This window comes from Litoribaculum gwangyangense (genome assembly GCF_039543505.1).
In the GTDB taxonomy this organism is placed as follows: domain Bacteria; phylum Bacteroidota; class Bacteroidia; order Flavobacteriales; family Flavobacteriaceae; genus Litoribaculum; species Litoribaculum gwangyangense.
In genome coordinates this window covers 1-41431 of the sequence record NZ_BAABJW010000018.1, presented here as the reverse complement: position 1 = coordinate 41431, position 41431 = coordinate 1, and the positions used below count along the sequence as shown (strand labels likewise).

Genomic DNA, 41431 nt, shown 5'->3' with positions numbered 1-41431 from the left:
GTGGCAATACCGTGCACGAACGTTTGCCCATTGATGGTCATTGTGCCGTTGTTCAAGTTGGTGTTCTTTTTGGTGGTTCCCCAGCCTTGTAAGGCAGAGACCCAATTCAAATCACTGAGATTGGTTTCGGAGGGCGCGTCGCAAGGGCCTGTTGTTGGCTCTTTATCCGTAGTTATAAGCAGAGTATTGCTCATAGCACTTTCTAAACCATTAGCATCGACTGCGGTGACCGTAAAACTATAATCAGTCGAAGCACTTAGGCCCGTAACCTGATGGCTTAAAACATTGCCCAGGGTGAATTCTAAGCCACTGTCTTTATAGATATTGTAATTGGTAATGGGCGCACTACTTGTTGTGGCCGTCCAAGATAAATCAACCGTGGTATTCGTTATGGCCGTACTTGTTAAAGTTGGCTTTCTTGGTGGTTGTATGTCTGAGCAAAATGTTAAAACGGCACCAGCCCAATCGGCATGATCAAACGAATTGGAACCCATAGAATGCACGACGAGTCTTAACTGCGTCATACCGTTTATTTGCACCTCAACAAGTTTTGCATCATCGGCAGCGGTTAGGGTTTCACTTCGAAATAAAGAATTTTCATCACCAAATATTTCAAACTGTACGCTGGCAGAAGAGGTTGTGGCAACGTTATCATCCACTCCAATATACGATTTGAAAGTTTGGTAATCACCAGTGGTTAGGTTATAAATAATTTCAGATTGAGCATGGGTGCCAATACCATGGGTAAAGGTTTGTCCATTGATAGTTAAAGTATTACCATTTAGGTTGGTATTTTTTCGGATGCTACCCCAGCCCTGAACGGCAGAGACCCAATTCAAATCACTGAGATTGGTTTCATCAAGAATCTCACAAAGGATATCATCAGTTGTAACTGTAATGGTATTGCTTAAAGCACTTTCTATACCATTGGTATCAATGGCTGTTACGGAAAAGGTATAACTAGTTGAAGCCAATAGCCCAGTAACCTGAAAATTTAAGATATCGCCCAAAGTAGTTTCCAAGACACCATTTTTGTAAATATTATAATTGGTAATGGATGAACTACTTGTTGCGGCCGTCCAAGTTAAGTCAACTGTCGTCTCAGTTTGAGCTGTGCTCGTTAATATAGGTTCTGTAATAGGTGCTGGGAGTAATGTAGGTTTCCATTGTTGGTTTTCCGTAGTATCTTTGGTCCAGCTTATAACTGGTTCGTTTTCCGCTAAACTATTTCCATTCACACTAAGTTCTAAACCATTATACACATTAATTATCCGATAATAGGTACCATCTAATGCGTAAAAATACCATAATTGATGTTGTTTGCCAGTCCAGGGTTCTTGAATAATTTGTACGCCACGGTCTGTTCTCAAATCTCTCAATGATAAGACCATATTGGAATGTTTCGCTTTTAGTCTATAGGTCTTATTGCCGATCTCTTCAACCAGCCAATTGGAGTGATTTTCTTGATCTGAGACAATTTGCACCACATTGGCACCCTCTGTATTGGAACCGTTTGCAACGGATAAAAATTGGTCACTATGTTTGGCTTGAAAAGTATACCAACCTTCGGTTATTGATTCTGGGCCATTTTGATCAAGACCATCAATCCATCCAATGAGTGCATTGATGTAATCTTCATCTACCAAATTTCGTCCAATAGGAGGCATTTTATCATTGGAGGTACTGTTATCTCTCATGTATAACATAGAGTTGGCATGGTCTTGCGGTTTTACTATTTTATAACCCGGTAGAGACGCATGACTCACTACATCCGTATCAATCAAACCCTGGTCATATAGTGCAGTTAAAGCACGACCATCAAAAGCACCCTCAACACCGTTTGGCCTATGACAGTAAGCGCAGTTGGAATCTAAAAAGGATCGGACTTTCATTTCGCTACTGGCTAGTTCAGAAAGGATGTTGGCTGAAGCAGGCAAGTCTTGTGTCGACCCAATATCTTGAGTAAACATATTTAAATGATTCCAAGTTTCCAACTGATTGCTCTGAATACCCGTGGAAGGATAGGTGAAATTTTTATTAAGTTGCCTTGTTTTTAAACCAAGAGAATAGCCAGCCACACTGGTATGGCATTGCATACACTGTGAACGGGTTGGAAAATCCCATGTTTGATTGATAATGCTTCCATCACGTTTTTTAACGATATAATTTTGGGAAACTTGTTCATCAATACCTATTAAAAAAGCGTCGGTTTGTGCCTCATTCCATTTGTAAGTGAGCCCATAAGCTTGATTATCTTCAGTAAAAACTAAGAAACGTGTTTCTAATTTGGTGATTTTTGAGGGGTCGTTTTCATCGGTTGGTAATTCAAAATGTTTGATGGTAACGGTACCAGGAGGAAACGACCAGTTTTCTTCACTTTCGAAGGTAATTTGTTCTGAAGCGGTATTATGGGTTCCGTCATTCGGTAAAGCAATCCATCGTTTCTTTTTAGCACCATCAGACCACAATGGGGAATTCACATCATACGGGATAATGCCATCCACTGGTGTTAAAGATTGTAAATCGGAAAATACATTCAAATCCGACAATTTTTGAGGGGGGTCGGGTATGCCGCCTGTACTTACTATTTTGCGGATAACACCACCGTCTTGAGCGGTTCCAAACAAGTCTAATATATAAATATTTCCACTGGAATCAACTGAAAATGATGAGATGCCATCCTTAGTACCCACCCCGCTAATAGGCACTCTGAATAAAAAATTGACATCGCCTGTGTTGTCTCCTGTTTTGGTCAAAGTCCAAACATCTTGGGTTTCATGGTCGCCAAAAAAGTATTTGCCATATAACCCTGGAAATTTGGAGCCACGATATACAAAACCTCCAATAACGGATCGTCCTATGGTGCGACCATAAGCATGAATAGGGGGTTTATCAGTACCAATAATAGGGTCTGGTTTTTGTTTAGGTCCTGCTTGATCCCCTTCTCTGTAAGGCCATTGCAAATTATCACCTTTTTTAACTAAAGTGATTTCTTCCTTTGCACCTTGTCCGATATCACCAAGCCAAATATCTCCTGTTGGGGGGTCAATGGTCATTCTGTGTGGACTACGGGTTCCAATGGCAAAAAATTCTTCTAAAACACTGCCGTTAGGGTCTAGCCATGGGTTATCATTAGGAATATAATAACCCTGGGTAAACGATTGTGGCCAGCCAATAGGTGGGGTCCCTGAATTTAAGGGTTGTTTTCTAATGGGATGGCTGATGTTACCACCTCTTTGGTTCACATCAATTCTTAAAACACCAGCAAATAGCAAGCTATTGATTTGTTGAGTCACATTAAAAGAATCATTTGCAGCACCTTCATCCCCAATGGATAAATATAAAAAGCCATCTTCAGGTCCAAAAAACATACCACCGCCATTGTGCCAGTCATGTTTATCAAAAATATTGATCAACACTTCCTCACTAGAGGGATTTATGGCATTGGCTCCGAGTGGAAGGTTAAATCTGGACAGCCGCATATAACCGTTTACAGCCGAAGTGGTTTGGTCAGTTCCTTGCACGGGTGTATAGCGATAAAACACATAGAGATATTCAGAATTGGGTGAACCGGGAACCCCATATTCTGGATGTAAAACAGCACTAAGCATCCCACCATCTTGAAAACTTACTACATTTTCCGATAAATCCAAAAGGAGTTGTTTGGAAGTTGTATTGGGATTGTTTGAGAATTTCCAGATATGGCCCTGTAAACCCACGACCAAAAACTCATTATTGGGTAATTCAACCATATCCACCGGATCAATGAAGGTTAAATTAGGAAACGCGTTTTCAACAGTATAACTCAATGCAGTACTGGAAATGCCGGTTGGCGTCAAACTAGGAAAAGCCCCGTTAAGATAAGCACCCATAGGTTTGGCGGTTAAAAGACCGGGACCATAGTTGATGCTTTTGTAGGAGAAAATAAATAGCGTTGCTAAAGTTAAACTTACTAATACTATGATTTTAGGGTATTTTTTTTTCATGGCAAGCTCATATAATATATGCAAAAATAACTATTAAAGCGCTAAAGGCTAAATAAATACCTTTGAATAGCTTCTATATTCGATGAGTAACATAATTTTAACTTTTTATAAATTTCGAATTTCAAAATTCTTTTTTAAGGGAGATATATGGTCTGTTTTTGTCGATTAAATACATTTTAAAAAACTATGATTTCAAGAATTTAAATGAATGTAATCTATTCTTATTGTGCATTTTGAATGATAATGGGTTTGATGTTATATTGTCTAATAAAACTAACCAAAATGTTTCAACTGTAATTAAAGTTGCATATTTGTCTGGGTTTTGATAGCCTTATTTCTTAAGAAAGACAAACAACTCACAATAAAAATCAATTGAAAGGGCTTGGATTTTAAAAGTGGATGATTACTTGTAGATCAACATGGTCATTTTCCAGAATCGTATAATACTGAATTTATTTCATTACCAAATTTTTGCTTTGGATTGGCAAAATACATAAAGCAAAGCATAAATATAAAATAAAGGATTGAAAAGGTAGCGTAAGTTAAGACGCCACCAATGGAAGGCGCTATGGGAAAAACTAAAAGTGATGTATTCAACATAATTTGAAGTAACCAAACAAGGAGTCCACTTTTGGTATGAGCATAAATGATGGTGCACATGCCAGCTGCTGCCATCATATTAATCATTAAAGGCCATAGGGGGAGGTCTGGAATAACACCCACGTTGAATTCAACGAGAGGCAACCACCAAAGCCCCCAAACGATTCCTACAACCTGACTGGCATATATGGGATTCATTATTTGGCATAACTTACGCACGGCATAGCTAATCCAAACGACTTCTCCCACAAATGCCCATAAAATTAAATTAAACATGAATCTAGCATCCACTAAATAGGAAATATTGATGCTAAACAAGGAAACATAGTCCATCTCATAAAAATATCCTTTTAATAAAAGAGTTAAGCAGGCAATTGTTATAGCAAAGGTTAATACTAGAAAAAACCATTTCAGAGGAACTTTCCATTTTTTCATAGGTGTAAACAAGTCCTTCAAGCCTTCTTTACCGCGGGTAAACCATATCATGCCCATTAAAAGGAATAAAAGAATAAAAAAACGGCCATGCATATAAAGGCGACCAGGAATCACATCTATAGATATACCATAAATAAAAATCCCATTCATGATTGGAGCGAGTATTAGGAATATCCATATTTCGTATTTTTTTAGAAACTCTTTCATTATTAATATTGTTCTTAGTTTTAATTAATATACCAGTTATACACTTTTTTAATACCTGTTTCCAAGTCTATTTGGTGTTTCCAGCCCAGAGCATGAAGTTTTGAGGGGTCTGTTAGCTTTTTCATGGTACCATCGGGTTTGGAGGTATTGAAATAAAGAGTGCCTTGAAAACCGATGATGTTTTTAATGAGGTTTGCCAAATCTTTTATGCTAATATCTATTCCAGTTCCGATGTTGATATGGGTGTTTCGTATTTCTTTGGTATGGGTGATACAATCTTTAAAGTTACGCTGTTCCATTAAAAACACACAGGCATCAGCCATATCCTCGCTCCACAAAAATTCGCGCATGGGTTTCCCACTTCCCCAAACTTCTAATTGTATGGTATCATCCGTTTTTTTGATACCATATTTTTCCAAGATGGCGATGATGGATGCGTCTGAAGAATCGCCGGTAATTCCCTCTATGGGCATCGTGTTTAAATCTTTCTTAATGCTATCCCAATCTTTGTTATACAAGGCTTTACCCAAGTGTATTTTTCTTATTAAAGCAGGAAGCACATGGGATTTTTCCAAATCAAAATTATCATGGGGGCCATATAAATTGGTGGGCATCACCGATATAAAATTGGTGCCATACTGCAAATTATAGCTTTCACACATTTTAATACCTGCTATTTTGGCTATGGCGTAGGGCTCATTGGTGTATTCTAAAACATCGGTGAGCAAATAATTCTCTTTCATAGGTTGCGGGCAATTTTTCGGATAAATACAGGTACTCCCTAAAAACAACATTTTTTTTACGCCGTGCAGGTAGCTTTGATGGATGACATTATTCTGAATACAAAGATTTTCGTAAATAAAGTCGGCTCTATAGGTGTTATTGGCTACAATACCACCAACTTTGGCCGCTGCTAAAAACACATATTCTGGTTTTTCTTGTGAAAAAAAGGTAGCAACGGCTTGACTGTCAGTAAGATCTAATTGTTTATGAGTTTTGGTAATGAAATTTTCATACCCCTTGGCCTTTAAATTTTTTAAAATGGCACTGCCCACTAAGCCTCTATGGCCTGCTATATAGATTTTTGAATTTTTTTCCATTAGAATTTTGCCAAATTAGCACATTGTTTTAGTTAAAGTAGTTTTTAGGGATTTACTCTGCCTGAGTTAAGATATCGTGGCCACCTTTTAATAAATCCACATCTTTTTTAACCAATTTAACATCCGATGCCATCATGTCTTTTACCAAGTCTTCCAGATTATATTCTGGCACCCATCCCAGCTTTTCTTTGGCTTTAGTGGGGTCGCCTATTAATAAATCCACCTCGGTTGGACGGAAATACGCTGGGTCTATGGATAATACTTCTTTGCCAATTTCCAATTGGAAATCTTCATGATTGCAAGCTGTAACATAAGCTTTTTCATCGACGCCAACACCCTTGAATTCGAGTTCAATACCCACTTCTTTAAATGCCATACGCACAAAATCGCGTACAGTTGTAGTGACTCCAGTGGCTATGACCCAATCTTCAGCTTTATCTGCTTGTAAAATCATCCACATCATTCTTACATAATCTTTGGCATGGCCCCAATCGCGTTGGGCCTCTAAGTTGCCTAGGTATATTTTTTCTTGTAATCCTAAGGCTATTTTAGCAACCGCCCTGGTGATTTTTCGGGTTACAAACGTTTCACCTCTTCTGGGCGATTCATGATTGAATAAAATACCATTACAGGCAAACATATCATAGGCTTCGCGGTAGTTTTTAGTAATCCAAAAACCATATATTTTGGCAACCCCATAAGGCGAACGCGGGTAAAAGGGCGAGTTCTCGTCATAAAAACCTTTGGCGTTTTTGTTTTCGGGTAAACCACCGTATAACTCGGATGTGGACGCTTGGTAAATTCTGGTTTTCTTTTCCAGACCTAAAATCCGTATGGCTTCCAGAAGCCTTAAGGTTCCTAAGCCATCTACATTTCCAACATATTCGGGCGTATCAAACGACACTTTAACATGCGACATGGCACCTAGATTGTAAATTTCATCGGGTTGGCACTCTTGGATGATACGTGTTAAATTTAACGAATCCGTTAAATCGCCATAATGTAATTTCAACCTTTGGTTCGGATCGTGGGGGTCCTGATATAAATGATCGATTCTATCGGTATTAAAAAGAGAGGATCTTCTTTTTACACCATGCACCATGTATCCTTTCTCTAATAATAATTCGGCTAAATAAGAGCCATCTTGACCTGTAATTCCTGTGATTAATGCTACTTTCATTTACAATGAATATGTGAAATTGTTATGTTAATGGATGGTCATCAACCTATTTGAATATATGTTTTATCAAGGGTTGATGGCCAAAACTTGGTTAAAAATAAGTGAATAAATTAGTTTACAAAAGCCAACTACGGTAAAGTTTAAAAAAATTAGTTAATGTGCATTTATCGTTGGTTTTTTAAACAATGTTGTAATAATTTTAAAAATTTTTACAGATGAGTTAGTGTATCTTAAACTTTTTTCTTTTGAATGGTTTCGTATTTCATCCCTTTTTTTGGCATTAAAGTTTATAATTCTATAGTTAAAGAGTTTTAAATCGAAAAATTTATAAAACTCAACGAAAGCGTTATGTTTTAGGTCATCAGTTTTGAACAAAGCATTATATTTATCCCTTAATTTATAATATTTATGTTATTCAATTTCATTGATTTTACGACATTCTTGACAGTTGCTTTTTATTGGCAGGTCAGTTAGCTATCGAAAATGAATTTTAATTGGCACGCTGTTTTTAAATGAACTCTAAAGTAGTTATAAACTGTTACCAATGATTAATCACATTCAATAAGACTTAAATAGATAATGACTACATCCGAAAATAACAAACGCATTGCCAAAAACACAGCCCTTTTGTATGTGCGTATGTTGTTTACCATGGGCGTTGGCTTTTACACCTCCAGGATCATATTGGATGCCTTGGGTTTTGTAGATTATGGCATATACAATGTGGTAGGCGGTATCGTATCGACGCTTTCCGTCCTAAATGGCTCTATGGCTGGCGCCACCCAGCGCTGGATTACTATCGCACTAGGAAAAGAAAACCTTGAGTATTTAAAAAAGGTCTTTACCATTGGGGTAACGGCACAGGTAATTATAGGGATACTTGTGCTCATCATTATAGAAACGCTTGGTTTGTGGTACCTGTATCATTATGCGGTGATTCCAGAAGACCGCATGATTGCCAGTTTTTGGGTCTTTCAAATCTCTGTATTTACTATGCTATTGAGTATTTTAAATGTGCCTTTTATGGGGGCTATTATGGCCCATGAGAAAATGGGTGCTTTTGCTGTGTTTTCGATTGTGGATGTGGTGATGAAACTGGTGATATGTTATGCAGTTTATATTACTACTACCGATAAATTAATTTTATATGCCTTGTTGTTAATGCTTACCTATTTAATTAATTTCTTTATTCAGCAAATTTATTGTTACAAAAAGTTTGAAGAAGCGCGTTTTAAAATGGGTTGGGATAAGGATATCTTAAAACAAATGTGGTCTTTGGCCTTCTGGTCGATGTCTGGTAACATAGCCTACATAGGATACACGCAAGGGATTACTTTATTGATTAACTTGTTTTTTGGTCCGGCGATGAATGCTGCGGCCTCCATTGCAAGTCAAGCGGGTAACATCATCAATCAGTTTAGTAGTAATTTTCAAACAGCCATGAATCCACAAATCACAAAAAATTATGCTAAAAGCCAATTTAAAGATATGCATGATTTAGTATTTCGGTCGGCAAAATTCTCGTATTTTTTAATGTTGATTTTTGTGGTGCCCCTATTTTTTGAGGCGAATCTATTGTTGAGCCTATGGTTAAAAGAGGTGCCAGAGCATTCAGTATATTTCATGCGTTTGGGCTTATTTATTTCCATGTTCATGGCCGTTCGAAACCCGCTTATTGTTTCGGCACAAGCCCATGGGGATTTAAAAAAATATCAATTTGTAGTCATTCCCATCCTACTTTTGGTGACTCCGGTTAGTTATGTCATTCTAAAATTGGATGGTATCCCCGAAACAACCTCCTATGTGATGTTGGTGATTATTATCATAGCGGTATTTGCAAGTGCCTATATGTTGCGGAATATGGTACATCTTGATTTTATGGATTTTGTAAAACGCGTCATGTTGAAGATATTCTTGGTTACCATAGCTGCCTTTTTATTACCAGCTATGGTCTATGTGTTAATGGATGAGGGGTTTTTACGCTTTTTGATTTTGGGCTCTGTTGCTTTCCTTTCTTGCACTATAAGCATTTTTAGAATCGGATTAACCTCTTCAGAACGTATTTTTGTAGTTAATATGTTAAAATCTAAACTTCCTTTTTTTAAAAAATAATAAAATGATTAAAAATTTCGCCTTTTGCCTTAATGATAAATATGTTGACTTTTGTTATGTCACGATGTTTTCAATTATTAATAACAAAAACCCAAACGATAAGCTCACTTTTCATTTGTTAACAGATTATTTCAGTACACAAGATGAAGAAAAATTTAAAAGTCTTGTTGAAAAATCAAACGACGAGGTTAAAATTCATAAAATTGATAAAAAAAGATTTGATGGGTTTAATATGAATTTTTCCGTTTATGTGTGGTTCAGAATTTTGATTCCTGAAGTTGTTGATAAAAGTGTTTCTAGAGTATTATATCTTGATTGTGATATTGTAGTTAATTCTGATCTAGATTATTTATTTAATCTAGATTTTACCAATAAAGCTATAGCCGCTGTTATTGATAGAGAATCCTTTAATAGTTTTACATTTGAGCGTTTAAAGTACGCTCCAGATAAGAAGTATATTTGTGCGGGTACTTTATTGATAAATGTTGATTATTGGCGAGAGAATAAAATAACGGAAAAGCTATATAATTATGGAAAAAAATATCCTGTTGAAAGTATTTTTGCTGAACAGGACGCGATTAATTATATCTGTCAAGATTCTAAGATTATGTTACCATTAAGATTTGGTGTTATTAACAATTTCTTCTCGGCATCTCATAGATACGACAGATATCAAGTGAAGGAGTCCATGGATAATCCGGAAATAGTCCATTATGCTGGAAATTCTCCTTGGAAATATCCTTCGAATCATCATTTTCATAAAAAACTATGGTGGGGTTATTTTAAAAGGGCGAATCTTGGTCCAAACAATATCAAGTACAATTACATAAAATCAATGTTGGTTTATTACCTTAAAATAATAAAATTTAATATGACTAATTTTAAATCTTATCCATACCCTAAACCTAGAACAATTTCTAAAAGGGAAGTATTAGCAAATTTAAAATAAGAAAACATGAATTTAAAAAGGCTCTTAATTAACTTTATTTATGAAAAAAAACTCATCTTTCTTCTAACGGGATCCAAAGTAACCATTGAAAAAGGAGGGGTTTTTAAGTTAGGTAAAAATGTCAAAATATATAAGAGTACCATATATGTAAAAAAGGGAGATAGTCTCATTATTGGAGATTATTCAACCCTATCTCGTGTTTCCTTAAGTATGATTCTTGGAGGAAAAAGTGAGATTTATATTGGAAAGAATTGTTCTATTGAAGAATTTGATATGAGTGTAACCAAAGGCTATATTCATATTGATGATAACAACATACTTTCAAAAGGAGGTAAATTAGAGAGACCTCATTTTGAGGTTGAAGGTGGATTAAAAATAGGCAGTTTTAACTCATTACGGTGTTGTGCCTGGATTCGTTTTAATGGACAGGTAGAAATTGGCTCTCGTAATGCCATTAACGAAGGTACCGAAATACGATGTGATGAACATATTATTATTGGTGATTATAACCAAATATCCTACGATTGCGTATTTTGGGATACTAATACGCATGTTATATATAAAGCTGAAAAACGAAGAGAAATAACCGATAGTCAATATCCTGAATTTGGTATGGAATTTGAAAAACCAAAAACAACACCTATAGCTATTGGTAGTGATTGTTGGATAGGAAAAGGCGTATCGGTTTTAAAAGGAACTAACCTAGCAGATAAATGTATTGTTGGTTATGGTACCTTGTTAAGCAATATAAAGGTTTCCGAAAATAAGACCATTTTCAACCAACCCCATTTAAAAATTATCGATAACCAATTATAAACAAACCATGCGTGTTCAATGGGTCACATATTTAGAAAAAATTGCCTTTCCGGTAATTCATGCGGCGGCTCATGATAATTTAAAAAAAACCATGCCCGTTTATAAAAATAGGAGTGCATTTCAATATTTGGAAGCTGTTGGTCGTTTGGTATGTGGGATAGCCCCTTGGTTGAATCTGCCAAACGGCCCTTCAAAAGAAGGTAATCTCCGTTCAAACTACAGTCAACTTACAGTTAAAGCCATTGGAAATCTTGTAAACCCAAAATCAAAGGATTATGTTGATTTTGGTACCGGCGCACAAGCCTTAGTAGATGCGGCATATTTATCACAAGGGTTATTAAGAGCCCCTAACTTATGGCGTGCCTTAGGAAATGAAATACAAAAAAAACTATTATTTGAAATAAAAAAGACCCGTAAGTTTCAACCTCCAAAAAACAATTGGTTACTCTTTGCTTCGATGATTGAAGCATTTTTATTGACCTATGATAATAATTGTAATAAAAAAAGGCTCCATTATGGTGTCAAAAAATTTGTCAACTCCTATTATATTGGCGATGGACTTTACGGCGACGGTGCGCATTTCAGCATGGATCATTACAATAGCTTTGTGATCCACCCGATGCTTATGGATGTTTTAGAAGTGATGAAAATCCATGGATTGAAGAATTTCAATCAACATTTAACTAAACAATTACCTAGGTATCAACGTTATATTGAAATTCAAGAGCGTATGATATCACCAGAAGGGGCTTATCCGCTTTTTGGAAGAACTTTAATTTGTAGGTTTGGAGCCTTTCACGCCTTATCCCAAGCAGCACTTATGGGGTTTCTTCCAAAACATATAACCCCATCTCAAGTAAGATGTTCTTTGAATGCGGTTTTAAAACGGCAGATGGAAACGCCTGATAATTTTGATGCCCAAGGGTTTTTAACAGTTGGTTTTAATGGCAAGCAAGAAAAAATGGCTGAGCAGTATGTGTCTTCAGGAAGCGCTTATCATTGTGCAACCCTTTTTCTTCCCTTAGGATTGGATAGCCAACACCCCTTTTGGACGGAAAAAGATGCTGCGTGGACTTCATTGAAAGCATTCGATGGTCATGAGTTTGAACCAGATAAATCATATTATGAAACCCATATTACAAAAGACTTTTTTATGTCCATACTTTATAAATTTCAATCGGGGTGGAGGAAAATTAAAAATTTATTTAAAGGGCAATAAACCTAAGGGTTTCCTTATCTAGATACCTTTTTTGCCCTCGCAAAAATAGCTTAAGTTTCATATTAAAGTTTTATTTAAAACCGAATAAAATCAAGAATATATTTGGGGATTACATAGCTTTTTTGATTTAAATTACATTCTTAATAATTCTATTAAATCTGAAAGCTCATTTGATAAACTAATTACCGAAAATGAAGTTGCTAAAGAAGGAGTTTCTTCATAGGCTAGTGCCCCAATATAGTGATCTGTAATTTCAAAACCATGGATGTTCCAGTTTTTATTCCGTGCCATATCGGAGGTATTTAGATGATGCAAACCATCTAAGCTAGGGATTTTTAAAAAATCATCATCAATCCCTTTGCCAAGTGCTTTTACAAAGGCCTCTTTTCGAGTCCATAAACTATAAAAAGACTGTCTTTTGTCTTGAGAATTTTTTATAAATGAAATTTCTATATCACTAAAAATGTCTTGAAGTAAAGGTGTGAAGTTAAAATTCTTATTAATGTATTCAATATCAATTCCAATGGGACGATTAGCTATCGCAATAAACGCATAATTCTCTGAATGGGAAATGTTAAAAAATGTGGAAGGGTGCGATGATAAATGGGGTTTTTTATTGGCCTGATAGTCTATTTCAATGTCTTGTATATCCAATCGAGTATGTTTGGATAATAGATATTTAAGTATACTTCTACAAATTATAAACCTATTTTTATCTGTCTCATGATAATATCTATTAACCCTAGTAATTTCTTCAAAATTCAACAAAGAAATTAACGCATCAACAATGTCGAAATAATCAGGTAAATAAATTTGGTAGATAAAAATATCTGAATGATTCAAATTCAAATCATTGTAGATACTATTTGGTTTTAATTCTCCATAAGAACTACAATTTATTTTATGATTTAGTAACATTAGTTCTATTATTTAAAATATCTTGAAGAGTCCTTGCCAAAAATTTATCATTCGGTGGTGCTAAAATATCTAAATGATTACCAGAGATATCATGAATGGTAATACCTTTGGTAGCTGCTTTTTGCCATCCCAAATAAATGGGGTCTAATCTATCAAATGAATTTTCATCTTTAGATCGAAATAAATCAACACTAAAGTCTTGTGGCTTTAGGTGATAACGATCGGCAATTTTATTCACCATATTATTTGCCATAGTAAATTCCGCTAAAGCTAAAATTTCTTGCTTCGTCATGGACTTTTGGTAACCAAAATACTTTTTTAATAGATATACTTTTTTATTTTTGATATGAGCTTTAAAACTGGACCAACTTGATAGCATGTCTTTTAAAATATTTAACCTTCTTTTTGCTAGATCAGATGATTTTGCTATTATTTTCTGTTCATACGTCTTAAAGTAATATGAAGAATCGGCATAAGAGTCTAATAATCCTGTAAAAATCACCTTTTTCTCCTGTTCTTTTAATTGACGCGTCATTTCAAAGACAACAACTCCACCGAAAGAAAAACCTGCTAGGGCGTAAGGGCCTTGTGGATTAATTTTTATAATAGCCTCAATGTAATGGGCTGCCATGTCTTCAATCGATTCATACCATGTATCATAACTTTTTGCAGTACCTTGCAGACCATAAACAGGTTGATCTTCATCAAAATGTTTACTTAAATCGATAAAATTTAAAACATTAAGACCTGCTCCATGAACTATGAAAAGAGGTGTTTTTCCACCGTTTGGTTTTATGGGTACTAAACAATCTAAATCTATTTCTTTATCTGTTTCTAAAAGTTCAGCAAATTTCTCAACAGTGGGGTATTGAAATAAGGACGATAAAGGGATTTTTTTGCCAGTAAGTTTTTCGGTATCCAATATTATTTTTACTGCTTTGATGGAATGTCCTCCTATTTCAAAAAAATTGCTAAAAACATCAATATTTTCAAGATTTAAGTTTTCTTTCCAGATACTGGCTACTAATTTTTCGTTTTCAGTTCTAGGGCTAGTATATACTTTTTTACTATTTGAATCGGATCTATATTTTAGTAGCGCTTTTCTATCTATTTTGCCATTTTCAGTAGTAGGTATTTTGTCAACTACTTGAAAAATATTAGGAACCATAAAGGATGGCAATTGAGATGTCAATTCTTGTCGACATAATTTGACAGGGTTAATTTCTGGGTTTAATTCAATATCAATTTGAATAAAAGCTATTAGAATGTCGTTTTCAGCCAAAACTACTGCCAATTTAACACCTTCTATAGCCATTAAAACATGTTCAATTTCTTCTAACTCGATGCGATACCCTCTAACTTTCACTTGCCTATCTCTTCGGCCTAGGCATTGTATTTGACCACTAGGAAGAAGCTTACCTAAGTCTCCAGAAAGGTACATTTTACTCTCGGTTTCATTCTCAAAAGGATTGGTAATAAACCGTTCTTTATTAAGTTCAGGACGATTGAGATATCCTTGGGATACACCATCTCCAGCTATGGCAATTTCCCCAATTATACCAGGTTTTACCAGATTTCCTTTAGGGTTTAATAAATAAATTTGAGTATTGGCAATGGGTTTTCCTATGGTTATGGGATTATCGGTTTTTGAAATTTGAGTGAGGATACAACAAACAGTGGTTTCAGTAGGGCCATATATATTCCATACCTCACTGCATCTTGCTAATAATTCTTGCGCTAAAGATAAAGGCACAGGTTCGCCACCAATTAATACTTTTAATTTTAGACTTGTATTCCATCCAGTATCAATTAGGATTTGCCAAATACTTGGAGTTCCCCACATCATGGTAACTCCATCTGTTTCAATTTTTTTTAATAAAAGCTTTCCATTTCTTCTGGTGTCTTCATCAACGAGCACGACGCTAGCACCAAAAATTAATGGAAGATAGATTTCCATAACCATAGCATCAAATGAGATGGTTGTCACTGAGAAAATTTTATCTTTTGCACTTATTCCAGGTTCTTTGGCCATTGAAAAAATAAGATTAATGACGTTACAATGAGCCACTTGAACACCTTTTGGCTTTCCAGTAGATCCTGAAGTGTAAATAATATAGGCAGGAGATTCAGTAGTAACTTTTAAATTTAAAGGGTTTTTAGGAAAATTAACAATTTCATTTAAAATAGTTGTAATTGGAAGCGAAATTACATTTTTGGGAAGATTGGTTTTTGAGCTTTCTCCTATATAAAAGCTAGCATTTGAATCTTTAATCATCAAATTCAATCTGGCATCTGGATAGTTTACATCTATAGGAACATATGAAGCACCACACTGTAGGATAGCGAAAAGTGAGGCGATTAATTCTGGCGATCGACCCAAAGAAATAGCAACTACTTGTCTAGGCTTTAAACCCTTATAGGACAGATAGTGTGCTATTTGATTGATTTTTTGTCCTAATTCCCAGTAACTAATTTTTCTATCATAGTATTCTAGTGCTATGGCATCGGGGTATTTTTCTACTCTGTCTGCAAAAAGTTCATGTAAAGTACTTTTTGGATAGCTACTTATTGTGTTATTTAGTTCTTTGTAATGGCTAGTAAAATCTTGAAATACAATTTGACCTATATTTTTTGAAGAATCTTTGGTGATTTTCTCTATTATTTCTTCAAATGATTTCATCATTTTTTCAATAGTATCGGTTTTGAAGAGCTTTGCATTGAATGCCCATTCAAAACTTAAATTTTCTTGGGTTCCTGTTGCGTTTAGAAAAATCTCAAAAATCTCGTATTTACGTGGATTACTAATTAATTTATAGTTTAAATCATGGAAAGAAACACCATCAGTTAGTCCTAAATCAACATTAAAAGCGACTGGTATTAATGGTATTTTGGAAGGGTCTCTGGGTATTGAAAGCATTTTAAGTAAATGACCAAAACTCAACTGTTGATGGTCATAAGCGTCGAATAAATCAGAATTCCGCTGTTTTAAATAGTCATTAAAGCTTTGGGTACTATCAATTTTAGATCTCAATGGTAAGAAACTTACACAATGGCCAACTAGATGTGTCTTTCCAGTTACTGATTGACCAGCAGTAGGTAATCCAACAACGATATCTTCTTGTCCTGTTAACCTGAGTAATAGCAAGTCAAATACAGCTAATAAGGTGGTTACCAAACTACAATTAGCATCTCTTCCTGTTTTTTTGAGACTATTCAGTAAATCCTTATTTAAAATGAAATCTAAACGCTTGCTATCGTAATTTCGTAATAGGGGACGATCATAATCTGTAGGTAAAATTAATTCTGGAACGGATTCTTTATATTGATTAAGCCAGTATGTCTCTATTTCTTTATATGATTCACTTTCAATAAGTTCCAGCTGTTCATCAGCATAGGTGCTAAATTTTTCAGGTGAAGATATTTCGATTGCTTTATTTTGAACATAGGCTGAATATAGAATACCTAATTCCTGTAGCATAATACCTATAGACCAGCCATCACAAATAATATGGTGTGCCATCAAAACCAATTGAGATTCAGAATCTGATATTTTTATTAAACCACAGTTAATTAAAGGGCCTTTACTCAAGTCAAAAATATGTTCCGCTTGTTTGTCTAAATAATTAGCGATAGCCTTTTCTTTATTTTCATAGGATAAATCTGTAATATCTTCGAGCCAAAAAGGAATTTCAAGGTTTTTAAAGATGGTCATATAATACCCGTCGGTGCTAAAAACACACCTTAATGATTCATGTCTTTTTATTAAGTCATGAAATGCTGCTTCCATTGACTTTAAATTTAATTTTCCCTTCAATCTTAAGGATACAGATTCGTTGTAGGCTCTATTTGCATTATCACCTCCAAGTTTGCAAGCAGTCCATATTTCCTCTTGAGCCTGGGTAGTGTGAATTACACGCTCAATCTCTGGTCCAGCAAATGGATTATATATATTTTTATTTTCTAGAGTACTGGTTTGGCTCATGCTTTAGTTACTTTCGTTTTATGCATATTATAAAAAGTTCTAAGAATTTAATTAATAAATATGCTGTGTCGGATTTCAAATCTATTTTAATTTTTGCTAAAATATTATAATTTTATTTTAACAAATCCACTTTCGTCGCCCGTATGAGGTACAAACCAAGCGGGGTTTCCTTCCTCGTCAATACCTAAACGTGCATTGGGCACTGGTGGTTTATTTAAATCCGATGATTTTTTTTTGAAACTCTTTTCGTCAGAGGTTGTTGCATCTTCTGAGAGGAAAAAACCACCCAAAGTCATTTCGTCAAGGCTTTCCTTGATAGCTAAAACAATTTTATCTATATCAGCTTTTGTATAGGCCATTGTCAAAAAGCATGGGAAACCATCCCAAATATGGATGCCTTTTTCTCTTAAAAGAACAAATAAAAGTTCTGAGTATAGAATATCTTCAGTGAATTTGAGTCGCCACAATGAGCCAAATGAATTAATGATAATTGGTAATTTTCTTTTATTAAATTCTATGTTCAATTCATTTACTAACTCTTGGGTCATTTCAGACACATTTTCTTGAAGCTCAGGGCCTTTTTCTTTCATAAATATTAAAGAAGCTTTTGCGGTAGCTAGCACGAGTGGATGTCGAACAAAGGTGCCAGCAAAATAAGTAACTCCAACTTCAGGGTAAGACGTGTCGTTATATTGCCAAAAACCGCCATCTAGAGCATCTAAATATTTCTTTTTGCCTAAAATAGCACCTATAGATAGACCACCTCCTATTACTTTACCATAAGTTGCAATGTCTGCTTGAATACCAAACATAGTTTGGACTCCCCCAGGGTGCATTCTAAAACCCGTAATAACTTCATCAAAAATTAAGGCGGTTTCCGATTTTGAGGTAATTTCTCTAAGTTCGTTTAAAAATTCAATAGGTTGAAATTCTGGTCTTCTACTTTGTACAGGTTCAACAAGTACAGCAGCCAATTCATTTGCTCTTTCACGAATAATATTTAAACTTTCTTCGGTTCCATAATCAAGTACAAGCATATTTTTTACAGCTTCTGACATGATTCCTGCTGCGGCAGGGAAAGTCATCATTTTTTTCGATCCTCTTACCAAACCTTCGTCATTAATACCATGGTAGGATCCTGTAAATGCTACAATCAACGAGCGTCCGGTTACCGTTCTGGCAATACGCATGGCTCCAAGAACGGCCTCTGAGCCTGTATTACAGAGTGCAGCTCTATCATGTCCTGTAAATTCGCAAAGTAAATCGCAAACCTCACCTGCTAATGGATGTTGCGGACCAACCTCAAAGCCACTTTCTATTTGCATATGTAAAGCTTCCTTTATGAATTCAGGTTGATGCCCAAAAAAACAGGATCCAAATCCATTGAGGGCATCTATGTATTCATTTCCATCGAGATCCCAAAGTCTATTTCCTGATGATTTTTTTATTACTAAGGGATAAACAAGGTCTTTAGTAAGAGGTTTGAAACCAGAAACCACTCTAGGATCAGCCATTTTAGCACGGTGCTTTTGTGCATAACTTTTACTGGCAGCAGTTTTTTTATTGTAGCGTTTAGTAAGTTGTTTTAAAAATTTTAATTGCTTAGCATTTAAATCTACAACTTGTTTCTCAATTTTGGGAGAGGCACCAAAGGGTTTTTTATGTTCTTGTTTTTCTTCCTCAGATAGAACATCGATTTCAGGTTGTTTAGTAACAGAAACTGGTTTTATATTTACCATATCTGTAACGCTGGTGTTAAGGTTTGCTATGTTAGTGTTTGACGTAATACTCTTGCCCTGCATGAGTTCTACTTGTTTACCAAGTAATTGTAACTGTTGAGCTATTAAACTAAGTGCTGTTTGGTTTTGCGAGTTATTCAGGGGGGCAGAATTTTGCTTTATTGCCAAAGGTGAAACGGATCCATTTTGATGTGGATTTAGTACTGGTGTTTCTGCTACTGTTGCCGCAAACATATCTTCAGGCATATTCTTGTCCAGATAATTTGCCAAAAGTTCTGGAGAGCTAAACTCCTCATTAAGTTGCCTAAAGGTAATAGGGATTTTAAATTCTTTTTTACAAGTAATAGCAATCTGTGTGAGTACTAATGAATCTAATCCAAGTTCTAAAAAACTATAATTAGCCTCAGATGCTTCAACTTCAATTCCGGATGAATTTGAAATGAGTTCAGAAATTTTCTTTAATATGAAAGGTTTTCTCATTGCTTTAGTTTTGTTAATATTACTGATTTCGGGCAGTTCTTCTAGAGGTGTTAAAGTTTGTAAAGATGATAATATTTCATTTTTGTTAATATTGTTTTCAACAGGTTCTACCCAACACACTTTTCTGTCAAAGGCATATGAAGGAAGTTTTAATTTTTTTCTAGACTCGCCTAAATAATATGCGTACCAGTTGGGCTCCATGCCGTTTAGCCAAAGTTGACCCAAAGCTTCAAGCAATGCAGGATAAGCATCTTCGTCTGGTTTGGGTATAGGTAAACTTGTAATAACGCTCATTTTTTTGGCAGCGCCTTTTTGGCTGGCTAGTGTGCTTAGCGCTTTCCCGGGACCAACTTCTAATAAAATACCTTCTTCTAATTTTAAAATGGTATCTATTGCAGCTGAAAATTCTACGGTTGCTCTTAAATGATTGGTCCAATAATCTGCATCCATGGCTTCGGCATCTGTAAGCCAAGTACCTGTGACAGTTGAAATTATAGGAGTTTTAGGAGCGTTTAAGGTCGTTTTTTCAACCTCTTGCTTGAAGGTTTCCAAAATGGGATTCATCATGGTTGAATGAAATGCATGACTTGTAGCTAATAATCTATGAGGTATTTCTTTATTTTGTTGTTTGATGCTTTTTACAAAATCTTCAATCTTGGCATCTGGACCTGAGACCACGCACAAGCTATCCGAATTTACAGCCGCTATACAAAGATTACTTGGTAGGATCTCTTTTAAGGTATCTTCGGATAACCTTATTGAAAGCATACTACCTTGGGGTAATTCGCTAACCATTTTTCCTCGTTTGGCAATTAAAAGGAGCGCATCTTCTAAATTAAAAATACCAGCTAAATGTGCTCCTACAAACTCTCCAATACTATGCCCGCAGAAAGCAGTAGGATAGATGCCCCAACTCATCCACAGTTTTGCCAATGCATATTCTGTAACAAATAAAGCGGGTTGAGTATAACGTGTATCTTTTAATTTGAGTTCAGCTTCTACTGAATCTATTTCGGGAAAAATAATGTCTTTTATATCAAGGTTTAATTGGGTTTTTAAAATGTTATTACAGTTATCAAAAGCTTCTTTAAAAACCATCTCATGATCATAAAGTGCGCGTCCCATGTGCAAAAATTGTGCACCTTGCCCAGGGAATAAGAAAATAACCTCGTTGGGTATGGCATTTAAAATTTTTGTATTGGCTTTTTTAGTGCTTTCTGATAGTAAAATATCGGATGCCTCAAAGGTGTTTTTAGCTATTATAAATTTACGATGATTAAAACTGTCTCTGGTTGTTTTTAAAGAGAACGCTACATTGGCTAATTCAACAGAGCTGTTTTCTATTAAATAATTCCCCATTTTTTTTTCATAAGTATCTAAACTATGTCCAGTCTTGGCAGACCAAGTTAAAATTTGTAAGGGACGTTTTGTTTCTGAAAATTCAGGTAGCTCCATGGGATATTCTTCAAGAATTACATGGGCATTAGTGCCCCCAACGCCAAAAGAACTTACACCGGCGAGCCTAGTTCCTTTATTAATATTCCAATCTCGTAATTTTGTATTTACGTAGAAAGGGCTATTTTCAAAATCGATAGCAGGATTGGGCTTTTCGAAACCTATTGATGCTGGAATTTGTTTATGTTGCATGGCTAGTATTGTTTTAATTAAGCCAGCAACACCTGCAGCAGCCGTAAGGTGTCCCATATTACTTTTTATGGATCCTATGCCACAATAGTTTTTTGTTTTTTGTGCTCCAAAAGCTGTATTGAGGCCTTCTACTTCAATTGGATCGCCTAGGGGTGTGGCAGTTCCATGGGCTTCTACATAACTAATTTCAGATGGGGATACTTGGGCATCAAGAAGTGCTTTTGAAATAGCATCAGCTTGACCTTCAACACTTGGTGCGGTAAAACTGCCTTTGCCACCGCCATCATTGTTTAGACCAACACCTTTTATGATGCCATAAATAAAATCGCCATCTTTTTTGGCAGCTTCTAGGCTTTTGAGCAAGATAACTCCTGCACCATCACTAAACACGGTGCCCTTTCCTTCGGCATCAAAAGACCGGCAATGTCCATCAGAACTTAGCATAGAGCCCTCTTGATAAAGATGCCCACTGTTAATAGGTGAGGTAACGCTTGAGCCTCCTGCTAGAGCAACATCACACTGACCATTTCTTATCGCTTCAACCGCTTCGGCGATGGCAACGAGTGAGGTAGAGCAGGCAGAATGTATGCTTACAGCAGGGCCTTTAAGATTTAAATGATAGGCAGTTCTAGATGCTATATAGTCCTTTTCATTAACAGTGTCTACTATTAAGTTTCCAATAAGATTTATAAGTTCTTTGTTTGGTAATACATTGTTTTTATAATAAGTATTGGTTCCAGTACCGGCATAAACTCCCACACTGCCGTTGTAGTGTTTAGGTAAATATCCTGTCTGTTCTAATACTTCCCAAGCTATCTCTAAAAATAATCGTTGTTGCGGGTCCATGGCCTCAGCCAATTTTGGGTTGATACCAAAAAATTGAGCATCAAATTCTTTAGCTGATGGCACAACACCTCTTGCTTTTACATAAAGCGGATCGTTTATAAGGGATTCAGGAATGCTTGGGTCTAACTCTTCTATTTTAAAAAATGAAGTGGATTCTTTTCCATTGCTTAATATATCCCACAATTCATCTATTGTTGATGCGCCAGGAAATCTTAAAGACATACCAATAATGGCAACATCTTTAGAGGACTTTTGTGATTTGGATATGTGCCGATAAGAAGTTTCTTTAGTTGTTTTCTGATCCTCTATATACTTGGATATAAGGGCGACTGTTGGAAATTGGTAAATTTTTGTAACAGGTAATTTTATGTCTAAACTTTTTCTCATCGAAGTAGCTACTTTCTGCGTTAGGAGTGAAGTGCCTCCCATTTCAAAAAAGTTATCGTCAATACCCACTGCTGGTATTTGTAAATGTTCACGCCATATTTTTTCAATATTTTTTTCTACCTGTGTTCTAGGTTTTCTGTAAATAGGTGCGGAGTCGGGTCTTATATATTCGGGTTTAGGCAAACTATTTAAGTCAATTTTACCATTAGTTGTTATATGAAATTCATCCACCCACATAAAGACGGATGGGATGAGATAATCAGGCAAAATTTCTTCAAGTTGCTTTCTTATAATTTTAGAATCTTTAGTTCCAATGGATTGGATATATGAGACCAATTTTGGTTCAGTTCCAAAGTGATTACTGGCTATTACTACAGTTTTTTTAATACCAGGTAATTTACCAATAACGGATTCTATTTCTCCTAATTCTATTCTATGACCTCTTATTTTAACCTGGTTGTCTATGCGTCCAAGACACTGTACTTGACCGTTAGGTAAAATTTTACCTAAATCACCAGAAAAGTACATTTTTTTTCCTTTTACAGGATTAATAAAATCTTCTTGAAAACGTTCTTGATTAAGTTCTGGGCGATTTAAATACCCTAGTGAAACACCGTCTCCACCAATTACAATTTCTCCTATTTCACCTATTGCTACTGGGTTTTTATTTTTATCCAATAGATATGCGGTAGTATTTGCGATTGGTTTTCCTATAACAATTGGATTGTCATCTTTTGTAATTCTGGTTAAAAAAGCACAAACAGTTGTTTCAGTTGGTCCATAAATATTCCAAACTTCATTACATCTCTCAATTAATTCTAAGGCTAATGGTCTAGGCACTTGTTCGCCACCAATCAGGGCTTTTATTTTTAAAGGTTTTTTCCAACCAGAATCTAAAAGAATTCGCCATATACTCGGTGTCCCCCAAATAAGGGTGATGTTGTTTTTACGTGCTTTTTTTAATAAAACTTCTCCATCTAATCTCATTTCTTCATCTACTAGAACAACACACGCACCCATTAGTAATGGCAGAAATAATTCCATAACCATGGCATCAAATGAAATGGTGGTTATGGCAAAAATTTTATCATTAGCATTTATTCCAGGTTCTTGGGCCATTGAATAAATAAGATTAATCGTATTTTGGTGAGATACTTGAACCCCTTTAGGTTTACCTGTTGAACCTGAAGTATAGATGATATAGGCTCCTGCTTCTGAGGATATTTTTAAATCCAGTGATTTCGAATCGTATTTTTTGGATTGAGTTAAAATATTTTCAATAAAAATATTTTTAGTTTTTTCAGTAAGAATTCCTCTTGATTTATTACTTATTAAAAAATTAGAATTGGAATCTTCTATGATTAGTTCCAATCTCTTAATAGGATAACTAGAATCAATTGGCAGATATATTGCACCACATTGTAAAACGGCAAATATAGAAATAATTAACTCTGGTTTTCTGTCTAAAGAAATAGCAACAATTTGTCCAGGACGCACTCCTAAATCCCAAAGGTAATTTGCAGCTTGGTTTATTCTTGAATTTAATTCACCATAACTAATTTTTTCATCTTCATGTTCAAGTGCTGTAGTGTTTGGATTAATCTGTGAACATTTTTCAAATAGTTCATGAAGTGTAGATTTTGGATATGTAATGGTTTTGCCATTAATTAAAGATTGGGAAATCATCCTGATTTGTATTTAGTTATTTTTCACGTTAATAAATATAACTCTGAGTTATATAAATAATTCAAGCTACTATAAGTGGAGGGAAATATTATTAATAATGCTAAAGTAATGCTTATTTAAATTGGAAACAAAATAAGGTCTGCCATCTTCTATTTTTTTCGTTAAAAACAAAAATTTAGGATTAATTTTGTTTTTTATTAAATTTTTCAAATATTTTATTACATTTAAAAGAACTCTTTAAAATTGATTATCAAACTATTAAGAATGTTTTAAAATCCAAAATATGAAAATTGTACAAAAAGTAAAAACCCGATTAAAATATAGTTTGGGCGTTTTTTTTATTTTTTTACAACCAAAATATGCTAATAATTTATTCGAAAAAAGTATTTCATTTAATATGCGTTTACCTTTAAAAGATCGTTTGATGAGAGAGGTACTCTTAAAAAAATATAAAAATAGAAAAGACTTTGAAACATTGTCTAAAATTCATAAAAATTATTGGACCAATAGAGGAAACGAATATTTTTCAAGTCAATACAATAACAAAACACTTGAGGGTTTTTTCATACCCGAATGCTCCTTTATCTTGGATATATTAGAAAAAAAAATAGAATCCGTAAATGAAAAATATACTACATTGGTAGAAATCGGAACTGGAGATGGTTCCGTATTAAAGTATTTAAGTAACAGATTTCCAGCAATAAATAAATTTATTGGAATTGATTTGAGTGAATCTCAAATCTACCATAACAAAGAAAAATTTAAAAATAATAAAAATCTTGAATTTATATCAAATGATGGTGTTGAATGGATTAAGGAAAATGGTCAAAGTAATTCTATTATATTGACCTCTAGAGGTGTACTGGAGTATTTTACTCAGGATAGATTGGAGGAACTATTTAAAGAATTGAGTACTATTGGGAAAATTATATTTATTGCTATTGAACCTACCGCGACTAATCATGATTTTTCAATTAATCCTAACTCTCAAATATATGGTTATGAAAATTCTTTTTCACATAATTATGCCCAATTGTTTGAAGACTGTGGTTTTACAATTTGGCATCAATCAAAAAAACTATTTTCACCAGAAATATACTTTAACTTTTTTGGGGCAGAAACAAATTAAACCTTTAAAAAGTGCGCACGAGAAGACTCGAACTTCCACATTCTAAGCGAATACCAGCCCCTCAAGCTGGCGCGTCTACCAATTCCGCCACGTGCGCATTAAAGAAGTATGTAAAAATAAAAAAAGTTAAGCAACAATGCTTAACTTTTTTGTGACCGGGCTGGGGCTCGAACCCAGGACCCTCTCCTTAAAAGGGAGATGCTCTACCAACTGAGCTACCAGGTCATTTTTAAACAGCCAACTATTTCCGTTAGCGGGTGCAAATATAAAATGTTTAATTAATAAAACCATACTTTTTTTAAAGAAATTTTTCGTTTTTTTGCACCTGTTTTAAGTATGTTTTTAATAATCAATTTATAGCAAATAAATGATACTAGTTTTAATTGGGTATATGGCTTCTGGAAAGTCCACATTGGGAATCATATTAGCTGAAAAATTGAATTATGATTTTATTGATTTAGATGATTATATCGAAGAAAAAGAAGGCCTAACGGTTGCAGATATTTTCAAAATAAGAGGAGAAATCTATTTTAGAAAACAAGAAACCTTTTATTTGGAACAGGTACTCCAAACTGAAAAAAATATTATTTTATCGCTTGGTGGTGGTACACCCTGTTTTGGAAACAACATGCAACTTATTTTAAATGCCGAAAATTCAAAAAGCGTATACTTGAAGGCTTCTATTCCACAATTGGTCAAAAAACTATTCAAGAAAAAAAGCAAGAGACCTTTAATTGCCCATATTGAAACTAAGGAAGCACTGACCGAATTTATTGGTAAGCATTTGTTTGAGCGTGTTCAGTTTTATAACCAAGCAGAAATTCAAATAAACACAGATCATAAATCAAAAAATAAAATAGTTAAAGAAATACTATCAAAATTATTCTAAAACAGCTTCAAAAGTTTTGCCTTCCAAAACTACATGAACATGCTCGTGCAAAGACGTTGAAAGCGAAATGCCTTTAAAATCGGCCTTAACAGGATACTTTTTATGGTTTCTATTAACTAAAACAGCCGTTTTAAATTGCTTCAGAGGTACATTTAAAAAATGCTTGACTCCATAAATTAAGGTGGTTCCAGAATTTAATACATCATCTACAAGGATAAGTGATTTATTTTGATAGTCTTCCGAAGGAATAGAAGTTTTAATCTCTAACCACGGATTTTTTTTATCAATAGTAACTTTACAAAGAATAGGCTTGATATCAGAGATTTTTTGAAGAACAGCCTTCAATTTTTTAGCAAAAACGTATCCATTTTTATCTATTCCTGCTAAAATAACTTCTTTTTCATTCACATTAGTTTCATAGATTTGAAAAGCAATACGTCTAATTTTATTATTAATTTGATTATGATTAAGTATTTGGTTATTATCAGTGGTCATTGCTTTATTTTGTAAAATTATATGATAAAATTACTCATTTTTATCTGTTCATTGATTATTTTCCGTAATCGGATTTAACATCTTAATTAATTTTCTTTCAATTAAAATTCATTAGGAGAAGAATCATCAGTAAAATCATCAATATCCCGTCTGTCTTTTTTTGTGGGTCTTCCTGCACCTTTCTTTCTGTAATAATCTTTCGAATATTTTAAAAGTTCTTTGGCTTCAAACTGCTCTTTGGGTGTATTATCAGTTCTATAAATGTCAACTAATTTGGCGCCAATTCTACTTTCAGGGATATCATTTACGGTCAGTTTATAATTTATTTGGTCTTTTCTAAGTTCAATGATATCCTGAGCATAAACTTCCCTACTGGGTTTCACCACATCGCCATTTACCTTTACTTGTCCTTTTTTACAGGCAGTAGTAGCAATCGATCTTGTTTTGTAATACCTTATACACCATAAATACTTATCAATCCGCATACAATTATTATAAAAACTACGTTAATGTTGTTGTGCAAGATGGTATTAAAATTGTATCTTGCGACCTCAAAAATAAGCAATAATGACATTAAGAAAAGTTACTTTTTTCATTTTAATTTTAATAATTGGTGTTGTGTCTTGTAAAAAAGATGACGATTCTTTAGATATACCTGTGGTTGAGATTAGAGATCGTACAGAGCAACAACTTGCAGATAAAGATTCCATATTAAAATATTTAAATAATCATTATTATAATTCAGATGAAGTTAACAGTCTTCTGCCAAATGTGGGTATTAAGGATATTGTAATTAACAAACTTTTAGAAGGAGAAACAGAAGCTCCTGTAGGAAGCACGTTATTAATCAATGCCTCTAATTTGGAAACTAAAACGGTTACCTATGCCGATACCGAATATGAATATTACATTTTAAGAATAAATCAAGGTGGTGGTTTGGAATCACCAACCTTCGCGGATAATGTGCTTGTTAATTATGAAGGGTTTACACTTGCCGATGATGTTTTTGATAGCTCTGTGAGTGCAGTTCCTTTCGATTTAACAGAGGTAATTTCAGCTTGGAGAAGAGTTATACCAGAATTTAATGTAGCTGAAAGTTTTAGTGAAAATGGCGATGGTACCATTAGCTACTCAAATCAGGGAACGGGTGTTATGATTATCCCCTCGGGCTTAGGGTATTTTTCAAATGCCACTGCTGGAATTCCTTCATACTCTCCCTTAATTTTTAAATTTGAACTTTACAAAATGTCACAAAATGACCATGATAGTGATGGTATTCCTTCTTATTTGGAAGATTTAAATGGAGATGGTGAGTTTATTGTAAATTTTCAAGATTTAAAGGTTAATACAGACGATGACAGTGATGGGGATGGGACACCTGATTATTTTGATTCTGATGACGATGGCGATGGCATATTAACCATTTATGAAGATATCAATAAAGATGGAAATCCAACGAATGACGATAGTAATGGTAATGGAATCCCGAACTATTTGGATCCGAATGATATAATTTCCAACAAGAATAGTTAAAAAAAACCTCGCTATTAGCGAGGTTTTTTTAATACTAAAGAATAAGAGATAAACTCAAAATCAATTGATCGGGTCTAGTATCTAATCTACTTGTTCCAATACCATTATTTCCTAGGAAAGTAGCCTCATTGTTATTAAAACCACGTTCGTATCTTAAATCAATTCCTAATTTATTTAGGTTAAGCCCAATTCCAAAATTGAGACCCACCGTAAAATCATTGGCCACTTCTCTGATAGCGATACCTTCAAATTCTGTGTCTAAAATATATTGGAATGAAGGTCCACCAAATATACTAACCGGTCCTATAACTTTTAAACCAACTAACATGGGAGCATCTAATTTTTGCATTTTAAAACTATCATCGTTATAGTCACTTTTAGTACTACTGTAAACCAATTCTGGTCTAAAATATACTTGTTTTCCAATTTTCCCAAATACTCCAAAATGATATCCAATGTTTCTGTCAGGATTTCTAGCATTAGAGCCTATGGATTCAAAATAGTCACCATTGGCATTGTAATTTAATCCACCTTTTAATCCAAAACCTGTTGCTGTTTGAGCAAATGAAGTAGCTGGGATAATAGTAACCAACAAAATAAAAAATAGATTTTTACTTAGGACACTATTCTTTTTCAAATGTCCTAGAGATGTTTTTAAACTTTTCATAATTTATTCGTTTTAAGATTTTGTTTGTAATATCAAAAACGTTGCCAAACCCCAATTATTTCCTTTTTATAAATATGGTATTAGATTTTTAGTTATCTATCTTTGCCACTTGAACTAAGGATGTACATGAAATTTGAACTAAAAGGAAAAGACCCCCTAAGTAAGGCCAGAGCTGGAAAAATAACCACAGACCACGGTGTTATTGAAACCCCTATTTTTATGCCAGTAGGTACTGTTGCTACGGTAAAAGGTGTTCATCAACGCGAGTTAAAAGAGGATATAAACCCCGATATTATACTAGGTAATACCTATCATTTATACTTGCGACCACAAACCCAAGTTCTTGAAAAAGCTGGTGGCCTTCACAAATTTATGAATTGGGATAGAAATATTTTAACCGATTCTGGAGGTTATCAGGTGTATTCTTTGTCGGCAAACAGAAAAATTAAAGAGGAAGGGGTAAAGTTTAAATCCCATATTGATGGAAGTTACCACGTGTTCACACCAGAAAACGTTATGGACATCCAACGTACCATTGGTGCCGATATTATTATGGCTTTTGATGAATGCACCCCATATCCATGTGACTATAAATATGCGAAACGTTCTATGCACATGACGCATCGTTGGTTAGATAGGTGTATCAATCATTTACAAAAGACGCCTTTAAAATACGGTTATGACCAAGCATTTTTTCCTATTGTTCAGGGTAGTACTTTCAAAGACTTGCGTATTCAATCAGCTGAATATATAGCCAATGCTGGTGCTGTTGGAAATGCTATTGGAGGTTTATCGGTTGGAGAACCTGCCGAGGAAATGTATGCTATGACTGATGTGGTTTGTAGCATTCTTCCCGAGGATAAACCAAGATATTTAATGGGTGTGGGTACACCAATCAATATTTTAGAAAATATCGCGTTAGGTGTAGATATGTTTGATTGCGTCATGCCAACCAGAAATGCGAGAAACGGCATGCTTTTTACAGCTTACGGTACTATTAATATTAAAAATAAAAAGTGGGAATCCGATTTTTCGCCTATCGACGACATGGGGATCACGTTTGTAGATACTGAATATACTAAGGCCTATTTAAGGCACCTATTTACCGTTAACGAATTACTAGGTAAACAAATTGCTACCATTCATAACTTAGGGTTTTATTTGTGGTTGGTTCGCGAGGCCAGAAAACATATCTTAGCTGGAGATTTTAAAATTTGGAAAGACAAGATGGTTAAACAAATGGATAATCGACTTTAGCGATAATGAAGATTTTAGATTGGTACATATTAAAGCGCTACTTGTTTACATTTATCATGATGTTATTATTGTTTATTCCCATAGGAATAACTGTACATCTGGCTGAAAAAATTGGTAAAATACTGGAGAACGAAGTGCCTTTAAACGAAGTCTTAATGTATTTATTTGACTTTACTATTTATTTTGCCCATATTCTATTTCCATTATTTTTATTTATATCCGTTATATGGTTTACCTCAAAATTAGCTAATAACACCGAGGTTATAGCTTTTTTAAGTTCAGGCGTTTCATTTTCCCGTTTTCTTAGACCTTATTTAATTGGGGCTTTTATTGTAGCCGTATCCTCAATCATTTTAGGATTGTTTTTGGCACCAAAAGCCAGTGAGGGGTTTAATGATTTTACCTATAAATATTTTAAAAAGGGAAGAAGTACAGGAGAAAACACCAATGTTTACAGACAGATAAATGATAATGAAATTATTTACGTTTATAGTTTTGACGTAAAAAATAGCTTAGGCAGTAACTTTACCCTTGAGCATTTTGAAAACAACAAACTCAAATATAAAATATCTGCCAGTAATATAAGATACATTGAAGATGATACTCTATATAGATTAACAAATTATATTAAAAGAGATATTGGAGAAAATGAGGATGCAATTGAAAAAATTAGAATTAAAGACACTCTTTTTGATTTTGATGTGGATGACTTAATACCGGTAATTTATGCAGCCGAAACTAAAATGTATGGTGATTTAAAACAATTTATTGCAAAGGAAGAAGCTCGTGGTTCCTCCAATGTAGGTCGATTTAAGTTGGTTTTATACAGAAAATGGAGTTTGCCTGTATCGGTATTTATATTAACCATTATTGCAGTGGCAGTTTCTTCAATTAAGAGGCGAGGTGGTATGGGTGTTAATTTAGCCATAGGAATTTGTATTGCGATGGTATTTGTATTTTTTGATAAAATTTTCGGAGTTATGGCAGAACAATCCGATTTTAATCCCATTATAGCGGTTTGGTTTCCAAATGTCGTTTTTGGTATTTTGGCTATATACATGCTCTACCATGCTAAACGCTAATCTTAAAAATCATATACATCTTCATTTTTTGGTTTTTATAGCCGGGTTTACTGCTATTTTAGGTGAGTTAATTACCATTAAAGCTGTATCCTTGGTTTGGTACAGAATGGTGATTGCTTCCATTTTAATGTTCATATACATTAAAATGGCTAAGGTGAAATTGAATGTAAACCCCAAGGCCATACTACGCTTTTCTATCGCCGGTATCATTATCGCTTTGCATTGGATTACTTTTTTTGGAGCCATAGATGAAGCCAATATATCAGTGGCTTTGGCCATGTTTTCTACAGGTGCTTTTTTCGCTTCATTTATTGAACCAATAATTTACAAACGAACTATTATTTGGTATGAAATTGTTTTTGGTATTGTCGTAATTATCGGTGTTTTTATAATTACGCAAAGTGAAATAAAATATCTTACAGGTATTCTTTTAGGGATTTCATCTGCCTTTTTTTCTTCATTATTTGCTGTACTAAATGGTAGCTTTTTAAAAAAACACACGGCTACAGTGATTTCATTTTATGAATTTTTAAGTGGTGTTTTTTTTATCTCCATGTATATTTTGCTTTTCGATGGAGGTTTTTCAAATGGGTTTTTTAGCATCACTCAATCAGATTTTGGTTACCTGTTTATATTGGCATCTATCTGCACCGCTTATGCTTTTATTGCTGCGGTGTATGTTATGAAGGTTATTAGTCCCTACACTGTCGTTTTAACTTATAATCTAGAGCCAGTTTACGGTATTATATTGGCAATTATTCTATTTCCTGAGAAAGAAAAAATGAGTTTACCATTTTACTATGGGGCTATTATTATCATAGGTGTTGTTTTGTTAAATGCCCTTTTACAATATAGTAGAAAACGAAAAAGAAGTCGTCGATAACATATTATGCAAATTAAAGTTTTTATATTTGTATGCTAACTAAAAATTAACCAAACAATAAAATTCTTATGGAATATTTAGAATTTGAACTCCCTATAAAAGAACTTGAGGATCAGTTGCTAAAGTGCAAAGTTATTGGTAAGGAAAGTGAGGTAGATGTAACGGAAACTTGTGCAAAAATTGAAAAAAAGTTAAAAGAAACCCAAAAAGATATTTACAAAAATCTCTCACCTTGGCAACGTGTTCAACTGTCCCGTCATCCCAACAGACCGTATACCCTTGATTACATAAGAGCTATTTGTGGAGATACATTTCTTGAGTTGCATGGCGATAGGAACTTTAAGGATGATAAAGCCATGATTGGTGGTTTGGGGAAAATCGGAGACCAAAGTTTCATGTTTATTGGTCAACAAAAAGGATATAATACAAAAACACGACAATACAGAAATTTTGGGATGGCAAATCCTGAAGGTTATAGAAAAGCACTGCGCTTAATGAAGTCTGCTGAAAAATTTGGTATTCCCGTTGTAACACTCATAGACACTCCAGGGGCATATCCTGGTTTAGAAGCCGAAGAGCGAGGACAAGGGGAAGCCATCGCCAGAAATATATTGGAAATGACCCGTTTAAAAGTGCCAATTATCACAGTTATTATTGGTGAAGGAGCTTCTGGTGGAGCTTTGGGAATTGGTGTAGGTGATGTGGTGCTTATGTTAGAAAACACTTGGTACTCTGTCATTTCTCCAGAATCTTGTTCATCCATTTTATGGCGTAGTTGGGAGTACAAAGAACAAGCTGCCGAAGCCTTAAAATTAACAGCAGCTGATATGAAAAAACTTAAATTGGTAGATGAAATTATTAAGGAACCATTGGGTGGAGCACATAGAGATCGAGAAAAAACGTTTTCTTTAGTGAGTAACACCATAGCAAAAACCTATGAAGCTCTAAAAAACTTATCACCAAAAGATTTGGTTTCTAAGCGTATGGAAAAATATGCGGAAATGGGTGTTTTTAAAGACTAAAGCTTTAAGAATCATATATTAAAAAAACTTGAAGTCAATGGCTTCGAGTTTTTTTATGCTTATTCACAATATTTCCAAGTTATTAACAGTTAAATTGTTAAATACTGGTTAACAATGATAAATGTTTAAATCCCTAAAATTCTATCATTTTAGTTACTTTCGTAGTTATGAAACAACCCAACCAATTACAAGGATATAAAGTAGATAAAAGCACAATTATCAGTCTTGAAAAGGGGAAAATACCACCTCAAGCACTTGATTTAGAGGAGGTTGTGTTGGGTGCTATGATGATTGATAAAAAAGGTGTTGATGAGGTCATAGACATTTTAAGTCCTGAAGCTTTTTATAAAGAAGCACACCAACATATTTTTGAAGCGATCTATCAGCTGTTTGAAAACAGCGAACCAGTTGACTTATTAACCGTTTCAAGCCAATTAAAGAAAAACTCAAAGTTAGAACTTTCTGGTGGTGATTTTTATCTGATTTCCCTTACTCAAAAAGTATCCTCTTCCGCACATATTGAGTTCCATGCGCGTATCATTTTACAGAAATTTATTCAACGTAGTTTAATTAAAATTTCAAGCGAAATAATAGAGGATTCTTATGATGAAACTAAAGATGTATTTGACTTATTGGATAAAGCAGAAGCAAAATTATACGAAGTAACTCAAGGCAATATCAAAAAATCGAGTGAAACTGCCCAAGATTTAGTGATTCAGGCCAAAAAGAAAATTGAAGAAATTTCTAATAAAGAAGGTTTGAGTGGTATTCCTACTGGATTCAATAAGCTAGATAAATTAACTTCGGGTTGGCAACCATCTGATTTGATTATTGTAGCAGCGCGTCCTGGTATGGGTAAAACCGCTTTAACATTGTCAATGGCACGAAACATAGCTGTGGATCAAAACATTCCGGTGGCGTTTTTCTCTTTGGAAATGGCATCAGTTCAATTAATAACGCGTTTAATTTCTAGTGAAACAGGGTTGTCTTCTGAAAAATTAAGAACGGGAAAACTTGAAAAACACGAATGGGAACAACTCAATGTTAAAGTTAAAGGTTTAGAGAAAGCACCTTTGTTTATTGATGACACACCATCGCTTTCCATTTTTGATTTACGTGCCAAAGCTCGCCGTTTATCATCACAACATGGTATTAAATTAATCATGATTGATTATTTACAATTGATGACCGGAGGCAGTAGTCATGGTGGAAACCGTGAGCAGGAAATATCTATGATTTCCAGAAATTTAAAAGCGTTGGCCAAAGAATTGAATGTTCCAGTTATTGCGCTTTCACAATTATCGCGTGCTGTGGAAACACGTGGAGGGAGTAAACGTCCGTTGCTATCAGATTTGCGTGAATCAGGTGCCATTGAACAAGATGCTGATATTGTAAGCTTTATTTACAGACCTGAGTATTACAAAATTGATGAATGGGATGACGAAGAACGTTCGCCAACAGAGGGACAAGCTGAATTTATAGTCGCTAAACACCGTAACGGAGGTTTGGATAACATCCGTTTAAAGTTTATCGGGCATTTAGGTAAGTTTGACAATTTAGATGATTTTGATTCGCCTTTTGAATTCCATTCTAAAATGAATGCTGCAGCCAATGATGATACTTTCAAAACTGATAATTTTAAAGCTAGCCCTGATCAGGCATTTGGTAGTTCTTTTGATGATGATGAAGAAAATGATGTACCATTTTAAAAATTAAACTCCTGTTAAACGCTACCATAAAAACCAAATTTTGAGTATCTTTCGTTCCATGAAAAGATTGAGCCTCATTATTTTTTTGTTATTCTCTATTAAGACTTTTGCTTCTTACATCCTAATCCCTATGGATGTAGAGGGTCAAAAGAATCATTTAAAAGCTTACGGCATAACCTATTGGACACTAAACAAAGAGTTAAAAGTGAAATGGTTACTCAATTACAGAGGGGGTTCTTTTTTATTGCCCGATACCGAAAATATTCAGCGCGAATGCCAAATTAGAGGCGTATCCTTTGAAGTGATTTCTAATACAAAAGCAGAAAGTATCTTGGAGGAGATTAACAGTCCAAGCCAAAATATGGAGGCTGTTTTTTTAGAAAAAGCACCAAAAATTGCTGTTTATACCCCTAATGGTAAACTTCCTTGGGATGATGCCGTAACTATGGTGTTGCAATATGCTGAAATACCTTATGAAACCGTTTATGACGAAGAAGTTTTAAACGATGGATTATTGCTTTTTGATTGGTTGCATTTACATCACGAAGATTTTACAGGGCAATTTGGCAAATTCTATGCTCAATACAGAGCATCGTCCTGGTATATTGAAGAGAAAAAGGAAGCGGAAGCCTTAGCTGAAAAATTAGGTTTTAATAAGGTGTCTGAAGAAAAACTTGCAGTTGCCTTGAAGATACGGGATTATGTTGTAGGTGGTGGTTTTATGTTTGCTATGTGCAGTGCGACTGATAGTTTCGATATAGCTTTATCTGCGGAAGGAGTAGATATTTGTGAACCTATGTTTGATGGCGATGGTACCGATCCTGGTTATCAAAATAAAATAGATTATAATAAAACTTTTGCTTTCACCAATTTTACTTTAGAGCGAAACCCTTTGGCTTATGAATTTTCATCCATAGATATGACTAGAAATCGAATGATCCCAAAAACCAGTGATTATTTTTCCCTTATGGAATTTTCAGCTAAATGGGATCCTATTCCAACGATGCTTTGCCAAAATCATACGGCTTTGGTTAAAGGTTTTATGGGGCAAACTACCTCATTTACCAGAGATGAGATAAAGTCAAATGTATTGGTGTTGGGTGAAACTAAATCGAATGGTGAAGCCAAATACATTCATGGAATTAAGGGAAAGGGTTTCTTTACATTTTATGGGGGCCATGATCCTGAAGATTATCAACATCGGGTAGGAGATGCAAAAACCGAACTGGATTTGCATCCAACATCACCAGGTTATAGATTAATTTTAAACAATGTGCTGTTTCCTGCCGCTAGAAAGAAAAAGCAGAAAACTTAAAGATAAACATGAAATTTTTTCAGAAAGAACTTCAATTAAAACCACAAAAACGTGGATTTCATTTAATTACCAATGAAATACTTGATGCGATTCATGAAATAAAACAAATCAATACAGGCCAATTACAAGTTTTTATAAAGCATACATCGGCAAGTTTAACAATTAATGAAAATGCCGATCACACCGTAAGGAAAGATTTTGAAAATCATTTTAATGTAATGGTTCCTGAAAATGCAACTTATTATAAACATACTTACGAAGGATTTGATGATATGCCAGCACATATTAAAGCCTCAGTGCTCGGGGCATCAGTAAATATTCCAATAAGTAATGGGAAACTTAATTTAGGTATTTGGCAAGGGATTTATTTATGCGAACATAGAGATTATGGTGGTTCACGAAGTATAGTAATTTCGGCTTTTGGTATTTAAGTTTTTGCGCGAATCAATTTTTTCAATATAAATTCAACACCAAACTCATCATTGCTTTTGGTACTAAAATTAGCTGTGTTTTTTACATTTTCGTGGGCGTTTTCCATAGCAAAACTATAAGTAGCTCGCTTAAGCATCTCTATATCATTATTGTAATCCCCAAATATTAATGTTTCATCATTTGTAATGTTGTAATTTTTTTGAAGCAACTCAACAGCATAACCTTTATTCGCTAAATTATCTGAAATGTCCACCCAATGTTTACCCGAGATCTTGATGTTGTAGTTAGATTCAAATTTTTTAAAATGCGGATAAATATATTTTTCAGAATCTTCATTGTGGTATAGAGCTATTTTTATAATGTCTTCTTCAATATCTCTTATACTTTCAATAACTGTAAAAATCGGATAATATTCTAATAATAAATTGATGAAACCATTGGAGCTATTTTTAAAATAGGCTTTTGATTTTGTACAAAATACAGGATGTATATGATTGTTGGAATCTATTAAGGATTCCACTTCAAACAAACTGTCTTTTTTGATAGGTTTGGATAATAATAGGTTTTCCTTTTCAATAACAAGGCCACCATTTTCTGCAACGATAATGATATCATCTTTAATGGATTCTAATTTATGGATAATGCTATAATAAGGTCTTCCGCTAGCTGCTACAAAAAGAATTTTGTGCTTTTTTAATTCTTTAAATAATTGTAAAAACAAGTCGCTAACTTCATGATTGGAATTAAGTAATGTGCCATCCATATCGGTGACAACTAATTTTATTTGGGATAAATCCATGTAATTATTTTGAATTGCAAACTTAGTATTAATTTACTTAAGGAATATTGTTAAAACATTAACGAATAAAAAAATCCAACTCTTTCAAGTTGGATTTTATTAAGCGAATAATATGTTTTACAATAGGCGAAGCGCCTTATTTTACTTTCTCTATTACGGCTTTAAAGGCCTCAGGGTTATTCATAGCTAAGTCTGCTAAAACCTTACGGTTTAATTCAATATCATTAGCTTTTAATTTCCCCATAAATTGAGAATAAGATAAACCATGTTCTCTGGCTCCAGCGTTAATACGCGTAATCCATAAGGCACGGAATGTTCTCTTTTTGTTTCTACGGTCTCTATACGAATATTGCATCGCTTTATCAACCGCATTTTTAGCTACTGTCCAAACGTTTTTACGTCTTCCAAAGTAGCCTTTTGCTTGTTTTAGAACCTTTTTTCTTCGGGCTCTCTTTGCTACAGAATTTACTGATCTTGGCATAATTTAATTGTTTTTTTGTAGTAGGCGGTTAATGATTTAACGCTTTTATTTTGCCTAACTCCAGGGTTTATAAATTGTTTTAACCGGTTAAAACGATGTTACTTTAATCGCAACATGGTTTTAACATTATTCTCATCTGCCTTATCTACTAAGGTATCATGAGTTAAAGCAAGTTTACGCTTTTTAGACTTCTTTGTTAAGATATGACTTTTAAAAGCGTGCTTTCTTTTTATCTTACCAGTACCTGTTAACTTAAAACGTTTTTTGGCACTAGATTTTGTTTTCATTTTAGGCATTTCTTTTCCTAGTTTTAAATTATCGCTTAATTATTGTTATTCCTGAAAAATCAGGTTTCTTACTTTTTAATAGGAGCAATGAACATGGTCATCCGTTTACCCTCCAACCGAGGCATTTGCTCTACTTTCCCATATTCTTCAAGGTCTTGTGCTAAACGCAACAATAAAATTTGACCCTGCTCTTTAAATATGATGGAACGTCCTTTGAAAAATACAAAGGCTTTTAATTTGGCGCCTTCCTTCAAGAACTTCTCAGCATGTTTCTTTTTAAATTCGTAGTCATGGTCGTCAGTTTGAGGACCAAATCGTATTTCTTTAATAGTTACTTTAGTAGCCTTAGCCTTTAAAGCTTTATCTCGTTTCTTTTGCTCATAAAGAAACTTTTTATAATCCATAACTTTACAAACAGGAGGATCGGCATTTGGCGAAATTTCAACAAGATCTAACTCTTGCTCATTAGCTATTCTCATAGCATCACCTTTGGTGTAAATACCAATCTCTACGTTGTCACCAACAAGACGTACTTTTTGAGCAGTAATCTTCGAGTTAATTTTATGTTTATCCTCTTGTGAAACCCTTCTTGGTTCCTGTCTTCTTCTAATTGCTATGGCATTATGGTTTTAAATTAAACTTATTTTATTTAAACGTTTTTAACGTTTTATTGATCTCTTCTTTTATTAATTTACTAAATGCTTCTACAGAAATCATTCCTAAATCTGCACCACCGTGTTGTCTTACAGTGATTTTCTCTTCTTGCTCTTCTTGTTCACCAATGATAATCATATAGGGGTGTTTCTGCATTTCAGCCTCTCTAATCTTCTTCCCTATGGTTTGGTTTCTATGGTCAACGAGGGCGCGAATTTCGTCATTTTCTAGCAAATTTAAAACTTTTTGAGAGTATTTTTCATATTTCTCACTAATTGATAGTATAATCGCTTGAGTTGGCATCAACCAAAGCGGGAAATTACCTCCCGTATGCTCCAATAATAATGCTACAAAACGCTCCATGCTTCCAAAAGGAGCACGATGAATCATGATGGGCCTATGCAGTTCGTTATCACTACCTTTATAGGTTAATTCAAAACGCTCTGGTAAGTTGTAATCTACTTGTATAGTTCCAAGTTGCCAGCGTCTACCCAAAGCATCTTTTACCATAAAATCTAACTTCGGACCATAAAATGCAGCTTCTCCGGTTTCAATTACAAAATCCAAACCTTTATCAGTCGCTGCGTTAATAATGGCTTGTTCAGCTTTTTCCCAATTTGAAACGTCACCTATATACTTCTCTGGATTTTCAGGATCTCTTACACTTACTTGGGCTGTAAAATTTTCAAAACCAAGAGAACCAAATACATAAAGTACTAAGTCAATGACGTCTTTAAATTCTTTATCTAATTGTTCTGGTGTACAAAAAAGATGCGCATCATCTTGAGTAAAACCCCGTACTCTAGTTAAACCATGTAGCTCACCACTTTGTTCATATCTGTAAACCGTTCCAAACTCGGCAAAGCGTTTAGGTAAATCTTTATAGCTCCACTGACTGCTTTTGTAAATTTCGCAGTGGTGCGGACAGTTCATCGGTTTTAATAAAAACTCTTCATCTTCCTTGGGCGTTTTTATAGGTTGAAAACTATCTTCACCATATTTAGCATAATGCCCTGAAGTTACATAAAGTTCTTTTTGCCCAATATGTGGGGTAACTACCATTTCATATCCGGCTTTTTTTTGTGCCGCTTTTAAAAAGTTTTCCAATCGTTCACGTAAGGCAGCACCTTTTGGTAACCAAAGGGGTAACCCTTGGCCAACTTTTTGCGAAAACGTAAAAAGTTCTAACTCTTTACCAAGTTTTCTATGGTCACGTTTTTTGGCTTCTTCTAAAAGCTCTAGATATTCTGTAAGGTCTTTTTGTTTTGGAAATGAAATCCCGTAAACTCTGGTTAATTGGGGCTTGTTTTCATCTCCTCTCCAATATGCACCAGCAACACTTAATATTTTCACCGCTTTGATGATGCCAGTGTTCGGGATATGGCCACCACGACATAAGTCTGTGAAAGTTGAGTGGTCGCAAAAAGTAATGGTACCATCTTCAAGATTTTCAATCAACTCCGTTTTAAATTCGTTGTCTTTGTAAAGTTTTAAAGCTGCAACCTTTGTGGCAGATCGCATTTTGAAATCATGCTTTCCGCGAGCGATCTCTAACATTTTGTTTTCTATATCCTTAAAATCTTTCTCAGAAATAGAATGCGCACCAAAATCTACATCATAATAAAAACCATTTTCAATAGCGGGACCTATGGTTAATTTAGAACCAGGATACAATTCCTCGATAGCCTGTGCCAAAACATGGGCACTACTATGCCAAAATGCCGTTTTACCTTCATCATCATTCCAAGTGAATAAAACCAATGAGCCATCAGTGGTCAAGGAGGTTACAGTTTCAACAATAGTTCCATTAAATTTCGCCGAAATCACATTTCGTGCCAATCCTTCACTAATGCTTTTAGCAACATCCATTGGCGTCACACCCGCTTCAAAAGTTTTTACACTGCCATCAGGTAAAGTAATATGTATCATTAAATTAAATTATAATCAGTCTGCAAAGATAACAGTATAAACAAATACTCACAATATATATATATGTAATATTTCTTTAAATATTCAGGGCCTTACCTTTTAACAATAAAGATTCGCACTATGCATTAAATCTTTACATTGTAATTCTAAGATTGATGCCATTACTATTGCCAAAATCATTCAAAAAAAGTTGAGAAATTTATTTTAGGTGATGAATTTTATAAAAGAATATAGTAAATAAGGTTTTTCAAGGAATTTATGTTAGTTCTTTTTAGACATCAAACATATATTTCCAGTTAAATTTGGGTAAAATATTTGGGATATTTTTTGTTAAGTATCAGGTTACAAGGTAATTGTGATTACAAAAAAAAGGGTTAAAAAAAAGTTTGAAAAAAGTTTGGTAATAATGGTTAAAGGGTTGTATGTTTGCAGCCGCTAAAACGGGTTCGCTTGTGATAGTAAAAAACGTTCATTCTCGGTATTAATTTAGGTTTTATTTTTTTAAAAAATATTTTTCAAAAAAAGATCAAAAAAGTATTGTGGAAGAAAAAAAAGGGTTTTATATTTGCACCCGCTTAA

The 41431-nt window shown here is 34.4% G+C and carries 29 protein-coding genes and 2 tRNA genes; 14 read left to right on the top strand and 17 right to left on the bottom strand.

Annotation, left to right across the window (positions count from 1 at the left end; translation table 11 throughout):
• The 4 genes from ABD963_RS15345 to gmd all read right to left on the bottom strand — a co-directional run.
• Window positions 1–3986 (bottom strand): NPCBM/NEW2 domain-containing protein (locus ABD963_RS15345; protein ID WP_345278373.1); only part of this gene is annotated, 3986 nt, incomplete at its 3' end.
• A 423-nt stretch (window positions 3987–4409) separates the two neighbouring features.
• Window positions 4410–5228 (bottom strand): type II CAAX prenyl endopeptidase Rce1 family protein, encoded by an 819-nt coding sequence (locus ABD963_RS15340; protein ID WP_345278371.1) that lies wholly within the window; start codon window positions 5226–5228, stop codon window positions 4410–4412.
• A 20-nt stretch (window positions 5229–5248) separates the two neighbouring features.
• Window positions 5249–6328 (bottom strand): GDP-L-fucose synthase family protein, encoded by a 1080-nt coding sequence (locus ABD963_RS15335; protein WP_345278369.1) that lies wholly within the window; start codon window positions 6326–6328, stop codon window positions 5249–5251.
• Between the two features lie 52 nt (window positions 6329–6380).
• Window positions 6381–7508, bottom strand: coding sequence for a GDP-mannose 4,6-dehydratase (gene gmd, locus ABD963_RS15330; RefSeq protein WP_345278367.1), 1128 nt, complete (start codon window positions 7506–7508; stop codon window positions 6381–6383).
• A 579-nt stretch (window positions 7509–8087) separates the two neighbouring features.
• Between gmd and ABD963_RS15325 the strand changes: the two genes are divergently transcribed.
• From ABD963_RS15325 to ABD963_RS15310, 4 genes are read left to right on the top strand one after another with little or no spacing between them, the layout of a single operon-like run.
• The gene (locus tag ABD963_RS15325) at window positions 8088–9620 is read left to right on the top strand and encodes an MATE family efflux transporter (RefSeq protein ID WP_345278365.1); all 1533 of its coding nucleotides are present in this window, start codon (window positions 8088–8090) and stop codon (window positions 9618–9620) included.
• A 4-nt stretch (window positions 9621–9624) separates the two neighbouring features.
• A complete protein-coding gene (locus ABD963_RS15320) occupies window positions 9625–10569 on the top strand; it encodes a glycosyltransferase family 8 protein (RefSeq protein WP_345278363.1) in 945 nt (314 codons plus the stop codon).
• 6 nt (window positions 10570–10575) lie between these two features.
• Window positions 10576–11385, top strand: coding sequence for an LbetaH domain-containing protein (locus ABD963_RS15315; protein ID WP_345278361.1), 810 nt, complete (start codon window positions 10576–10578; stop codon window positions 11383–11385).
• A 7-nt stretch (window positions 11386–11392) separates the two neighbouring features.
• Complete coding sequence (locus ABD963_RS15310; protein WP_345278359.1) at window positions 11393–12604, top strand: DUF2264 domain-containing protein; 1212 nt, start codon at window positions 11393–11395, stop codon at window positions 12602–12604.
• A gap of 132 nt (window positions 12605–12736) precedes the next feature.
• Here ABD963_RS15310 and ABD963_RS15305 read toward each other — a convergent pair whose 3' ends face one another.
• From ABD963_RS15305 to ABD963_RS15295, 3 genes are all read right to left on the bottom strand, one after another.
• Window positions 12737–13522 carry a 4'-phosphopantetheinyl transferase family protein gene (locus ABD963_RS15305; RefSeq protein ID WP_345278357.1) on the bottom strand — a complete coding sequence of 262 codons (786 nt, stop codon included), beginning with the start codon at window positions 13520–13522 and terminating at the stop codon, window positions 12737–12739.
• Complete coding sequence (locus ABD963_RS15300; protein WP_345278355.1) at window positions 13506–17504, bottom strand: non-ribosomal peptide synthetase; 3999 nt, start codon at window positions 17502–17504, stop codon at window positions 13506–13508. The genes ABD963_RS15305 and ABD963_RS15300 overlap by 17 nt, the downstream gene beginning before the upstream one ends.
• A 104-nt stretch (window positions 17505–17608) precedes the next feature.
• Window positions 17609–24289: an amino acid adenylation domain-containing protein gene (locus ABD963_RS15295; protein WP_345278353.1), complete on the bottom strand. Its 6681-nt coding sequence runs from the start codon at window positions 24287–24289 to the stop codon at window positions 17609–17611.
• 283 nt (window positions 24290–24572) lie between these two features.
• On the opposite strand from ABD963_RS15295, the gene ABD963_RS15290 reads away from it, so the two are divergent.
• Complete coding sequence (locus ABD963_RS15290; RefSeq protein WP_345278352.1) at window positions 24573–25418, top strand: class I SAM-dependent methyltransferase; 846 nt, start codon at window positions 24573–24575, stop codon at window positions 25416–25418.
• A gap of 12 nt (window positions 25419–25430) precedes the next feature.
• Here ABD963_RS15290 and ABD963_RS15285 read toward each other — a convergent pair.
• Both ABD963_RS15285 and ABD963_RS15280 read right to left on the bottom strand, forming a co-directional pair.
• Window positions 25431–25515, bottom strand: a tRNA-Leu gene (locus tag ABD963_RS15285).
• A gap of 55 nt (window positions 25516–25570) precedes the next feature.
• Window positions 25571–25643: transfer RNA gene (locus ABD963_RS15280), tRNA-Lys, on the bottom strand.
• A gap of 142 nt (window positions 25644–25785) precedes the next feature.
• Here ABD963_RS15280 and ABD963_RS15275 point away from each other — a divergent pair.
• On the top strand, window positions 25786–26307 hold the full coding sequence (locus ABD963_RS15275; RefSeq protein WP_345278350.1) for a shikimate kinase: 522 nt from the start codon (window positions 25786–25788) through the stop codon (window positions 26305–26307).
• Here ABD963_RS15275 and ABD963_RS15270 read toward each other — a convergent pair.
• Both ABD963_RS15270 and ABD963_RS15265 read right to left on the bottom strand, forming a co-directional pair.
• Window positions 26299–26802, bottom strand: coding sequence for a phosphoribosyltransferase domain-containing protein (locus tag ABD963_RS15270; RefSeq protein WP_345278348.1), 504 nt, complete (start codon window positions 26800–26802; stop codon window positions 26299–26301). The genes ABD963_RS15275 and ABD963_RS15270 overlap by 9 nt on opposite strands.
• A gap of 101 nt (window positions 26803–26903) precedes the next feature.
• Window positions 26904–27287, bottom strand: a complete 384-nt coding sequence (locus tag ABD963_RS15265; RefSeq protein WP_345278346.1) for an RNA-binding S4 domain-containing protein — start codon at window positions 27285–27287, stop codon at window positions 26904–26906.
• A gap of 82 nt (window positions 27288–27369) precedes the next feature.
• Here ABD963_RS15265 and ABD963_RS15260 point away from each other — a divergent pair, with 82 nt between their 5' ends.
• Window positions 27370–28335 carry an FKBP-type peptidyl-prolyl cis-trans isomerase gene (locus ABD963_RS15260; RefSeq protein WP_345278343.1) on the top strand — a complete coding sequence of 322 codons (966 nt, stop codon included), beginning with the start codon at window positions 27370–27372 and terminating at the stop codon, window positions 28333–28335.
• Between the two features lie 34 nt (window positions 28336–28369).
• Here ABD963_RS15260 and ABD963_RS15255 read toward each other — a convergent pair whose 3' ends face one another.
• Window positions 28370–29002: an outer membrane beta-barrel protein gene (locus ABD963_RS15255; RefSeq protein WP_345278341.1), complete on the bottom strand. Its 633-nt coding sequence runs from the start codon at window positions 29000–29002 to the stop codon at window positions 28370–28372.
• A gap of 126 nt (window positions 29003–29128) precedes the next feature.
• On the opposite strand from ABD963_RS15255, the gene tgt reads away from it, so the two are divergent.
• The 7 genes from tgt (at window position 29129) to ABD963_RS15220 (ending at window position 36701) form a co-directional block, all read left to right on the top strand.
• Window positions 29129–30259 (top strand): tRNA guanosine(34) transglycosylase Tgt, encoded by a 1131-nt coding sequence (gene tgt, locus ABD963_RS15250; RefSeq protein ID WP_345278339.1) that lies wholly within the window; start codon window positions 29129–29131, stop codon window positions 30257–30259.
• A gap of 5 nt (window positions 30260–30264) precedes the next feature.
• Complete coding sequence (locus tag ABD963_RS15245; protein ID WP_345278337.1) at window positions 30265–31341, top strand: LptF/LptG family permease; 1077 nt, start codon at window positions 30265–30267, stop codon at window positions 31339–31341.
• Entirely contained in the window at window positions 31328–32224 is an 897-nt protein-coding gene (locus ABD963_RS15240) for a DMT family transporter (protein ID WP_345278335.1), read from the top strand. The genes ABD963_RS15245 and ABD963_RS15240 overlap by 14 nt, the downstream gene beginning before the upstream one ends.
• 68 nt (window positions 32225–32292) lie before the next feature.
• Window positions 32293–33246, top strand: a complete 954-nt coding sequence (locus ABD963_RS15235) for an acetyl-CoA carboxylase carboxyltransferase subunit alpha (RefSeq protein ID WP_345278333.1) — start codon at window positions 32293–32295, stop codon at window positions 33244–33246.
• A gap of 167 nt (window positions 33247–33413) precedes the next feature.
• On the top strand, window positions 33414–34955 hold the full coding sequence (dnaB, locus tag ABD963_RS15230; RefSeq protein ID WP_345278331.1) for a replicative DNA helicase: 1542 nt from the start codon (window positions 33414–33416) through the stop codon (window positions 34953–34955).
• Window positions 34956–35085: 130 nt separating this feature from the next.
• Window positions 35086–36270 (top strand): asparagine synthetase B, encoded by a 1185-nt coding sequence (locus ABD963_RS15225; protein WP_425562818.1) that lies wholly within the window; start codon window positions 35086–35088, stop codon window positions 36268–36270.
• Window positions 36271–36278: 8 nt separating this feature from the next.
• Window positions 36279–36701, top strand: coding sequence for a secondary thiamine-phosphate synthase enzyme YjbQ (locus ABD963_RS15220; RefSeq protein WP_345278327.1), 423 nt, complete (start codon window positions 36279–36281; stop codon window positions 36699–36701).
• On the opposite strand, the gene ABD963_RS15215 is transcribed toward ABD963_RS15220, so the two are convergent.
• From ABD963_RS15215 to thrS, 5 genes are all read right to left on the bottom strand, one after another.
• The gene (locus ABD963_RS15215) at window positions 36698–37501 is read right to left on the bottom strand and encodes an HAD family hydrolase (protein ID WP_345278325.1); all 804 of its coding nucleotides are present in this window, start codon (window positions 37499–37501) and stop codon (window positions 36698–36700) included. The two genes, ABD963_RS15220 and ABD963_RS15215, sit on opposite strands and share 4 nt — an antisense overlap.
• A gap of 136 nt (window positions 37502–37637) precedes the next feature.
• Window positions 37638–37982 (bottom strand): 50S ribosomal protein L20, encoded by a 345-nt coding sequence (rplT, locus tag ABD963_RS15210; RefSeq protein ID WP_109308747.1) that lies wholly within the window; start codon window positions 37980–37982, stop codon window positions 37638–37640.
• Between the two features lie 98 nt (window positions 37983–38080).
• The gene (rpmI, locus tag ABD963_RS15205) at window positions 38081–38278 is read right to left on the bottom strand and encodes a 50S ribosomal protein L35 (protein WP_027138918.1); all 198 of its coding nucleotides are present in this window, start codon (window positions 38276–38278) and stop codon (window positions 38081–38083) included.
• 59 nt (window positions 38279–38337) lie between these two features.
• Window positions 38338–38886 carry a translation initiation factor IF-3 gene (gene infC, locus ABD963_RS15200; RefSeq protein ID WP_345278375.1) on the bottom strand — a complete coding sequence of 183 codons (549 nt, stop codon included), beginning with the start codon at window positions 38884–38886 and terminating at the stop codon, window positions 38338–38340.
• 28 nt (window positions 38887–38914) lie between these two features.
• Window positions 38915–40852: a threonine--tRNA ligase gene (thrS, locus tag ABD963_RS15195; protein WP_345278322.1), complete on the bottom strand. Its 1938-nt coding sequence runs from the start codon at window positions 40850–40852 to the stop codon at window positions 38915–38917.
• Between the last annotated feature and the right edge of the window lie 579 nt (window positions 40853–41431).

Coding starts and splice junctions, on each gene's coding strand:
- ABD963_RS15340 (WP_345278371.1), bottom strand. CDS start 5,228: ATGAAAGAGTTTCTAAAAAAATACGAAATATGGATATTCCTAATACTC.
- ABD963_RS15335 (WP_345278369.1), bottom strand. CDS start 6,328: ATGGAAAAAAATTCAAAAATCTATATAGCAGGCCATAGAGGCTTAGTG.
- gmd (WP_345278367.1), bottom strand. CDS start 7,508: ATGAAAGTAGCATTAATCACAGGAATTACAGGTCAAGATGGCTCTTAT.
- ABD963_RS15325 (WP_345278365.1), top strand. CDS start 8,088: ATGACTACATCCGAAAATAACAAACGCATTGCCAAAAACACAGCCCTT.
- ABD963_RS15320 (WP_345278363.1), top strand. CDS start 9,625: ATGATTAAAAATTTCGCCTTTTGCCTTAATGATAAATATGTTGACTTT.
- ABD963_RS15315 (WP_345278361.1), top strand. CDS start 10,576: ATGAATTTAAAAAGGCTCTTAATTAACTTTATTTATGAAAAAAAACTC.
- ABD963_RS15310 (WP_345278359.1), top strand. CDS start 11,393: ATGCGTGTTCAATGGGTCACATATTTAGAAAAAATTGCCTTTCCGGTA.
- ABD963_RS15305 (WP_345278357.1), bottom strand. CDS start 13,522: ATGTTACTAAATCATAAAATAAATTGTAGTTCTTATGGAGAATTAAAA.
- ABD963_RS15300 (WP_345278355.1), bottom strand. CDS start 17,504: ATGAGCCAAACCAGTACTCTAGAAAATAAAAATATATATAATCCATTT.
- ABD963_RS15295 (WP_345278353.1), bottom strand. CDS start 24,289: ATGATTTCCCAATCTTTAATTAATGGCAAAACCATTACATATCCAAAA.
- ABD963_RS15290 (WP_345278352.1), top strand. CDS start 24,573: ATGAAAATTGTACAAAAAGTAAAAACCCGATTAAAATATAGTTTGGGC.
- ABD963_RS15275 (WP_345278350.1), top strand. CDS start 25,786: ATGATACTAGTTTTAATTGGGTATATGGCTTCTGGAAAGTCCACATTG.
- ABD963_RS15270 (WP_345278348.1), bottom strand. CDS start 26,802: ATGACCACTGATAATAACCAAATACTTAATCATAATCAAATTAATAAT.
- ABD963_RS15265 (WP_345278346.1), bottom strand. CDS start 27,287: ATGCGGATTGATAAGTATTTATGGTGTATAAGGTATTACAAAACAAGA.
- ABD963_RS15260 (WP_345278343.1), top strand. CDS start 27,370: ATGACATTAAGAAAAGTTACTTTTTTCATTTTAATTTTAATAATTGGT.
- ABD963_RS15255 (WP_345278341.1), bottom strand. CDS start 29,002: ATGAAAAGTTTAAAAACATCTCTAGGACATTTGAAAAAGAATAGTGTC.
- tgt (WP_345278339.1), top strand. CDS start 29,129: ATGAAATTTGAACTAAAAGGAAAAGACCCCCTAAGTAAGGCCAGAGCT.
- ABD963_RS15245 (WP_345278337.1), top strand. CDS start 30,265: ATGAAGATTTTAGATTGGTACATATTAAAGCGCTACTTGTTTACATTT.
- ABD963_RS15240 (WP_345278335.1), top strand. CDS start 31,328: ATGCTAAACGCTAATCTTAAAAATCATATACATCTTCATTTTTTGGTT.
- ABD963_RS15235 (WP_345278333.1), top strand. CDS start 32,293: ATGGAATATTTAGAATTTGAACTCCCTATAAAAGAACTTGAGGATCAG.
- dnaB (WP_345278331.1), top strand. CDS start 33,414: ATGAAACAACCCAACCAATTACAAGGATATAAAGTAGATAAAAGCACA.
- ABD963_RS15225 (WP_425562818.1), top strand. CDS start 35,086: ATGGATGTAGAGGGTCAAAAGAATCATTTAAAAGCTTACGGCATAACC.
- ABD963_RS15220 (WP_345278327.1), top strand. CDS start 36,279: ATGAAATTTTTTCAGAAAGAACTTCAATTAAAACCACAAAAACGTGGA.
- ABD963_RS15215 (WP_345278325.1), bottom strand. CDS start 37,501: ATGGATTTATCCCAAATAAAATTAGTTGTCACCGATATGGATGGCACA.
- rplT (WP_109308747.1), bottom strand. CDS start 37,982: ATGCCAAGATCAGTAAATTCTGTAGCAAAGAGAGCCCGAAGAAAAAAG.
- rpmI (WP_027138918.1), bottom strand. CDS start 38,278: ATGCCTAAAATGAAAACAAAATCTAGTGCCAAAAAACGTTTTAAGTTA.
- thrS (WP_345278322.1), bottom strand. CDS start 40,852: ATGATACATATTACTTTACCTGATGGCAGTGTAAAAACTTTTGAAGCG.